The sequence below is a fragment of the Enterobacter sp. K16B genome (assembly GCF_020216105.1).
Classification (GTDB): domain Bacteria; phylum Pseudomonadota; class Gammaproteobacteria; order Enterobacterales; family Enterobacteriaceae; genus Enterobacter; species Enterobacter sichuanensis.
Window position 1 is genome coordinate 1 of the sequence record NZ_JAIWJZ010000040.1, and the last position, 45,062, is coordinate 45,062.

Here is a 45,062-nt window from a genome sequence, read left to right on the forward strand (position 1 = left end):
TTTTTTTTATCTGTTTGTTATGTCCATTACCCTCTTTTGTTATCAAATAGAGATATTTCTGTCTCTCACCTCAATCGACATCAATAAACCAGTCCATAAATAGACTTGAACTTGATTCGCGCAATTAATAAACATATTATCCACCCGGTCAATGATACGAACGGATAATATACGTCCCTGCTTAATGAATAGAAAAACTTACAATAACGTAAAGATATTTATAATTGCCCTGACGCTATGCCTGATTGCGGTACCTGTCTCCCGTTATCTTTCTCCCCGCGCAATGGTTAATGGTCACGACGTTTATTTAGCATGGCTACCGCTAAGCGTTATGCTGGCGATTATTTTGCTATTTGGGCGCAGGGCCATACTTCCCATATTGTTAGGTTTTACTGTCACTAATTTATTTTACGTTAATTTAGCACCGCTACAATATTCAGTATTACTGTTCTGTCAGACCTTTGCGTTGTTTGCAGCGTGCGGCGTGCTGCGTCTTATGCTGGGTAAGCGCTGGCGCTACTGCATCCCTAACAAACATATCGGATTACGTATCTTCTGGCTCGGTTTTATCGTGCCGGTAGGCATTAAGCTGTCGATGTATATGGCAGGCTATTTATTTGATTTCCCGCTGACTATTTCAACCTTTTTCGGCGAAGGCACGGTAATTTATAACGTAGTGGACATCCAAAGCCTGATATGCGCAGCGCTGATTTTTACCATGATGTTCTATTACCCATTAAGAATGATAATTAATCCTCGTTATGCCGTGACCTTCTGGCGGCGAAGCGTGAAGCCGGTGTTTTTACACAAGAATTCATTATATATTTTCGTCTGGCTAATACTGTTAAGTTTCATTCTCGTCATTTTATGTGGGCCTTTTGAATCTCCCGTCATTGCGGGCTATTTAATGCCGCTGATTTTTATTCTTTTTACGCTAGCGATAAGTCGCCTGACCTACGCGCTTATCTCTCTGCTTTGGGCCACATCAGCGCTCCTGCTGTTGAACTACAACTACAACTTCCTTAACGGGGTGGAATCGGGCCATTCGCTCTCCTTCATCCTCTCCGTGCTGATCTCTTTCGCCATCTGTCTGCTGTATATGTCGCGCATTTACCAGCGCAGCGAGTGGCTGAAGCGGGGCTGGCAGGGAAGGGCGCTCACCGACCCGTTAACCGGTTTGCCCAATATTCGTGCGCTGGAGGATTATCTTGAGATCCACCCGGCTGCCAAGGTGTGCATTCTGCGCATGGACAACCTGGAGTTTTTGAGCCGCCACTACGGGATCCTCATGCGAGTGCATTGCAAACGAACGATTGCCACGTCGCTTCAGCCGCTTTTGCAGAAGGATGAGATGATCTTCCAGTTGCCCGGAAGCGAGCTGGTGCTGGTATTGCTCGGGTCAGACATTGCTGAACGCCTTCAGACTATGGTCGACCGGCTCAACAGCAGTAAGATTTTCTGGAACAACACCGGGCTGGATATTGAATTTGGCGCATCCTGGGGAATGGTCGAAAACGGCGAAAAGCTGCATCACACGCTGGGCCAGCTGAGCTGGCTGGCAGAGCAGGCCTGCGGGGCGCACAACGTGCTTGCGCTCACTAACAGCCTGGAAGCGGCATCAGGGCAAACGACCGAACGCGTACTCATGCTCGCGCGGATTAAGCATGCGCTGGATGCAGGGCAGTTCCATTTATACGCGCAGCCCATCCAGAAGGCGGACGGGAGTGGGTACAACGAGATCCTGGCGCGCATGGAAAGTGAAGGGGAGATCATTACCCCCGATCGCTTTATTCCATTGATTGCCCAGTTTAACCTGAGCCATCGGTTCGATATGTGCATTATGGAAAAGCTACTGATGTGGCTGCGCGCCAATCCTGAAACGCAGGCCGGTGCCCGCTTCTCGGTCAATCTGATGCCGCTGACGCTGATGCAAAAAGAGGTCGCTGGCGAGATTTGTGCGCTCTTTGAACGGTATGGCGTCGCGCCGCAGGCTGTCGTGATTGAAATTACGGAGGAACAGGCTTTCTCAAATTCAGGCAGCAGCATCAACAATATTCAGCAACTGCGGGATTACGGTTTCCGGATTGCGATTGATGATTTTGGTACCGGCTACGCTAACTATGAGCGTCTGCGACGTCTGCAGGCGGACATCATTAAAATTGACGGCTGTTTTGTGAAAGATATTTGTACAGATGACATGGATGCGATGATCGTGCAGTCAATGTGTAATCTGGCGAAGACCAAATCACTGTGCGTCGTTGCGGAATACGTCGAAACACCGGCGCAGCGGGAGATGCTGCTTCGCTGCGGTGTGGATTATCTGCAGGGCTATCTGATAGGTAAACCCAGACCGCTGGAAGAGTTACGGGCATAAAAAAACCGGGAGCAGGCTCCCGGTTTTTTGTTTAACAGTAAAGGTTACAGTACCAGTGCTGCGATAGACGCAGACAGAACGCTCACCAGAGTAGAGCCGTAAACCAGTTTCAGGCCGAAGCGAGAAACCACGTTACCCTGTTCTTCGTTCAGACCTTTAATCGCACCGGCGATGATACCGATAGACGAGAAGTTCGCGAAGGAGACCAGGAACACGGAGAGGATGCCTTCCGCGCGTGGAGAAAGCGTGCTGGCAATTTTCTGCAGATCCATCATCGCAACGAATTCGTTAGAAACCAGTTTGGTCGCCATGATACTGCCCACCTGCAGCGCTTCGTGAGCAGGAACACCCATCACCCATGCAACCGGGTAGAAGATGTAGCCCAGAATGCCCTGGAAGGAGATACCCAGCACCGCGGCGAACAGGGCGTTCAGTGCAGAAATCAGCGCAATAAAGCCGATCAGCATGGCGGCAACGATAATCGCCACTTTGAAACCAGCCAGAATATATTCACCCAGCATTTCGAAGAAGCTCTGACCTTCGTGCAGGTTTGACATCTGGATGTTCTCTTCGCTGGCGTCAACGCGGTACGGGTTGATCAGCGACAGAACAATAAAGGTGCTGAACATGTTGAGAACCAGAGCAGCAACCACGTATTTTGGCTCCAGCATGGTCATATACGCGCCCACGATCGACATGGATACGGTAGACATTGCGGTGGCCGCCATGGTGTACATGCGGTTGCGGGACATCTTGCCGAGAATATCTTTATACGCGATGAAGTTCTCAGACTGACCGAGGATCAGGGAGCTCACGGCGTTGAACGATTCCAGCTTACCCATGCCGTTGACTTTGGATAACAGGAAACCAATGCCACGAATCACAAACGGCAGAACGCGGATGTGCTGCAGAATACCGATCAGCGCAGAGATGAAGACGATAGGGCACAGTACCTTCAGGAAGAAGAATGCCAGACCTTCATCGTTCATCTTACCGAAGACAAAGTTCGTTCCTTCATTGGCGAATCCGAGCAGTTTTTCGAACATTTCGGAGAAGCCTTTCACGAAGCCAAGGCCTACGTTGGAGTTCAGGAAGAACCACGCAAGTAAAACTTCAATGACCAGCAGTTGGACAACATAACGAATACGAATTTTTTTGCGGTCTGTGCTGACCAGCAATGCGAGTGCAGTAACGACAACAAGTGCCAGGACAAAATGAAGGACGCGGTCCATATTTGCTCCAAATATGAGGCAGGTTTAATTTTCGTGCACATTCTATGTAACAAGGGAAAAGAAAACGAGATCAAGGGCACACTATAGTTACATCCTGTGACGAGTCTCAAAAATAGTGATCCACAATACATTTTCGTTATGTTAGGTAAATGAGTGAAAAGTTAAGTTTGTGTGCTAGTCTTCACAAAAGAGCGCGCGATTTCAGTTTCTGTTAGATCGCCCCCGATTACCCGCCCGTCTATCGTTCAAAGCTATCAGAGAAATCACTGTAAACGTCATAAATGATCTTGATAATCATTCTCATTTTGGTAGCATTAAACATAGCAAAGGCTATATTTCAGAGGCAGACATGACAAACAGTCGCGTAGAGGGTAGCAGTGGCAGAGCAGCGCGCAAGTTGCGGTTCGCATTAATGGGACCTGCGTTCATTGCTGCCATTGGCTATATCGATCCAGGTAACTTTGCGACCAATATTCAGGCCGGGGCCAGCTTCGGCTATAAACTGCTGTGGGTGGTCGTCTGGGCGAACCTGATGGCGATGCTGATTCAAATGCTCTCCGCAAAACTGGGCATTGCCACCGGTAAAAACCTGGCGGAGCAAATTCGCGACCACTACCCGCGCCCGGCCGTCTGGCTTTACTGGGTGCAGGCAGAAATCATCGCCATGGCAACGGACCTCGCTGAATTTATTGGCGCGGCGATCGGGTTCAAACTGATTCTGGGCGTGTCGCTGCTGCAGGGGGCGGTGCTGACCGGGATCGCCACGTTCCTGATCCTGATGCTGCAGCGTCGTGGCCAAAAACCGCTGGAGAAGGTCATCGGCGGTCTGCTGTTGTTTGTCGCGGCGGCGTACATTGTCGAGCTGATTTTCTCCCAGCCGAATCTGGCGCAGCTTGGTAAAGGGATGTTGATCCCAGATTTGCCAACCTCGGAAGCGGTGTTCCTCGCCGCCGGGGTGCTGGGCGCGACCATCATGCCGCATGTGATTTACCTTCACTCCTCATTAACGCAGCATCTGCATGGCGGGACGCGGAAAGAGCGTTACTCTGCGACAAAATGGGATGTGGCCATTGCCATGACCATCGCCGGGTTTGTGAATCTGGCGATGATGGCGACCGCCGCTGCCGCTTTCCACTTTAACGGCCATACCGGCATTGCCGATCTCGACCAGGCTTATCTCACCCTGGAGCCGTTACTGAGCCATGCTGCCGCGACGATATTTGGACTGAGCCTGGTGGCTGCCGGTCTCTCTTCCACCGTTGTGGGCACCCTGGCAGGCCAGGTGGTCATGCAGGGGTTTGTCCGGTTCCATATTCCGTTGTGGGTGCGTCGTACTGTCACCATGCTGCCGTCATTTATCGTGATTCTGATGGGGCTCGATCCCACGCGAATTCTGGTGATGAGCCAGGTGCTGTTGAGTTTTGGGATTGCGCTGGCGCTGGTGCCGCTGCTGATCTTTACCAGCAACAAAACCCTGATGGGTGAGCTGGTTAACTCAACGCTGGTGAAAAGGACCGGGTGGGCCATTGTGGTTGTGGTGGTCGCGCTGAACCTGTGGTTGTTGATAGGGACGGCACTAGGGTTATAAAAAAAGGAGCCGGGAGGCTCCTTTTTAGATTAGTGACGGCCATGACCGTGGCCATGACCGTGACCTTTACCGCCGCGATCCCAGCCGCCACGGCGGTCATCACGGTCGTTCCAGCCTTCGCGATAACCGCGCTCATAGGCGTTGTTTTTATACCAGCCGCGATGCAAACCATTATCATGTTTCCACCAGCGATCGCCGCGCCACTCATAGTGACGATGCCAGTAATCACGGTCGCGCCAGTAGCCACCGTCCCAGTATCTGCCGTAGTCGTCACGATCGCCAATTTGTAATTTTACTGATGGCAACAGGGTGATTTCGCCAGCAGTGGCGACCAGCGGGGCCGAAGCCAGTAATACCGCTGCAAGAATCAGTGACCTGAACATACTCTTTCTCCTTCACGATCGGGGCCTTGTGGGGCCTGTTAACGCAATTTTACGAGTTGGTAAAGACTCGTTTCATCGCCTCAAATCCGAATTCAGAAGCGATAGCACTTTTTGCTAAAAGCGTATCTATTTTGAGCCATTCAGGATCCCGTCAATGGTAGCCAGCTCTTCTGCGCTGAAATGACGATTCTTAAGCATGCCCACCGCATCCTCTATCTGTGTGGTTTTACTGGCGCCAATCAGAACAGACGTGACCGCCTCGTGGCGTAATATCCAGGCCAGCGCCATCTGCGAGAGCTTCTGACCACGGCCTTCCGCCATGGCATTGAGCTTTCTTACCGTTTCAAGTTTCTCTTCGGTGATCTGCTCAGGATTAAGGAACTTACTGTCGCTTGCCGCGCGTGAATCTGCGGGAATACCATTCAGATAGCGGTTGGTCAGTTGCCCGCCGGCGAGCGGCGAGAAGGGAATGCAGCCGACCCCTTTTTCCTGCAGCACCTCCAGCAGTCCCGCTTCCGGCGCACGTTCAAACATGGAGTATTTTGGCTGGTGGATAAGGCAGGGCGTACCGAGATCGTTGAGGATATCAATCGCCTTGCGAGCCAGAACAGCCGGATAGTTGGATAACCCGACATACAAGGCTTTTCCCTGACGCACCACATGGTCAAGCGCTTTCATGGTTTCCTGCAGCGGTGTTTGGGGGTCTGGACGGTGGTGATAGAAGATATCCACATACTCCAGCCCCATGCGCTTCAGACTTTGATCGAGGCTTGCCAGCAGATATTTACGTGACCCCCAGTCGCCGTACGGGCCTTCCCACATCGTATAACCGGCTTTGGTTGAGATAATGAGCTCATCACGCCAGGGCAGGAAATCCTCCTGCAAAATACGGCCGAAATTACGTTCGGCGGATCCGGGTGGCGGACCATAGTTGTTGGCAAGGTCGAAATGCGTAATGCCCAAATCGAACGCACGCTGTAAAAGTTGACGGCTGTTTTCCAACAGCGTGGCGTCGCCAAAATTATGCCACAGCCCAAGCGAGATGGCGGGCAACGAAAGTCCGCTGCGTCCGCCGCGGCGATATTCCATTGTCTGATAACGATTTTGGTCCGGCTGATAACCCATTCTGGTGACCTCTGGCGCTGGAGAGAAGAATCAGTGTATGCGTTTACATTCACCTGAAAAAAAACAGCATAGCGCAGCCTTTTTTGTAAAGCATTCTTTCCATGCTCTTCTTACTGCCGATTCTGGACAGTCATCACGCTTCTTTAATACTCAAAGTGAGGTCAACATTAGAAGGATACCTGTTCATGCGTACCCCATACTGCGTCGCCGATTACCTGCTGGACCGTCTTACAGAATGTGGAGCCGATCATCTGTTTGGCGTGCCAGGCGACTACAACCTGCAGTTTCTCGACCACGTGATAGACAGCCCGGATATCTGTTGGGTGGGCTGTGCCAATGAATTAAACGCCTCTTATGCCGCGGACGGCTATGCCCGATGTAAGGGCTTCGCCGCGCTGCTCACGACGTTCGGCGTAGGAGAGTTAAGCGCCATGAACGGCATCGCTGGCAGCTATGCTGAGCACGTTCCGGTATTACATATTGTGGGCGCGCCGGGGACGGCGTCGCAGCAACGAGGGGAACTGCTGCACCATACGCTGGGTGATGGCGAGTTCCGTCACTTTTATCATATGAGCGAGCCGATCACTGCCGCCCAGGCGATCCTGACCGAACAAAACGCCTGTTATGAGATCGACCGGGTGCTGACCACCATGCTCCGGGAGCGCCGCCCAGGCTACCTGATGCTGCCTGCTGATGTGGCTAAAAAGGCTGCCACCCCGCCTGTAAACGCTCTCACCCTCAGACATGCGCATGCCGATAGTGCCTGCCTGAAGGCGTTCCGCGATGCCGCCGAGAACAAGCTGACCATGAGCAAGCGTACCGCGCTGCTGGCTGATTTCCTTGTCCTGCGCCATGGCCTGAAACATGCCCTGCAGAGGTGGGTCAAAGACGTGCCGATGGCGCACGCCACCATGCTGATGGGTAAGGGCATTTTTGACGAACGTCACGCGGGTTTTTACGGTACGTACAGCGGTTCGGCGAGCGCCGGCGCGGTGAAAGAGGCCATTGAAGGGGCGGACACGGTGCTGTGCATCGGGACGCGATTTACCGATACCCTGACCGCTGGCTTCACCCACCAGTTAACCCCGGCGCAAACCATTGAAGTCCAGCCTCATGCCGCCCGCGTCGGTGATATCTGGTTTACCGGCATTTCAATGCATCAGGCGATTGAGACGCTGGTGGACCTGTGCAAGCAGCACGTACACGGCACGCCTGTACCGTCGTCTCAAAGCGCGATGGCCTACCCGCAGCCGGACGGCTCGCTGACGCAGGAGAATTTCTGGAGAACGCTACAGACATTTATTCGACCGGGGGACATCATTCTTGCCGATCAGGGGACATCGGCCTTCGGCGCGATCGATCTTCGCCTTCCGGCAGACGTGAATTTTATCGTTCAGCCGCTGTGGGGGTCGATTGGCTACACGCTGGCGGCGGCATTTGGTGCGCAAACGGCCTGCCCGAACCGGCGCGTAATCGTGCTGACCGGAGATGGCGCGGCGCAGCTCACCATTCAGGAGCTCGGCTCGATGCTGCGGGATAAACAGCACCCCATCATTCTGGTGCTTAACAACGAAGGGTACACGGTGGAAAGGGCGATCCACGGGCCTGAGCAGCGGTATAACGACATTGCGCTCTGGAACTGGACGCAAATTCCGCAGGCACTGAGCCTTGATCCTCAGGCCCAGTGCTGGCGGGTCAGTGAAGCGGAGGAACTGGCGGACGTCCTCGAAAAAGTGGCGCACCACGAGCGGCTCTCGCTGGTTGAAGTGATGCTGCCGAAAGCGGACATCCCGCCGCTGCTGGGGGCGATTACCAGGGCGCTGGAGGCGCGCAATAGCGCCTGATTACCTGTCGTTTCGCCAGGCCATCATCATCGGTTTGCCCGCCAGCAGGAGCCAGGCGGGCAACATCACGATGCACAGTAACGGGATAAGGGTGGTATCCGGCACCACCACGGCGGCCATAAACAGACTCAGCCAGGCATCGCGCGTCACCACCAGCACCAGCCCCAGAATCGAACAGGAGACGGTAATCGCCGCCGGTACGGCATCGACATGTTCATGCAGCATCAGCCCCAACGCAACGCCGATAAACACCGCAGGGAAGATGCGTCCACCGCGGAAACCACAGGCAGCAGCCACCACCAGCGCGGCGAGTTTTATCAGCGCAAACAGCAGATAATCGGATACGCTAAACACCTGGCTGAAAGCCAGCTGCTGCATTTCATCCAGACCTTTAAACAGCGTTATCGTCCCGCCGATGGCACCTAAAATACCGAGAATCAAACCGCCGGTTCCCAGAATCAACACCGGGTGTTTGAGCTTATGCACCAGACGGTGCAGGCGTGGAAGGCACCATACCGCCACCATTCCCAGTGCAATGGCAATGGCGACCACGATGGCGCCGCTGAAAATATCGGCGATCTGCATCTGGCCATAGTGGGGCAGGGAGAGTGAAAAATGGGGATGGAAAAACAGGCTGGTCGTCAACGCCCCGGCGGCGGCGGCCATCAGCGGGGCGAAGAGTTTATCCCAGAGCGGAACATCATTATTGCTGCTGAGCGTCTGAGAAAAGATCAGCGCGGCGGCAACAGGCGTGCCGAAAAGCGCCCCGATGGTGCCTGCGGAGGCGAGAATGGTCCAGTCCAGCGCGCTTACGCGGGGCAAAATGCGTGAACCGAGGAACACCGCCATCCCAATATTCACCGCCATGATGGGGTGCTCAGGGCCCAGGCTGACGCCGCCTGCCAGGCCCATAATCAACGCAATAATAAGCCCTGGCAGCGCTGAAGGGGGCACCGGGGCACCAATCAGAGGCTCCTGCGCCGGGTCAGGCCCGGCATGCCCGGGGCTGAAACGGATCACCAGGCCTACCGCAATACCGGTCAGCGTTAGCATGATGACGATCCACGCAGGCGAATCAGCGGCGACCCCCAGTTTTACTGGAAGCGCCGTCCATAACATGGTTTGCAGCACCGACGCGACTTTCATCACGACAATGAGCACCAGACTTGAGACCACGCCAATGATTAACGCCGGAATGGCCAGCAACAGCATGGTTCTGGCTCGCGGGTGGAGCATGATGATTTCCTTGTACAAAACGCAATGACGTTACTTTGCACATTAAGCCTTATGGCAATAGTGCAAAAGGTGCTGAAACGGTAAAGTTATTCTGTGACGAAGATCGATAATCCACGGGCATTCACCTTCCGGTCGTTGTTGTTATCACGCCTTGAATTTACAGTGTCCCAAAAGATTTATTCTGACTTTAGCGGAGCAGTAGAAGAATGACAAAGTATGCTTTGGTAGGTGATGTGGGCGGCACGAACGCACGCCTCGCATTGTGCGATGTAAGTAGCGGTGAAATTTCCCGGGCGAAAACCTACTCGGGGCTGGACTATTCCTCCCTTGAGGCCGTTGTCCGCGTCTATCTGGAAGAGCATCAGGTCAGCGTCGAAGATGGCTGCATCGCGATTGCCTGCCCGATAACCGGTGACTGGGTCGCCATGACCAACCATACCTGGGCATTCTCCATCGCTGAGATGAAAAAAAACCTCGGTTTTGCGCATCTTGAAATCATCAACGACTTCACCGCGGTCTCCATGGCGATCCCGATGCTGAAGCCTGAGCATCTGATCCAGTTTGGCGGCGCTGAACCGGTCGAAGGCAAGCCGATTGCGGTTTACGGGGCCGGTACGGGTCTGGGCGTTTCGCATCTGGTGCATGTGGCTCAGCGCTGGGTGAGCCTGCCGGGTGAAGGCGGCCACGTGGACTTTGCGCCAAACAGTGAAGAAGAGGGGATTATCCTCGAAGAGTTACGTGCGGAGATCGGCCACGTTTCTGCCGAGCGCGTCCTCTCCGGTCCGGGGCTGGTGAACCTGTACCGGGCGATCGTGAAATCGGACGGCCGTCTGCCGGAAAATCTGCAGCCGAAAGACGTTACCGAACGCGCGCTGGAAGATAGCTGCATTGACTGCCGTCGCGCGCTGTCGCTGTTCTGTGTGATCATGGGGCGGTTCGGCGGCAACCTGGCGCTGACGCTGGGCACCTTTGGTGGCGTCTACATTGCCGGCGGCATCGTGCCGCGCTTCCTGGAGTTCTTCAAAGCATCCGGCTTCCGCGGCGGGTTTGAAGATAAAGGGCGTTTCAGAAGTTACGTACAGGACATTCCTGTTTATCTTATTGTGCATGACAACCCAGGCCTGCTTGGCGCGGGTGCCCACCTGCGTCAGGTTCTCGGTCAAATCCTGTGACGACACAGCCCTCTCCCCCGGGAGAGGGGCTTTTACAGATGCATCAGCTGACGGAACTCTTTCACCTTGCTGCGGCTCACCGGCACCTGAAAATCCAGATCCTTTAAGCGCAAAATATAGGTGTTGTTAAACCACGGTTCGATCTCGCGGATCTTGTTTAAATTCACACAGAACGACCGGTGACAGCGGAAAAAGTGTGCCGCGGGCAGCTTGCTGCAAAACTCGGTGATGTTCATCGCCATCACGTACGATTCCCGCCGCGTATAGACAAACGTCATCTTTTCATGGGCTTCAGCGTAATAGATATCGTTGACCGGCGTCACGATGATGCGCTCGTCTTTCACCAGGTTGATGGTGTCGTTTTCCCGCACTGTTGGGCTGGCGGTGGCGGGGGCGCTCTGCTGCTGCCATGCGGCTTCCAGTTTTTGCAGCATGCTGACTATTCGCGACTCCTGGTAAGGCTTGAGGATATAGTCAAACGCCTCCAGCTCGAAGGCCTCCACGGCGTGCTCTTTCCAGGCGGTGACGAAAACAATAAACGGCTTATGGGCAAACTGATTAATGTTCTGCGCCAGCAATACGCCGTCCAGCGACGGGATATTGATATCCAGGAAAATGGCGTCGACCCGGTTATGCTGCAGAAACTTCAGCACGTCCAGACCATCATCAAAGGTGCCCACAATCTCCATCCGGCTGTGGGTTTTGATAAGCCAGCTTAGCTCCTGTTGAGCCAGAATTTCATCTTCTACGATGATGACTTTCATATTACTCACCCAACGGTAACAGTGATGTTGATGTATGAACGGGAGTGCGTTCATTCGGGACGTAAAAGGCAATTTCGGTGCCCGGTTCAAGACGGTGAATATGCAGTCCATCGCCATAAAGCAGTTTCACCCGGTGGTGCACATTCAGCAGGCCGATTTTATTTCCGGGCATCTCGTTAGACTCCACGCGCTCAATGACCTTTGGATCAATCCCGTGGCCGGTATCGCGCACGGCAATGCGCACGCGGTTACCGCTTTCGGTGACGCTGATGGTCACAACGCCTTTGCCTTTACAGGGCTGAATACCGTGAACAATCGCGTTCTCGACCAGCGGCTGAATAAGCAGGCTTGGGATCACGCAGTTGACCTCTTCATCAATATCGTAAATAACCGTGAGTTTGTCGCCAAAGCGTGCCTGCTCAATCGCGATGTAGTCTTTGATCTGATACAGCTCTTTTTTGATGTCGATCTGCTCGTCATCTTTCAACTCGATGTTGTAGCGCAGGTAGCGCGACAGGTTGAAAATCAGCTGGCGGGCGGTGTCCGGATTAAGACGTATGGATGAGGAGATGGCATTCAGGGCGTTAAACAGGAAATGAGGATTGATTTTGCTCTGCAACGCGCGCAGCTCTGCCTTATTTGCCATTTCACGCAGCTGTTCTGCCCGCGAGACCTCAAGCTGGGTGGAGATAATCTGCGACAGGCCAATGGCCATCTCCTGCAGCGAGGAGGTGATCTGATGCGCGTGACAGTAATAAATTTTCAACGTGCCCGTGACGACACCTTTCTCCCACAGCGGGATCACCAGCATGGAGTGTATTTCCGGCGTTCGGTGGGCTTCATCATTGTTTTTAATGATGATTTTACCGTAGTTGATCGCCTGCCTGGTGGTGGGGCTGATGGTGTCATCATTGTCGCGATAATTGTGTTCCCCCACACCGACGTAGGCCAGCACGTGGTCGGTATTGGTGATGGCGACGGCATCGGCATGTATGTCGTGGCGGATAATCTCACAGACCTGACGCAGCGATTGGGCGTTAACGTGGCGGAAAAGCGGCAGCGTTTTGTTGGCAATATCCAGCGCCAGTTTAGCCTGACGCGCGGCACTGGCCTCTTTTTCCCCTTCAACGCTCTGCACCAGCAGCACGATAAAACCGATGCAGACGCTGCCGAGGATCATAGGAATACCGATTTTCGAGACGATATCCAGCCCCAGCGCGGTGGTGGGGGCCCAGACGACCACCAGGATCATGGTCAGCGTTTCACACACCATGCCCGCGACAATCCCGGCGCGCCAGCGCTGTTTTTTCGGGATTTTGCGGCTGATCCAGCCGGACAGTATCCCGGCGATAATGCTGGTGATAAAGCACGGCACCGCCGTTACGCCGCCGATATCAATCAGGTAGCGATGGGTTCCGGCAATCAGACCGGTGATAACGCCCACCCACGGGCCAAACAAAATTCCGCCTGACATCACGGCGATAATGCGCACGTTAACCAGCGAGCCCTCTACCGGCACGCCGGACCAGGTGCTGAACAGGGCGAACAGCGAAAAGATGGCGGTAACGGCCAGCAGCTCCTTAGGCGAGTGTGCAGACTTGTGCAACAGCTCGCGAAACAGGCGAATGCGAATAAGGAAGAACAGGCAAATCAGCATTAATGCCGCACGGTCAAATACCGCCAGCAGCATAGTGAATATTTCGTGCACGAGCAGACCTGGGAAAACGGGAAAGAACCATGATAAAAAACCTGGCGCGTATTGACCAGCTATCCGTCAGGTTTATCAAATGAGGAAAAACCATAATTTGCAAAGGGGATTATCGGGTGAGGATTGACGCGTCCTGATTTGCGATTGTTGGGCCGGCGTCAGGTAACTGGTTTGATATCATTGTGTTAAATAACAGCTATCAGAAAGACAGTCATGAAACAAAGGCTTCCGCTTTTAGCCACAGCAATGTTCCGGTTTTTGTGCGAACGCTTTTTTTTCATTTCCCTCTCGACAGCATGAATTTTTTCAGGTTATTTTCTAAACACGCCACATCAGTGGCAGCGTCGCTCGGACGGTCCGGGCGCTAACGTTAATCTGAGGAATCTATGGCTGAATTCAGTCCTGAACGCCGTTTTACGCGTATCGATCGTCTCCCCCCTTATGTTTTCAATATCACCGCTGAACTGAAGATGGCTGCACGTCGGCGCGGCGAAGATATTATCGATTTCAGTATGGGTAACCCTGACGGCCCAACGCCAGCGCACATTGTAGAGAAACTCTGCACGGTAGCGCAGCGTCCGGATACTCATGGGTACTCCACGTCTCGCGGTATTCCTCGGTTACGTCGCGCGATCTCGCGCTGGTATCAGGATCGCTATCAGGTTGATATCGATCCTGAAAGTGAAGCCATTGTGACCATCGGCTCGAAAGAGGGGCTGGCACACCTGATGCTGGCTACCCTGGATCATGGCGATACGGTGCTGGTACCGAATCCCAGCTACCCAATCCACATCTACGGCGCGGTGATTGCCGGGGCGCAGGTCCGTTCGGTGCCGCTGGTGGAAGGTGTCGATTTCTTTAACGAACTGGAACGTGCGATTCGCGAAAGCTATCCGAAACCCAAGATGATGATCCTTGGTTTCCCGTCGAACCCAACGGCTCAGTGCGTGGAGCTCGATTTCTTCGAGAAAGTGGTTGCGCTGGCGAAGCGTTATGACGTGCTGGTGGTGCACGATTTAGCCTATGCTGACATCGTCTATGATGGCTGGAAAGCGCCATCCATTATGCAGGTCCCGGGCGCGCGTGACGTGGCGGTAGAGTTCTTCACCCTGTCGAAAAGCTACAACATGGCGGGCTGGCGTATTGGCTTTATGGTGGGTAACAAAACGCTGGTGAGTGCACTGGCGCGTATTAAGAGTTACCACGACTACGGCACCTTCACGCCGTTACAGGTTGCGGCTATCGCTGCCCTGGAGGGCGATCAGCAATGTGTTCATGATATTGCGGCCCAGTATAAGCGCCGTCGCGACGTGCTGGTCAAAGGGTTACATGAAGCGGGCTGGATGGTAGAAATGCCGAAAGCGTCCATGTACGTCTGGGCTAAAATTCCGGAGCCGTATGCGGCGATGGGGTCGCTGGAGTTTGCCAAAAAACTGCTCCAGGATGCAAAGGTCTGTGTGTCACCGGGCATTGGCTTTGGTGATTATGGCGATACCCATGTGCGATTTGCCCTGATTGAAAACAGCGACCGTATTCGTCAGGCGGTAAGGGGCATCAAGAGTATGTTCCGCGCCGACGGTCTACTCACCTCAAAGAGCGTTGCTGAAACCCCCGCGTCGTCATGACATAAAAAAACAGGAGCCAATGGCTCCTGTTTTTTTGACAGCATGTTCTTCACTAGATCATCAGGGCGAAGGTTCCGGCCCAGACTAAAACAATCACCGAAATGCCCATAAAGAAATATTTCACGTTTCATCGCTCCGCGTATCTTGTGGTACGCATTTAAAAACAGAGTCCACCTGATTATAGAGAACTGAAATCCGGTCAAAACGGAAATGAGAATTTTCCCGTTACGCCGCCAACTCCAGTTCAGAATTCTGTGCTTTCCTGATGCCAGACGGCGCTAATGTACGCCTAAAAATGGGGGGTGGCAAGAGGGATTTTTTTAAATAAATTCCGATAGTTACGAGTGTCGTGGAACGGCGACAGTTTGATTTCGCCGCGCAATAAAATCACTTTGAGCGACGCAATGAACGCGGGGCGTGCGGTGTGATGACAGGTGTTTGAAAAGGTTAGTTTCTTAGCGAAACTAACCTTTATAAAGCAATCAAATATAGAGCGAGGCTTCGCCAAGAGGACGCGTTTTGAATCGACGGTGCATCCAGAGATACTGCTCTGGCGCACGCATGATTTCAGTTTCAATGACTTTATTGATAAACGCCGCGGCTTCGCACTCGTTTTGTGGATAGTTAGCCATTTCAGGAGAGATGTGCAGACGGTAGCCTGAATTATCCGCTTTTCTCACCATGGTCACGGTCAGCATGGAGGCACCCGACAGACGCGAAATCACAAAGGTGCCGTTGGTCGTCGCAACGTCTTTAACCGCAAAGAACGGTGCGAAGCTGCTGCCCTTGCGTCCATAATCCTGATCGGGGGCGAACCAGACGGCCTCACCTTTCTTCAGCGCTCCGACCATACCGCGCAGGTTGTTACGGCTGATCATCGCCTTATTGGAACGCATGCGGCCACGCGTCTGCACCCACTCCATCAGCGGACTGTTGTGAGGACGATAAGTGGCCATCATGGGCTGACAAAGTCCCATCACGCGGCCACCCAGCTCCAGCGACATAAAATGAACGCCAACAACCATTACGCCGCGTTTTTGCATCTGCGCGTGTTTAAGGTTATCCAGCCCTTCTACGTCAAACCATTTACGGACACGTTCATCCGGCCAGAACCAGGCCATACCGGTTTCAAGCAGCGCCATGCCGATAGACTTGAAGTTTTCAGCGATGAGCTTCTCGCGTTCCTCGGCATTGTATTGTGGAAAGCAAAGCTCAATATTTTTACGCGCGATGGATTCGCGACGTTTCAGGAAATAGCGGGATGCGCTGCCCAGCTTCGACCCCAGCAAACGCAGAACGGGGTAGGGAAGCTGAACCAGCAGCCAGAGAACGCCAAGACCAAACCAGGTAAACCAGTAACGCGGGTGTAAGAACGCACGTTGAAATTTGGATTGAGACAAAATAGTGAAACCTATATGAAGCCTGTAAAGGTAGCGCAGAGTTTGCGATACGACGTGCCGATAAGACCGTTCTTCAAGGTGATGGTTGCAGGCTTTACCGAACTTTACGGCGTTACCTGGCCACTGCTGATTTGGGTGGGCGGCGTAATGTAGCACCGTTATACGATATGTGCTATTACTCGTTTTTGATTAAAAAAGCGGCAGTGTGAAAGGTGCTTGATTTTGCAGTTTTTATCGTTCTCAACATTGTCTTGCGTCAGCTCTGGAGCGTAACAATGGAGGCTGGTAAAGTCTGTTTTAGGACGACAACGTAACTGACAGGAATAACCGGGTGACTGAGCGGATCGATTATCAGATTGAAAAGTACAGTTTTACGGAAGTAAATGAATCCCCTCGCCTTACAGAGCAGTGGAGGGATGTTTTGCGCGAGTGCAGGGAGAGTAAAGCCGGGGCAGAGGAGCGCTTGCGTATTGCTTTGCTCAATGTCGATTACGTGACCAGCTTTGAGCTGCCATTCCGCTTGCTGCTTGTTCGCACGCCCCAGTTAATTGCTGGACTGCGTCATGAGCTCCAGCTCAGCCAGAAAAATGTCCTGTTTAATGGAAAACGCTTCGGCTGTGTCTGGAGCGTGAAAACCGATCTGAGCGACGTTCCGGAAAGTTTTCAGTACCGTCTGTCTACCCGTATCCGGCGACTGGGGTCGGCCCGGCAGACCGCGGAACCTTTTTTACTTATTGCGAAAGAGATTAAGTCTCCCGTCGAACGTCTGAAGCGGGCGCTGTTGAGCGGGCTGGACGTGACCGCCCTGGATGCGCTTTTCTGGTTTGGCATCCAGAGGATTGCCGCCGAGGTGTCGCGTCTGAGAAAGTCGGGGATGAGGATTGCAACGGCTGAAACAGAGGTATTTGACAATCTGACCGGAACGACACGGCGCGTGCCGGTTTATCGTTGTGCGGAAAAGATGGCGTCCCCTGCAGGAATCGAACCTGCAACTAGCCCTTAGGAGGGGCTCGTTATATCCATTTAACTAAGGGGACGAGGCGGCACGAGTATAGCGTTATTTACACTTTGCGTTAAGCGCATCGCCGCCTGACTGCTCAAAGAGTCACCATTCAGGTCAATTTTTTTGTCGATTTATCATCATTTTCCCGCGCCTTACGCTCAGCTTTGCGTTTGTTAGACATGTCGTTACGGATTTGAGCATGGCTTAACAGTGCGAAGATAAACGTCCCGCCGCAGATATTTCCCGCCAGCGTCGGCAGGGCGAACGGCCAGAAAAAATCGCTCCAGTGCAGCGTACCGTTAAAGACCAGATAGAGGATCTCCACGGTACCGACCACAATGTGCGTGGTGTCGGCCAGCGCGATCAGCCAGGTCATCAGGATGATCACCACAATTTTTGCGCTACCGGCAGAAGGAAACATCCAGACCATCGTGGCGATAATCCAGCCGGAGATGATGGCGTTAGAGAACATTTCGACGGGCGTGTTTTTCATCACGTCCATGCCGATTTTCACAAATGCGTCCCGGGTGGGTTCATCAAAAATGGGCATATATTCAAACGCCCAGGCCGCGATGCCGGTACCGATGATGTTGCCCAGCAGCACCACGCTCCACAGACGCATTAACAGACCGAAATTGCCGAGGGTAGGGTTTTGCATCACCGGCAGAACGGCGGTGACAGTGTTTTCGGTAAACAGCTGCTGGCGAGCCATAATGACGATAATAAAACCAAAGGTATAGCCGAGGTTCTCCAGTAAAAAGCCTCCGGGCACACCTTCCAGCTGAACATGAAATATCCCTTTTGCGAGCAGGGACGCCCCCATTGACAGACCCGCAGCGATAGCCGACCAGAAGAGGGCCATAGCATCGCGCTCCATCTCTTTTTCGCCATCCTGGCGTATATGTTCGTGGATGGCCATCGCGCGGGAAGGGAGGCGATCCTCATCAATTTCTATCTTCTCGCCGCGCGCTTTCTCCTCGCTTTCAATTTCAATCTCCTCATTACTCTCGCCAATTTTTTCTTCACCCACTTCTTTCATATCTGCTCCCGGAGGTTGATCTTTCTTTAAAGCGTAGCGGCTTTTATCCGGATGCCTGTGGGGATGGTCTTAAATTGGTGGCAATGACAACAAAGGTGATACATCTCTTTCAAAGACATTATAAAATTGCCAGCGAAACGAATTCCAAAAGCTAGGCTATGCTGAGATCAGAGTCACGGTGGTTACTGCCCGTAATTGTGCTCATAGACATCGGTAAACGTGCTGTTACAATCGCTTGCACGTTTACAGACGGAGCGTCAACGGCTCCGTTACGGATGGCAATCAATGATAGCCATACTGAACAGGGAGATATTTATGAAACTTCGGCTGTCGGCGCTTGCGCTGGGCGCGACGATGCTTGTGGGCTGCGCCAGCTCCGGGGAGCAAACGGGACGCTCCGATCCTCTCGAAGGATTTAACCGTTCAATGTATAACTTCAACTACAACGTGCTGGACCCGTATGTGGTTCGTCCGGTAGCTGTAGCATGGCGTGATTATGTTCCACAACCTGCGCGTAATGGGTTAAGTAACTTTACCAGCAACCTCGAAGAACCTGCGGTCATGGTGAACTACTTCCTGCAGGGTGACCCGTATCAGGGGATGGTCCACTTTACCCGCTTCTTCCTGAACTCCATATTGGGGATGGGGGGCTTTATCGATGTTGCCGGCATGGCTAACCCGAAACTGCAGCGTGAACAGCCGCACCGTTTCGGCAGCACGCTGGGACATTATGGCGTCGGGTATGGTCCCTACGTGCAATTACCGTTCTACGGCAGCTTTACTCTCCGTGATGATGGCGGCGATATGGTGGATACGCTGTATCCGGTCCTGTCGTGGCTGACCTGGCCGCTGTCGGTGGGTAAATGGACGGTGGAAGGGATTGAAACCCGCGCACAACTGCTCGACTCCGACGGTCTGCTGCGTCAGTCTTCTGACCCGTACATCATGGTGCGTGAAGCGTACTTCCAGAATCATGACTTTATTGCAAACGGCGGTAAGCTGAAACCGGAAGAGAATCCAAACGCGAAGGCGATCGAGAACGAACTAAAAGATATCGATTCGGAGTAAATAAAAAAGGTGAGCGATGCTCACCTTTTTCAATTCCTGCGCGATTAGAACGCGTAGTTGAAGTTCATACCATACAGCCAGGCTTTACCTTCGGAAGAGAACTCATACGGACCTTCTTTGAAGGAAACTTTTTGACCGTGCATATAAGAGATACCGGCGTCAATTGAGGCATCCTTATTGAAGGCATAGGTCGCACCTGCGCTCAGCCAGAAACGGTCCTGATCCGGAATAGAGATGGAGCGTTTGTCGGCAGGAACCGGGCTGTCATCGAAGGCAATACCGGTACGGAACGTCCAGTTATCATCCATATAGTAGGTGGTCCCCAGCGCGATGCGGTAAGCGTCGCGGAAGCTTTCATCTTTATAGAAGAGCGTGTCGCCCTTGCTGTTGGTCGCCTTCAGCTCCTGGAACTGGCTCCAGCTGGTGTAGGTCAGGCTATAGTGGATCGCCCACTGCGGTGCCACGCGGTTATAACCGGACAGCTCCCACATTTCCGGCAGGTGCAGGCTCAGAGAACCACCCGTGGTACTGCCGTTGGTACCCAACGGCAGGCCGAAGTTGCCGAGAATCTGGTTATAGGCGGAAGGCAGGCTGCTCTTGTAATCGCCATCAAAGTCGATTTTTACTTCGGAACGGTAGGTAAATCCGTAACGGTTGTTCTTATCGAGTTCGTACAGGATACCGGCGTTCCAGCCGAAGCCCCATTCGTCACCCTTCAGATAAGCAATCTGGGTGTCTGCCGGAATGCCCGCCACTTGCTGCGCCAGTGGTGGCGGCAGTGCGCCTGAACCCGCGACGATTTTGCCCAGATCACCCGCATAGCGCTCGATTTTCGCTTTGGCGTACACCGCATCAAAGCCCACGCCGAAGCTCCAGTGGCTGTCCAGACGGTAAGCGCCACTCAGGTTCAGGTTCAGGGTTTCAAGGTCAGTTTTACCACCGTAGGCACCTGCTGCGTAGTTATCACCAAACTCGGTCGCCAAACCGTAGTTAGAGGTCACGGAGGCACCCCAGCCAAACTGGTCATTTATAGGCGCCACGAAATGCAGGTTTGGCACCCACGCCGTTGGCGCGATGTTATCTGAATTCAGGCTGGCACCGGTAGGAGAACGGCCTGTAATATCAACGCCCGGGTCAACGAAAATCGCCCCGGCGGAGAAGGTTGGACGATCAAACATCATGATCAATGCGGGGTTACGACTCGCGTTGCCCGCATCATCAGCAATAGCACCTTCCCCTGAATACGCGCGGCCAAGGCCAGAGGAAGAAAATTCGTTTAACTGAAAGCCCGCTGACCAGGCGGAAGTAGAGACGATTGCCACTGCGACTGCCAGCGCAGTTTTGTTGAACAGGGTTTTCTGGCTCATGACCATAACCTCATTGAGTTATTTTTATTCAATAATTGTTACATACCGTAACAGGAGCGCGAAGTGTAGGGTCTGAGGTATGACAGACAAATCAGACCAGTGGCGTGAGTATAGGTCCGACCAGCATGAATGTTGCAAGTTTGTTTATTAATATTTTCAAACATGTTTCACGAAACGAGATCTGGTTGGCAAAATTGTGACCATCACAACTCACCCAAAAGGGTGGTTTTTGTTTTAGATCATTTTTTAGTGTGATATTGGTCACTTATCCGCTTTTACGCCATTAACGGCTGGAGAGCGCCCGCGCCGGGGCGTAAAATATCAGCATCGTGTTTATCTCGCGCGCTGCGCGAATACAGAGGAAATTGAGCTATGAGTAAATGCAGTGCTGATGAAACCCCGGTTTGCTGCTGTATGGATGTTGGCACCATCATGGACAACTCCGATTGCACCGCCTCTTACAGCCGTGTATTCACCAACCGTGCCGAAGCGGAAGAGACTCTGGCCGCGCTGAGCAAGCGTGCCCGTGACGTCGAATCCGATCCGTGCGAAATCAAGTCGACCTTCACTGAAGTAGACGGCGGCGTGAAGCTGGATATCGATTTTGTCTTCGCCTGCGAAGCCGAAACGCTGATTTTCCAGTTAGGCCTGCGTTAATTTCTTTTTGCCCGGCGGCGCTTCGCTTGCACGGGCCTCGATTTTGTAGGCCGGGTAAGGCAACGCCACCATCCGGCAACACATTGCACAAATGCCCCTGCCATGCAGGGGCATTTTTCTTTTTTTTCTCTGTGTCTTAGCTCGCACTTTTTCGTTTCCCCGATTGGCTGAATGTAAAAAAATGGTTAAGACTATTATCAGGTCAGACCACTTAACGTTTGCGAAAATTTTTTACAGGGGAGTGTTATGAGTCAGGCATTACCGCTTATTACCCGTCAGGGCGACCGTATTGCCATCGTCAGTGGGTTGCGCACGCCATTTGCTCGTCAGGCTACGGCGTTTCACGGCATACCGGCTGTTGACCTGGGGAAAATGGTAGTGGGGGAGATGCTGGCTCGCAGCGAAATTCCGCCTGAGGTCATCGAACAACTGGTTTTCGGCCAGGTGGTGCAGATGCCGGAAGCCCCCAATATTGCACGAGAAATTGTTCTCGGGACCGGGATGAACGTTCATACCGATGCCTACAGCGTCAGCCGCGCCTGTGCAACCAGTTTCCAGGCCGTGGCTAACGTCGCAGAAAGCCTGATGGCGGGCACTATTCGCGCCGGGATTGCAGGTGGGGCGGACTCCTCTTCGGTACTGCCGATTGGGGTCAGCAAAAAGCTGGCGCGCATCCTGGTGGATGCCAACAAAGCCCGCACGACCGGGCAGAAACTGAAACTTTTCTCGCGTTTACGCCTGCGCGATCTCCTGCCTGTGCCACCTGCCGTCGCGGAATACTCCACCGGCCTGCGCATGGGCGATACCGCCGAGCAGATGGCCAAAACGTACGGCATTACCCGCGAACAGCAGGATGCCCTGGCGCATCGTTCACATCAGTTTGCGGCAAAAGCCTGGTCGGAAGGGAAACTCACCGACGAGGTCATGACCGCCTATATTCCTCCTTTCCGTGAACCGCTCGCGGAAGATAACAATATTCGCGGCACCTCGACGCTGGCGGATTACGCAAAACTGCGCCCAGCGTTTGACCGTAAACACGGTACGGTAACGGCGGCTAACAGTACGCCACTGACGGACGGCGCCGCGGCCGTGATCCTGATGACCGAATCCCGCGCGAAAGAGCTTGGGATCACGCCTCTGGGCTATTTACGCAGCTATGCTTTCACCGCCATTGATGTCTGGCAGGACATGCTGCTGGGCCCGGCATGGTCCACGCCTCTGGCGCTGGATCGCGCGGGGCTGACGCTGGCGGATTTAACCCTGATTGATATGCATGAAGCGTTTGCCGCGCAAACCCTGGCTAACGTACAGCTGCTGGCAAGCGAGCGTTTTGCGCGCGACGTGCTGGGCCGCGCGCACGCCACCGGTGAAGTGGACCAGAGTAAATTCAACGTGCTGGGGGGCTCCATTGCCTACGGTCATCCGTTTGCGGCGACCGGGGCGAGGATGATCACCCAAACACTTCATGAGTTACGCCGTCGTGGCGGCGGTTTTGGTCTCGTCACCGCCTGTGCGGCGGGCGGGCTGGGTGCAGCAATGGTTCTGGAGGCTGAATAATGGAAATGACATCTGCATTTAACCTGACGGTTCGCCTCGATAACGTCGCAGTGATAACCATCGATGTCCCTGATGAAAAGATGAATACCCTGAAGGCCGAGTTTGGCGCTCAGGTGCGCGCGATGCTAAAGCAGATCCGCGAAAACAAGGCCATTCGCGGTCTGGTATTTATCTCTGCTAAGCCGGATAACTTTATTGCCGGGGCCGACATTAACATGATCGCCCGTGCGCAAAGCGCGCTGGATGCTGAAGAGCTGGCGCGTCAGGGCCAGCAGGTAATGGCGGAAATCAACAGCCTGCCAATCCCGGTTATTGCTGCGATCCACGGGGCGTGTCTGGGCGGTGGGCTGGAGCTGGCGCTGGCCTGCCATAGCCGCATCTGTACCGACGATGCGAAAACCGTTTTAGGCCTTCCTGAAGTGCAGCTTGGCCTGCTGCCTGGCTCTGGCGGAACGCAGCGTCTGCCGCGCCTGGTGGGCGTCAGCACGGCGCTGGAGATGATCTTAACCGGTAAGCAGTTACGTGCTCGCCAGGCGCTAAAAGCCGGTCTGGTGGATGACGTCGTGCCGCACGCCATTTTGCTGGAGGCCGCCGTTGAGCTTGCGCTGAAAGGGCGTCAGGCAAAACGTCCTCTGCCGGTACGCGAGCGCGTGCTCGCCGGGCCACTGGGGAGAACGCTGCTGTTCAGGATGGTGGGCAAAAAGACCGAACAGAAAACCAAAGGCAACTATCCGGCGGCAAAGCGGATCCTGGAGGTTATTGAAACCGGGCTGTCCCAGGGAACCAGTAGCGGCTATGCCGCTGAGGCCAAAGCCTTTGGCGAACTGGCGATGACGCCACAGTCACAGGCATTGCGCAGCATCTTTTTCGCCAGCACCGACGTGAAAAAAGATCCCGGCAGCGAGGCGCAGCCCGCGCCGCTGCATGCCATTGGCGTACTGGGCGGCGGCCTTATGGGCGGCGGTATCTCTTTTGTTACCGCAAGCAAAGGCAAATTGCCTGTAAGGATCAAAGACATCTCAGCGAAAGGGATCAACCACGCGCTGCAGTACAGCTGGCAGAACCTTGATCAAAAGGTAAAACGTCGCCATATCAGAGCCAGCGAGCGTGATAAAACCCTGGCGTTGATCTCCGGCACGACGGATTACCGCGGTTTTGCCCACCGCGATGTCTTGATTGAAGCCGTGTTTGAAGACCTGGCGCTTAAGCAGCAAATGGTCGCTGACGTTGAGCAATATTGCGCGCCGCATACCATTTTTGCCTCAAATACGTCGTCTTTACCGATTGGCGATATTGCGGCAAAGGCCGGGCGTCCGGAGCAGGTGATAGGCCTGCACTTTTTCAGCCCGGTAGAAAAAATGCCGCTGGTAGAGGTGATCCCGCATGCCGCAACCAGCCCGCAAACCATCGCCACCGTCGTGAAACTGGCCAAAATGCAGGGTAAGACGCCGATCGTCGTCGCGGACAAAGCCGGTTTTTACGTCAACCGCATTCTGGCACCCTATATTAATGAAGCGATGCGGCTGCTGACGGAAGGCGAGAAAATCGAGCATGTCGACGAGGCGCTGGTGAAGTTTGGTTTCCCCGTTGGCCCAATCCAACTTTTGGATGAGGTGGGAATAGACACCGGCACTAAAATTATACCTGTGCTGGAAGCAGCCTATGGAGATCGTTTTAGCCCACCTGCAAACATTGTTTCTGCAATTTTGAAGGACGATCGCAAAGGCAGAAAAAATGAACGCGGTTTCTATCTTTACGGCGCGAAAGGGCGTAAAAGCAGAAAACAGGTCGACCCTTCGGTTTATGGGCTTATTTCGACCACCGGTCAGGGAAAATTGTCCGCCATTCAGTGTGCTGAACGCTGCGTGATGATGATGCTCAATGAAGCGGCGCGCTGCTTCGGTGAGCAGGTGATCAAGAGCGCGCGCGATGGCGACATCGGCGCGGTATTTGGCATAGGTTTCCCGCCGTTTCTTGGCGGCCCGTTCCGTTACATGGATACGCTCGGCGCGGGTGAAGTGGTTGCAATCCTGCAACGTCTGGCTTCGCAATATGGCCCCCGGTTTACACCGTGTGACGAATTATTGCAGATGGCGGAGCGGGGCCAGACATTTTGGCCCGCAAGGGAAACTGACCTCCTAAACTGAGGTCAAAGAAGGGTAAATCCTGAAGTGAATGAACCTGTTCTGGCGATTTTGTAAACAGAGATTGACTATACTTACGCCATTGAGGTAAAAAACAGCGTTTCATTCACCGAATGGATCAGGCACAATGCCCGGCCATCGGGTTTTCTACCTCTCAGCATTTATCGCGGGTAGTTAACGCCGGTGATTCTGGTTAACAAAAGCGGTGCAATATGCAAGTTTTTATCATGCGTCACGGCGACGCGGCACTCGATGCCGCCAGTGACTCAGTACGTCCTTTGACCGTCTGTGGCTGCGACGAATCTCGTCTGATGGCGACCTGGCTTAAAGGTCAAAAAGTGGACATCGAACGCGTTCTGGTGAGTCCGTTCCTGCGTGCAGAACAGACGCTGGAAGTGGTGGGGGAGTGTATGAACCTGCCAGCCAGTGTGGATGTTCTCCCTGAACTCACCCCATGTGGCGATGTCGGCCTTGTCAGCGCTTATCTTCAGGCGCTGTGCAATGAAGGTGTCGCCTCCGCGCTGGTCATTTCCCACCTGCCACTGGTTGGCTATCTGGTATCTGAACTGTGCCCGGGCGAAACCCCGCCGATGTTCACGACATCTGCCATTGCCAATGTTTCTCTCGACGAAACGGGTAAAGGTGTCTTCAACTGGCAAATGAGTCCGTGCAACCTGAAGATGGCAAAAGCCATCTGACGTGACGTGCGATAACGCGGGGGCGCAAACTCTGCCTCCCGCCGTCCTGTCAGGGTAATTCTGGCGGTTGCCACTCTTCCACTTCAATCAACACCAGTAATGCGGCATCACCGCCGTACTCTTTGGGTGCCTGATGAAATGCCATCACGTGTGGATGCTGAGCCAACCACAGCGGTGTCTGTTGCTTCAGAATATGTTTACCGTGGCCATGCATCACGCAGGCGCAAAACACATGTTCGCGGCGACAGGCTGCGATCAGTGCGCCCAACTCTTGTTTGGCCTGCATCTGCGTTAATCCGTGCAGATCGAGAAACAGCTCAGGCGAATAATCCCCACGGCGTAATTTTTTCAGCTCAAAATGGCTGACGTCTTCACGTACATACTTCACAGCCCCTTGCGTGTTGAGCAGAGGCTGAAATTCATCTGAAAAATAGTGGCTGTTATCGGCCTGCTCCTGCAACAGTCTTTTGACCGGCACCTCGGAGATTTTCTTGCGCATCGGACGGTGGACGAGGGTGTCCTGCTTGATTTGGCGCGTTCCGGTCATCAGCTGGCGGAAGAGCGCCTGATCCTCCTCGCTGAGCGATGTTTTCTTTTTCATTCGTCATTCTCATCTCGTATTTCCAATAGTGTACCCGACTAAACGCATTTTTTAACCTCAAGCGCGACGCGTCATTGCTGATTTATCGCCGTCTTCATGGCAAACTAGCCGCCGAAAATTATGCGAGCATGCCCTGGAGGAAAGAGTGGATAAAATATTTGTCGATGAAGCAGTAAACGAGCTGCATACCATACAGGACATGTTGCGCTGGTCGGTTAGCCGCTTCAGCGCTGCCAATATCTGGTACGGTCACGGTACCGATAACCCGTGGGATGAGGCCGTGCAGCTGGTACTGCCATCCCTCTACCTGCCGCTGGATATTCCGGAAGACATGCGCACCGCGCGTCTGACCTCCAGCGAAAAACACCGTATCGTTGAGCGCGTGATCCGCCGCGTGAACGAGCGTATTCCGGTCGCCTACCTGACTAACAAAGCCTGGTTCTGCGGCCACGAGTTCTATGTCGATGAACGCGTGCTGGTGCCGCGCTCGCCGATTGGCGAGCTGATCAACAACCACTTTGAAGGCCTGATCGGCCATCAGCCGCAGCACATTCTGGATATGTGTACCGGCAGCGGCTGTATTGCCATTGCCTGCGCTTACGCCTTCCCGGAAGCGGAAGTGGACGCCGTCGATATCTCCACCGACGCGCTGGCCGTGACCGAGCACAACATTGAAGAGCACGGCCTGATCCATCACGTTACGCCAATTCGCTCTGACCTGTTCCGCGACCTGCCGACGCTGCAGTACGATCTGATCGTCACCAACCCGCCGTACGTTGATGCGGAAGATATGTCCGATCTGCCGAGTGAATATCGTCACGAGCCGGAGCTGGGCCTGGCGTCAGGCTCTGACGGCCTGAAGCTGACCCGTCGCATTCTGGCCTGCGCGCCGGATTATCTCACCGACGACGGCGTTCTGATTTGTGAAGTGGGCAACAGCATGGTACATCTGATAGAGCAGTATCCGGATGTGCCGTTCACCTGGCTTGAGTTCGACAACGGCGGTGACGGCGTCTTTATGCTGACCAAAGCGCAACTGCTCGACGCGCGCGAACACTTCAGCATCTATAAAGATTAATCCAGCGGGCTTCGGCCCGTTTCACAACGCTCAAACACAAACAACAACATCGGAGCCGTGATGGCAGGAAACAGTATTGGACAGGTATTCCGGGTGACCACGTTTGGTGAGTCGCACGGGCTGGCACTGGGCTGTATCGTTGATGGCGTGCCGCCAGGTATAGAACTGACCGAAGCAGATTTACAGCACGACCTTGACCGTCGTCGTCCGGGCACCTCTCGCTACACCACGCAGCGTCGCGAGCCGGACCAGGTCAAAATTCTCTCCGGCGTTTTTGAAGGCCGCACCACCGGCACCAGCATTGGTCTGCTGATCGAAAACACCGATCAGCGTTCCCAGGACTACGGCGCCATCAAAGACGTCTTCCGTCCGGGCCACGCTGATTACACCTACGAACAAAAATACGGCTTTCGCGACTATCGCGGCGGCGGACGCTCATCGGCACGCGAAACCGCGATGCGCGTGGCGGCAGGGGCCATTGCCAAGAAATACCTGCAGCAGAAATTCGGCATCGTTATTCGCGGCTGTCTGACCCAGATGGGCGACATTCCGCTGGCGATCAAAGACTGGGATCAGGTCGAGCAAAACCCGTTCTTCTGTGCTGACGCCGACAAGCTTGAAGCGCTGGATGAACTTATGCGCGGCCTGAAGAAAGAGGGCGACTCCATTGGCGCGAAAGTGACCGTGGTGGCCGATGGCGTCCCGGCGGGCTGGGGCGAGCCGGTATTTGACCGCCTCGACGCCGACATCGCTCACGCGCTGATGAGCATCAACGCGGTGAAGGGCGTTGAGATTGGCGACGGTTTTGACGTGGTCTCCCTGCGCGGCAGCCAGAACCGCGATGAAATTACTGCACAGGGCTTCCAGAGCAACCACGCGGGCGGCATTCTGGGCGGGATCAGCAGCGGGCAGCAGATTATTGCCAATATCGCGCTGAAGCCAACCTCCAGCATTACCGTGCCGGGCCACACGATTAACCGCGATGGCGAAGAAGTTGAGATGATCACCAAAGGACGTCACGATCCGTGCGTGGGGATCCGCGCGGTACCGATCGCAGAAGCGATGCTGGCGATCGTGCTGATGGATCACTTCCTGCGCCAGCGCGCGCAGAACGCGGATGTGACGACCACCATTCCACGCTGGTAAACATGAAAAAAACCGCAATTGCTCTGCTGGCGTTGCTGGCCAGTGGAGCCAGTCTGGCCGCGACGCCATGGCAAAAAATCACCCACCCGGTGGCGGGGAGCGCCCAGTCTATTGGCGCTTTTTCGAACGGATGTATCGTCGGTGCACAGGAGTTGCCTCTGCAGTCCGATACCTACCAGGTGATGCGTACCGATCAGCGACGCTATTTCGGCCATCCGGACCTGGTGCTGTTCATCCAGCGTCTGGGAAATCAGGTGCATAACCTGGGGCTGGGCACGATGCTGATTGGCGATATGGGGATGCCTGCCGGCGGTCGTTTTAACGGTGGACACGCCAGTCACCAGACCGGACTGGATGTCGATATCTTCCTGCAGCTGCCGAAAGCGCGCTGGAGTTCAGCCCAGTTGCTGAAACCGCAGGCGCTGGATCTGGTGTCGAGCGACGGTAAGCGCGTTGTACCCTCACTGTGGACGCCGGATATCTTCAGCCTGATTAAGCTGGCGGCAAAAGATAACGACATTACGCGGATCTTTGTCAACCCGGCTATTAAGCAACAGCTGTGCCTCGATGAGGGAACCGATCGCGACTGGTTGCGCAAAGTGCGCCCGTGGTTCCAGCATCGCGCGCACATGCACGTTCGTCTGCGTTGCCCGGCAAACAGCCTGGAATGTGAAGATCAGCCGTTGCCTCCGCCAGGCGATGGCTGTGGTGCGGAACTGCAAAGCTGGTTTGAACCGGCAAAACCTGGAACCTCTAAGCCTGAGAAGAAGACACCGCCTCCGTTGCCGCCTTCCTGCCAGGCGCTACTGGATGAGCATGTACTTTAATGGATAATTTCGTCGATCTGTTTATGGTGTCACCGCTGCTGCTGGTGGTGCTGTTCTTTGTGGCTATGCTGGCCGGTTTCATTGATGCCCTTGCGGGCGGGGGCGGGTTGTTAACCGTACCCGCGCTGCTGGCGGCGGGCATGAGTCCGGCGCAGGCGCTGGCGACCAACAAGCTCCAGGCCTGTGGCGGCTCGCTTTCCGCGTCGCTCTATTTTATTCGCCGCAAGGTCGTCAATCTTGCCGACCAGAAGCTCAATATTCTGATGACCTTTATCGGCTCGACGTCGGGCGCGCTGCTGGTTCAGCACGTGCAGTCCGATATTCTGCGCCAGATCCTGCCGATTCTGGTCATCTGCATTGGCCTTTATTTCTTGTTGATGCCAAAGCTCGGGGAAGAAGATCGTCAGCGTCGTCTGCACGGTTTGCCCTTTGCCCTGATTGCCGGTGGCTGCGTGGGGTTCTACGACGGTTTCTTTGGCCCGGGCGCAGGCTCGTTTTACGCGCTGGCGTTTGTGACGCTGGCCGGGTTTAACCTCGCCAAATCTACCGCCCATGCCAAAGTGCTCAACGCCACCTCGAACGTCGGCGGCCTGCTGCTGTTTATCATTGGCGGCAAGGTCATCTGGGCAACCGGCTTTGTGATGATGGCAGGGCAGTTCCTCGGGGCGCGTGCAGGCTCGCGTCTGGTGTTAAGCAAAGGACAAAAACTGATTCGCCCGATGATCGTTATCGTCTCGGCGGTAATGAGCGCCAAACTGCTTTATGACAGCCATGGACAGGAGATCCTCACCTGGTTGGGGATGAACTAATGAACAGTACGCATAAATACGAACAGTTGATTGAGATTTTTGATGGCTGTTTTGCTGAAGATTTTAATACCCGTCTGATTAAAGGCGACGACGAACCGATCTATCTTCCTGCTGATGCCGAGGTTCCGTATCACCGTATCGTGTTCGCGCACGGCTTCTACGCCAGCGGTCTGCACGAGATTTCGCACTGGTGCATCGCAGGGAAAGCGCGTCGCGAACTGGTGGATTTCGGTTACTGGTACTGCCCGGACGGACGTGACGCCGCTACGCAGGGGCAGTTTGAAGATGTGGAAGTGAAACCGCAGGCGCTGGAGTGGCTGTTCTGCGTGGCGGCGGGTTTCCCGTTCAACGTCAGCTGCGACAACCTTGAAGGCGACTTCGAGCCGGACCGTATTGTTTTCCAGCGCCGCGTACACGCGCAGGTGATGACATATCTTGAGAACGGCATTCCGGAACGTCCGGCACGCTTAATCAAGGCGTTACAGAATTATTACCACACGCCGGAGATCACGGCGGAATGCTTCCCTTGGCCGGAAGATCTTTAACAGAGGAAAGAAGATGATCGCAGAATTTGAATCACGCATTCTGGCGTTAATTGATGACATGGTGGAACACGCCAGCGATGATGAGCTGTTCGCCAGCGGTTATCTGCGTGGTCACCTGACGCTGGCTATTGCTGAGCTGGAGGCCGGGGACGATCACTCTGCCGAGGCCGTTCATGATGAAGTCACCCGTAGTCTGGAGAAAGCTATTCAGGCAGGAGAACTCTCTCCGCGCGACCAGTCTCTGGTGCTGGGCATGTGGGATAACCTGTTCCAGCAGGCTAAACGCTAAGCCGCCTTCTCTTCCCTCTCCCCTTTGGGGAGAGGGTTAGGGTGAGGGCACCAGGCCGCACTTTACTTAACCATTTTCCCCTTCAGCAGCTTCCGCACCCACAAGCGATTCGGATTCAGTCCCGCAAGCGTAACCCTGTCCAGCGGAAGCGGCTCGTCGCTCATTTGCGCGGCTAATACTTCAGCCAGCAGCGGTGCAGAACAGATCCCGCGCGAACCCAGCCCGCCCAGCATAAACAGTTCCGGGTAGACCGGTGAAGTCACTGCCGTTTCCTGATGTTCAGCCAGATCCGAATAGACCGCAAGCGTGGCGTCGTAGTCCGGCACGTTTCCCGCCATCGGCAGATGATCGCGGGTGGCACAGCGCACGCCGCAGCGCGCGTCTCCGGCACTGACGTCAACCGTTTTCGCCCACGCTGCATCCGGGAAACAGTCAACCAGGCGCTGACGGTTTTGCGCCTGATCCGCCTCACTGTAGCGCATATCCGTTTCGCCGCGATGATAGCTGGCCCCGATACAGTGGTGACCGTTAGACGGATTCTGCGGCGTCAGGTAGCCGTCATAGCACAGCACCTGGCGCAGTTTGCCCAGCTCAGGCGTCGAAGGAATATGGCTCACCTGACCGCCGACCGGATACACCGGTAACGTCGCTGTCTGGATAAACTGGCTGATGTGGTGCCCGTTGGCGAGAACGACGCTGGCATGGTGCGCCGTGTTGCCATCGGCAAAATGCAGATCCCACTGTTCTGTCCGGCTGAGTGATTCCACGTTGTGGGCATAGTGCACTGTCAGTCCGCGTGACTGCGCCAGGGCAATGACCGCGGTGGTCAGTTCTGCCGGGCACAGCCAGCCGCCGAGGGGGTACTGAATGCCGCCGCAGTGCGTCTCTACGCCAGCACTTTCTGCCACCTGCGGCGCGCTCACCGGGCGGGCAATCTCGTCAGGCAGGCCCAGCGACAGCATTTGGGTGATTTTTTGCTGGCTCTTCTCATCCCAGGCGAGCTGCGTGACGCCGCACCAGTCGTGGTCGAATGCCACCGGAAGGGCGTCATACAGGCGACGGGCGAAGGTAAACGCTGCCGGGAAAAACTGGAACAGCGCCGGGTCATGCGCGCTTAAAAGCGGATAGAGCGCGCCCTGGCGGTTGCCGGAGGCGCCGTTTGCAGGCGCGTCGTCAGCACAGTAGAGCGTGACCAGCCAGCCACGGTGGATAAGCGCGAGCGAGAGCAGGGCACTGGCAATCCCCCCGCCAATGATGGCAACCTCACGGGATGCGCTGGCACGGCGTGCAAACCAGGGCGCGCTGGCCGGGATATCCAGCGAGTGCTCCATTCTGCCGACCAGCATGTCGCGCTTGCGGCCGAAACCTTTGGTCTTCTGCATGGTAAAGCCCGCCTCCTGCAACCCGCGGCGGACAAAGCCTGCCGAGGTGAAGGTGGCGAGCGTCGCGCCAGGGCGCGCCAGTCGCGCCATCGCGTTAAACAGATGCTGGCTCCACATATCCGGGTTTTTGGCGGGAGCAAAACCGTCAAGGAACCATGCGTCCACTTTCTGATTCATCGAATCATCAAGCTTGTCGGTCAGATCGTTGATGTCGCCCAGCCAGAGGTCCAGCGTGACGCGTCCACCGTCCAGAATCAGGCGATGGCAGCCGCCGATGTGGGGCGGCCACTGCGCCTGAAGCTGCTCTGCCCAGGTTGCAAGCTCCGGCCAGCGCTGATGGGCAAGCCGCAGGTCGTGCGCGGTGAGCGGGAATTTTTCAAAACTGATGAAATGTAATCTTTGTAGCGTAGCCTCAGGATGTGCAGCGTGAAACCGATCGAACGCCTGCCAGAGGGTTAAAAAATTCAGCCCGGTACCGAACCCGCTCTCCGCCACCACAAACAGGCTCCGCGGATGGGCCGGGAAGCGGGTGCCGAGCTGGTTTCCGTCGAGGAAAACATAACGGGTTTCTTCCAGTCCGTTATCATTAGAAAAATAGACGTCATCAAAATCTCGGGAAACAGGTGTACCCTCAGCGTTGAATTCGAGGTTGGCGGGTTGTATAGCGTTTTGTTTCACGTAAGTTACTCGTCTGACAGGCAGTGGCACGATCTTAACGATGTGAGTCCATCGGTGCAAATTTCCGCAGAAAATGTCTGATCGGACTTGTTCGGCGTACAAGTGTACGCTATTGTGCGACTCGAAACTTACTATAGTGCGACTTACAGAGGTATTGAATGAAACGTGCAGTGATTACTGGCCTGGGCATTGTTTCCAGCATCGGTAATAACCAGCAGGAAGTCCTGGCATCTCTGCGTGAAGGACGCTCCGGGATCACTTTCTCTGAAGAGTTTAAAGATTCAGGTATGCGTAGCCACGTATGGGGTAACGTCAAACTGGACACCACCGGTTTGATTGACCGCAAAGTGGTTCGTTTCATGAACGATGCCTCTATTTATGCTTATCTCTCCATGCAGGAAGCGATCAAAGATTCCGGCCTGAGTGAAGAGGTTTATCAGAACAACCCGCGCGTGGGTCTGATCGCCGGCTCCGGCGGCTCCTCAAAAGCGCAGGTATTCGGTGCTGACGCAATGCGTAGCCCGCGTGGTCTGAAAGCGGTAGGTCCGTACGTGGTGACCAAAGCCATGGGTTCTGCGGTTTCCGCGTGCCTGGCGACCCCGTTCAAAATTCACGGTGTGAACTACTCCATCAGCTCCGCGTGTGCGACTTCCGCGCACTGCATCGGTAATGCGGTTGAGCAGATCCAGCTGGGTAAACAGGACATCGTATTTGCTGGCGGCGGCGAGGAGCTGGGCTGGGAAATGGCCTGTGAATTCGACGCCATGGGCGCACTGTCCACCAAATACAACGAGACGCCAGATAAAGCCTCCCGTACCTATGACGCACACCGTGACGGTTTCGTTATCGCAGGCGGCGGCGGTATGGTTGTGGTTGAAGAGCTGGAGCACGCGCTGGCACGTGGTGCGCACATCTACGCTGAGATCGTGGGCTACGGTGCCACATCTGACGGCGCCGACATGGTTGCGCCATCAGGCGAAGGCGCGGTACGTTGCATGAAGATGGCGATGCACGGCGTTGATACCCCAATCGACTACCTGAACTCCCACGGTACCTCTACGCCTGTAGGCGACGTGAAAGAGCTTGGGGCGATCCGCGAAGTGTTCGGCGACAACAGCCCGGCGATCTCCGCGACCAAAGCCATGACCGGTCACTCTCTGGGTGCGGCGGGCGTGCAGGAAGCGATCTACTCTCTGCTGATGCTGGAAAATGGCTTTATCGCTCCAAGCATCAACATTGAAGAGATGGATGAGCAGGCGGCTGGCCTGAACATCGTGACCAAACCAACGGAAGCGACACTGACCACTGTCATGTCCAACAGCTTCGGTTTTGGTGGTACTAACGCCACGCTGGTGATGCGTAAGTACAAAGCATAAGTTTTATGTTTGATTCGAAAGGGGAGCCATAAGGCTCCCTTTTTTTATGCATTGACAAGCGGCTGATTGCACAGGCAAACTTCACACCTCAACATTATCCTCACGATAATGCGTAAGCGTTTAACGTCAACCAACGCACCTTAATCCTGGTAAACAGGTAGAGGGGGCGTGGCATTTCCCCGCCTTACTCTTCATTTCGGAGTAAAGCATGACTGCAGTCACTCAAACAGAAACAACCTCTTCAGCGAATCTCTCGCTGTTCCGTATCGCTTTTGCGGTATTCCTGACCTATATGACCGTTGGCCTGCCGCTGCCGGTGATCCCGCTGTTCGTTCATCAGGAGCTCGGGTATGGCAACACCATGGTTGGCATCGCTGTAGGCATTCAGTTTTTAGCCACGGTATTAACTCGCGGCTACGCCGGGCGACTGGCGGATCAGCACGGTGCGAAACGTTCAGCGCTCCAGGGAATGTTTGCCTGCGGGCTGGCGGGCGGCGCATGGCTGCTGGCCGCGCTCCTGCCGGTAGACGCGGTGTATAAATTTGCTCTGCTGGTGCTGGGCCGTTTAATCCTCGGTTTTGGTGAAAGCCAGTTGTTGACCGGCACCCTGACCTGGGGAATGGGGCTGGTGGGGCCCGCCCGTTCCGGCAAGGTGATGTCCTGGAACGGCATGGCTATCTATGGCGCCCTGGCCGCCGGTGCGCCGCTTGGGCTGCTCATCAATAGCCAGTTTGGGTTTGCGACGCTTGCGGCCACCACCATGCTGCTGCCGCTGCTGGCCTGGGCCTTTAACGGCTCGGTGCGTAAAGTGCCCGCGCACAAAGGTGAGCGTCCTTCCCTGTGGAGCGTGGTCGGCCAAATCTGGCAGCCGGGTCTTGGCCTGGCGCTGCAGGGCGTGGGCTTTGCGGTAATTGGTACCTTCGTCTCGCTCTATTTTATGAGCCGTGGCTGGGCGATGGCCGGCTTTACGCTCACCGCGTTTGGCGGTGCGTTTGTGCTGATGCGCGTATTCTTCGGCTGGATGCCGGATCGCTTTGGCGGTGTGAAGGTGGCGGTGGCGTCGCTGTTCATTGAAACTATCGGTCTTCTGCTGTTGTGGAATGCACCCGCGGCATCCGTTGCGCTGCTTGGCGCGGCGCTGACCGGCTGCGGCTGTTCTCTGATTTTCCCGGCACTTGGTGTGGAAGTGGTGAAGCGCGTGGCCCCGCAGGTGCGGGGTACGGCGCTCGGCGGTTATGCGGCGTTTCAGGATATCTCATACGGCGTAACCGGGCCGCTGGCCGGGCTGTTAGCGACGTCGTTTGGCTATCCGTCCGTCTTCCTGGCTGGTGCGGTTTCCGCAGTGGTGGGGATTGTGGTGACGCTGGTGGCGTTTCGCAGAACGTGAGCCGTTGTTGCCGGGTGGCGGCTGCGCCTTACCCGGCCTACGGTTCGGGGCGTTGTAGGCCCGGTAAGCGTAGCGCCACCGGGCAAATCCTCAGGCAACCAGCCAGAAAATCGCCAGTGCAATCAGTAACGCAATAAACAGCAATCCCGGACGCGCAGAGAGGGTTCTGAACGTCTCCACAACCGGCGCAAACAGCGGGCTGTAGATCGGCTGAATATCTCTCACCTCCGGTACGCCACCTTCGCGCTCGGCGCGGCGAACAAAGATCTGATTGAGCACATCCTGCACCTGCGCGGTGGTCAGAACCGTTTGCGGGGTGGCCTGCCAGTTTTGCTGGGCATAGTCCCGAATCATCTTAAATTCATGCGGTTCCAGCGGCTGTTTAAGCGCAGCCTGAACGGTATGCAGGGTAGGGGCGCTCTGGGTGCTGAGCGTCTGGCGCGCCTGCAGCCATGTTACCAGATGGGTAAACTGTTTTGCGGGGATCAGCTCGCCCGCCTTCACGCCGGACAACTCCAGCATGGATTGCCAGATAAGCTTCGTCGGTTCGCCGGTGGCCGCGGCAAGCTTGGTCACCATCTGCTTAAGCGTGTTGTGCTCGGCAGGCAGCAGCGAGCGTTCGGTCGACGGACGCACCTGAGGCTGTGGAATAGAGAGCTCATTATTCTGCAGCAGCGTCAGCACCGTTTTAAGCTGCTCCGGCGTCAGCTGACCCAGAGCGGTCTGACCATACTGCTGGCGAATAAAATCACTCACCGCCTGGCGGTTATTCCCCTGGCCCAACAGCTCCGTCAGCTGCGCGACAATCTGGCGCGTGGTGTGGTTCTGCTGCGCGGTGGTAATACGCTGGTTCAGGTTTTGCTCAGCGGCAGGGAAGTGGCGCGACTGGAGCGGCGCGTCGTTTCTCATACCCAGGTCATGCTTTACCCCGGCCCAGACTTCCGCATTTTGCTGCGAAGTCAGCGCAATCAGGCGCGTGATCAGGCGCTCCAGCACGGTGCGCTGTTGCGTGGATAGCGGTTGTTCACCGGCAACGTTTTGCGTGACAGGGCCTTCACCCGGAGGGCGCGGCGGCGTACCTGAAATGGGCTGCATCGTCAAAAATCCTTAAAGTCAAAACTCAGCGTAAACCTGGCATACGTATATGCCTGGCGGCCAGATTATGGCACACTTGGCAGGTTTTCTTCCTCTCAAACAGGTACTCAGACGTGAAAATCCTCGTTGATGAAAATATGCCTTATGCCCGTGAGCTGTTTAGCCGCCTGGGTAACGTGAAGGCTGTCCCTGGTCGCCCGATCCCGGTCAACGAACTGGATGACGCAGACGCGCTGATGGTGCGCTCGGTGACCAAAGTAAATGAGGCACTGCTCGCCGGTAAAGGGATCAAGTTCGTCGGGACCGCAACGGCAGGGACCGATCATGTGGATGATAAATGGCTTGCGCAGGCCGGGATCGGTTTTTCCGCCGCGCCGGGCTGTAACGCCATTGCCGTCGTGGAATATGTTTTCTCCTCGCTGCTGATGCTGGCCGAGCGCGACGGTTTTGCGCTGAAAGACCGCACGGTGGGGATTGTCGGCGTGGGCAACGTTGGAGGACGCCTGCAAAAGCGCCTGGAAGCGTTAGGGATCCGCACGCTGCTGTGCGATCCGCCGCGCAAAGACAACGGCGAGGAGGGGGATTTCCGCTCGCTGGATGAGCTGGTTGAACAGTGCGATGTCCTGACGTTCCACACACCGCTGTTTAAAGAGGGGCCGTATAAGACTTTGCATCTGGCTGACGAGGCGCTGATCCGCCGTCTGAAGGCTGGCACTATTCTGATAAATGCCTGCCGTGGTCCGGTGGTGGATAACGCCGCGCTGCTGAAATGTCTGGAAGCGGGACAGGATCTCAGCGTGGTGCTGGACGTCTGGGAGCCAGAGCCGGAACTCAACGTTGCGCTGCTGAACAGGGTGGACGTTGCGACCGCGCATATCGCGGGTTATACGCTTGAGGGGAAAGCGCGCGGTACGACCCAGGTCTTCGAGGCCTACAGCGCCTTTATTGGCCACCCTCAGCAAGTGGCGCTGGATACCTTACTCCCCGCGCCTGAATTTGGCCGTATTACCCTGCACGGTCCGCTCGATCAGGCAACGCTGAAAAGGCTGGTGCATTTGGTGTATGATGTGCGCCGCGATGATGCGCTGCTGCGTAAAGTGGCGGGGATCCCGGGTGAGTTTGATAAGCTGCGCAAGCACTACGTTGAGCGCCGCGAGTGGTCTTCCCTGTATGTGATGTGCGATGACGCCCCGGCGGCGACGCTGCTGCACAAGCTGGGTTTTAACGCCGTTCACCCCCCGGCGCATTAATGTCTTCTTAATGCTCCCTGTCGGATACTCCGACAGGGACGCTTTTTTATTTCTGGAGTAAACCACCATGTCTGAAGGCTGGAACATTGCCATTTTAGGTGCCACGGGTGCCGTGGGCGAAGCCCTGCTCGAAACCCTTGCTGAGCGTCAGTTCCCGGTGGGCGATATCTATGCGCTGGCGCGTACCGACAGCGCGGGTGAGCATCTGCGTTTTAACAGTAAATCCGTCATGGTCCAGGATGCCGCCGCGTTCGACTGGACGCAGGCGCAGCTGGCGTTTTTCGCCGCGGGCGCTGAAGCCACGGCGGCGTACATTGAAGAGGCGACCAACGCTGGCTGTCTGGTGATCGACCTGAGCGGCCTGTTCGCTCTGGAGCCGGACGTGCCGTTGGTGGTGCCGGACGTGAACCCGTTCGTGCTGGCCGACTACCGTAACCGCAACATCATCGCGGTACCTGACAGCCTGACCAGTCAGCTGCTGACGGCCCTGAAACCGCTGATCGACGACGGTGGCCTGTCGCGCATTGCCGTCACCAGCCTGCTTTCCGTGTCCGCGAACGGCAAAAAGGCCGTCGATGCGCTGGCAGGGCAGAGCGCGAAGCTGCTGAACGGCATCCCGATTGACGAAGATGATTTCTTTGGTCGCCAGCTGGCGTTCAACATGCTGCCGATGCTGCCAGATAATCAGGGCTCCGTGCGCGAAGAGCGCCGTATCGTGGACGAAGCGCGTAAAATTCTGCAGGACGATGGCCTGATGATCTCCGCAAACGTTGTGCAGTCCCCGGTCTTTTACGGTCATGCGCAGATGGTGAGTTTTGAGGCGCTACGCCCGCTGGCGGCGGAAGAGGCGCGTGATGCGTTTGGCCGCGGTGAAGACATTGTGCTTTCCGAAGAGCGCGAGTTCCCGACCCAGGTGGGTGACGCTACCGGAAGCGCACACCTCTCTGTCGGCTGCGTGCGTAACGATTACGGTATGCCGGAGCAGGTTCAGTTCTGGTCTGTTGCCGATAACGTCCGCTTTGGCGGCGCGCTGATGGCGGTTAAGATCGCTGAAAAACTGGTGCAGGAGTACCTGTACTGATGTCCGCAGTGGATCAAAAGCCGGTTCATAAAATTGCCCTCGGTATTGAGTACGACGGCAGTAAATATTATGGCTGGCAGCGTCAGAATGAGGTGCGTAGCGTCCAGGAAAAGCTGGAGAAAGCGCTTTCCCAGGTGGCAAACGAGCCGATCAACGTCCTGTGCGCGGGGCGCACTGACGCCGGTGTCCACGGGACGGGGCAGGTGGTGCACTTTGAAACCACCGCGGTGCGTAAAGATGCCGCCTGGACGCTGGGTGTAAATGCGAATTTACCTGGTGACATTGCGGTGCGCTGGGTGAAAGCTGTACCGGATGATTTTCATGCGCGCTTCAGCGCCACGGCGCGTCGTTACCGTTATGTCATCTACAACCAGCGTCTGCGTCCGGCGGTATTAAGCCAGGGCGTGACGCATTTTTATGAACCGCTCGATGCGGAACGCATGCATCGTGCGGCGCAGTGTCTGATTGGTGAAAATGACTTTACCTCATTTCGTGCGGTGCAGTGTCAGTCCCGCACGCCGTGGCGTAACGTCATGCACATAAACGTCAGCCGTTTTGGCGCGTATGTGGTGGTGGATATCAAAGCCAATGCCTTTGTACATCATATGGTGCGGAATATTGTGGGCAGCCTGATGGAAGTGGGTGCCGGACACCAGCCGGAGAGCTGGATTGCAGACCTGCTGGCAGCGAAGGACAGAACGCTTGCGGCAGCCACGGCGAAAGCGGAAGGGTTGTATCTGGTCTCGGTAGACTATCCGGATCGGTTTGACCTGCCGAAACCGCCAATGGGGCCGCTCTTTTTAGCGGACTAAATAAAGGTGCAATTAAGGCTTAGACAATATGGACGTAATTCGTTTTTTGATTGATTTCATCCTGCATATTGATGTTCACCTGGCAGAGCTGGTCGCGCAGTATGGCGTCTGGGTTTATGCCATTCTGTTCCTCATTCTGTTTTGTGAAACCGGTCTGGTCGTTACCCCCTTCCTGCCGGGCGATTCACTGCTGTTTGTCGCCGGGGCGTTGTCGGCGTTACCCACCAACGATCTGAACGTGCATCTTATGGTGGTACTGATGGTGATTGCCGCGATTGTCGGTGACGCGGTCAACTACACTATTGGTCGCGTGTTCGGTGAGCGGCTGTTCAGCAATCCGGATTCGAAAATTTTCCGTCGCAGCTATCTGGACAAAACCCATGCGTTTTATGAACGCCATGGTGGAAAAACCATTATCCTTGCGCGATTTGTGCCTATTGTGCGTACATTCGCACCGTTTGTGGCGGGAATGGGGCATATGTCCTATCGTCATTTTGCAGCCTATAACGTGGTGGGCGCGCTGCTGTGGGTACTGCTGTTTACCTATGCTGGCTATCTGTTTGGCGATCTCCCGGTGGTTCAGGAAAATCTTAAGTTACTGATTGTAGCGATTATTGTGCTTTCCGTCCTGCCGGGCGTTATCGAAATTATTCGTCACAAACGTGCGGCGGCAAAACAAGCGAAGTAAATGCACACTGGCGGTTCGACCACTTTTTTATCCAAAGTTTCGGGCTGTTATGTTTTAATGTGCAACATTCATGGTCTGTTGGAGGCAAAAATGGCATTATTCGCCTCTTATAGCAAAACTGGCATACGACCAGGTTCAGGCAGAAAGGTTATCAATGAGCTGGATTGAACGAATTAAAAGCAACATTACCCCAACGCGCAAAGCGAGCATTCCTGAAGGGGTATGGACGAAGTGTGATAGCTGCGGCCAGGTTCTGTATCGCGCAGAGCTGGAACGCAACCTTGAGGTGTGTCCGAAGTGTGACCACCATATGCGTATGTCGGCGCGCAACCGCCTGCATAGCCTGCTGGACGAAGGTTCTCTGGTAGAACTGGGCAGCGAACTTGAGCCAAAAGACGTGCTGAAGTTCCGCGACTCCAAAAAATATAAAGATCGTCTGGCCTCTGCACAGAAAGAGACCGGCGAGAAAGACGCGCTGGTGGTGATGAAAGGCACCCTGCATGAGATGCCGGTTGTTGCCGCTGCGTTCGAGTTCTCCTTTATGGGCGGCTCAATGGGCTCCGTGGTTGGTGCGCGCTTTGTGCGTGCCGTTGAGCAGGCGCTGGAAGATAACTGTCCGCTGATCTGCTTCTCTGCCTCCGGCGGGGCGCGTATGCAGGAAGCCCTGATGTCTCTGATGCAGATGGCGAAAACCTCAGCTGCGCTGGCGAAAATGCAGGAGCGCGGTCTGCCGTATATCTCCGTGCTGACCGACCCAACCATGGGCGGCGTCTCTGCAAGCTTCGCGATGCTGGGCGATCTGAACATCGCTGAGCCAAAAGCGCTGATCGGCTTTGCGGGTCCTCGCGTTATCGAACAGACCGTTCGTGAAAAACTGCCGCCTGGTTTCCAGCGCAGTGAGTTCCTCATCGAGAAAGGTGCCATCGACATGATCGTCCGCCGTCCGGAAATGCGCCTGAAGCTGGCGCGCATCCTGGCGAAACTGATGAATCTGCCAGCGCCGAACCCGGATGAGCCGCGCGAAGGCGTGGTGGTGCCGGATCAGGAACCCGAGGCCTGATAACTGAAAAGGGCAGGGCCAGCTGGCGCTGCCCTTTTGCTTTCTAATCTGTTAATGACAACCGGGCATTATGGAAAATAAAAGCATTCCCCAAGCCACGTCGCCCCTGGCCGCGTGGCTTTCTTATCTGGAAAACCTGCACAGTAAAACCATCGATATGGGCCTTGAGCGCGTAAGCCAGGTTGCTGCGCGTCTTGATGTGCTAAAACCGGCGCCTTTCGTATTCACCGTCGCAGGCACCAACGGCAAAGGCACCACCTGCCGTACGCTGGAATCTGTTCTGATGGCTGCGGGTTACAGGGTAGGCGTTTACAGCTCTCCACACCTTGTACGCTACACCGAGCGCGTTCGCGTGCAGAACAGCGAACTGCCGGAATCGGCGCATACCGCGTCGTTCGCGGAAATTGAAGCCGCACGCGGTGAAATTTCATTAACCTATTTTGAATACGGCACCTTGTCGGCGCTGTGGCTGTTCAAACAGGCGCAACTGGATGTGGTGATCCTGGAGGTCGGCCTCGGCGGACGTCTTGATGCCACCAATATGGTCGATGCGGATGTGGCGGTGGTCACCAGCATTGCGCTGGACCATGTCGACTGGCTGGGGCCGGATCGTGAAAGCATTGGCCGCGAGAAGGCCGGCATTTTCCGGGCGAATAAGCCGGCGGTTGTCGGCGAACCGGATATGCCGCACACCATTGCGGATGTCGCAAACGAGAAGGGCGCGCGTCTGCTGCGCCGCGGCGTGGACTGGCAGTATGAAGTTCAGGACAACGGCTGGCGCTTTAGCGATGCACAGGGCACGCTTGAGCACCTGCCACTGCCGCAGGTGCCGCAGCCGAACGCGGCAACGGCTCTGGCAGCACTTCGCGCCAGCGGGCTGGCGGTGAGCGAGCAGGCGATCCGCGACGGTATACAGCAGGCGATTCTGCCCGGGCGGTTCCAGATTGTCAGCGAGTCACCACGCCTGATTCTGGATGTGGCGCACAACCCGCATGCGGCGGCGTATCTCGCGGGACGTCTCAAATCGTTACCAAAAACCGGGCGCGTGCTGGCGGTTATCGGTATGCTTCATGATAAAGATATCGGCGGGACGCTGGCCTGCATGGAGAGTGTGGTCGATAGCTGGTATTGTGCTCCTCTGGAGGGGCCACGCGGCGCGACGGCTGAGCAACTGATGGAACATCTCGGCAAAGGCGCAATCTACACTAGCGTGGCGCAGGCCTGGCATGCCGCGATGGCGGATGCTAAACCAGAAGATACCGTGCTGGTGTGTGGTTCATTCCACACGGTGGCACATGTCATGGAAGTGATGGACGCGGGGAGAACCGGTGGCGAGTAAGTTTCAGAACCGTTTAACAGGAACCATTGTGCTGGTCGCGCTCGGGGTGATTATTCTTCCGGGGTTGCTCGACGGGCAGAAAAAGCATTACCAGGATGAGTTTGCCGCTATTCCGCTGGTCCCTAAACCGGGCGACCGGGATGAGCCGGATATGCTGCCCGCGGCAACGCAGGCGCTTCCCGCTCAGCCACCGGAAGGTGCGGCGGAAGAGGTACGGGCGGGCGATGCCGCAGCACCGTCGCTCGATCCGTCTCGTCTGGCGGCCGCGAGCAACAACGATATCGATCCTGTGCCGGTAGAGCAGCCCAAACCGGTTGAAAAACCGAAGCCGGTCGATAAACCACAGCCGAAACCGCAGCGGGATAAAACGGCAGAACAGCTTGCCGCGGCGTCAGAGACGCCTCCGCCAGCAAAACCGGCTCAGCAGGACGCGGCGGCCCCAACGGGTAAAGCTTACGTTGTGCAGCTTGGCGCGCTGAAAAATGCGGACAAGGTCAATGAGGTGGTAGGTAAACTGCGCAGTGCGGGATACCGTGTTTATACTTCACCTTCCACGCCGGTGCAGGGTAAAATTACCCGTATCCTCGTGGGGCCAGAAGCGTCTAAAGACAAACTGAAAGGTTCGCTCGGCGAGCTGAAGCAGATCTCCGGTCTGAGCGGCGTCGTGATGAGCTACAGCGCGAACTAAGTACGACCTGCTCCTTAAAGAGAGAGGCGATAAGCCACGGCGTTGAACATTTTTTCAGCGCCTTTTTTATTTACGCGCGGGAAGGAAATCCCTACGCAAACGTTTTCTTTTTCTGTTAGAATTCGCCCCGAACTGGATGACAGGGCGTTAAATCGTGGGACATATATGGTCTGGATTGATTACGCCATCATTGCGGTGATTGGTTTTTCCTGTCTGGTTAGCCTGATCCGTGGCTTTGTTCGTGAAGCGTTATCGCTGGTGACCTGGGGTTGTGCTTTCTTTGTCGCCAGTCATTACTACACTTACCTGTCTGTCTGGTTCACGGGCTTTGAAGATGAACTGGTCCGAAATGGAATCGCCATCGCGGTGCTGTTTATCGCGACGCTGATTGTCGGCGCTATCGTGAATTATGTGATAGGTCAGCTGGTCGAGAAAACCGGTCTGTCAGGAACGGACAGGGTACTCGGGATCTGTTTCGGGGCATTACGAGGCGTGCTGATTGTGGCCGCGATCCTGTTCTTCCTGGATACCTTCACCGGGTTCTCCAAAAGTGAAGACTGGCAGAAATCGCAGCTCATTCCGGAGTTCAGCTTCATCATCAGATGGTTCTTTGACTATCTGCAAAGCTCGTCGAGTTTTTTGCCCAGAGCGTAATCCGTTCTGAGATGTGGCTTAACGAGGAAAAGACGAATGTGCGGTATTGTCGGTATCGCCGGTTTCATGCCGGTAAACCAGTCGATTTATGACGCGTTAACGGTGCTTCAGCACCGTGGGCAGGATGCTGCGGGTATCATCACCATTGATGCAAACAACTGCTTCCGTTTACGCAAGGCGAATGGCCTGGTAAATGATGTGTTTGAAGCCCGCCATATGCAGCGTCTGCAAGGTAATATGGGGATCGGTCACGTTCGTTATCCTACTGCTGGCAGTTCCAGCGCCTCTGAGGC

General features: G+C 55.3%; 41 protein-coding genes, 1 tRNA gene and 1 pseudogene. 29 read left to right on the forward strand and 14 right to left on the reverse strand.

Going from position 1 to position 45,062, the window contains the following annotated elements; genetic code table 11:
• The first annotated feature begins 184 nt into the window (after window positions 1–184).
• Complete coding sequence (locus LDK53_RS10240; protein WP_225286785.1) at window positions 185–2,374, forward strand: EAL domain-containing protein; 2,190 nt, start codon at window positions 185–187, stop codon at window positions 2,372–2,374.
• 44 nt (window positions 2,375–2,418) lie between these two features.
• On the opposite strand, the gene LDK53_RS10245 is transcribed toward LDK53_RS10240, so the two are convergent.
• Entirely contained in the window at window positions 2,419–3,606 is a 1,188-nt protein-coding gene (locus LDK53_RS10245) for a NupC/NupG family nucleoside CNT transporter (protein ID WP_008501591.1), read from the reverse strand.
• Between the two features lie 349 nt (window positions 3,607–3,955).
• Between LDK53_RS10245 and LDK53_RS10250 the strand changes: the two genes are divergently transcribed.
• Window positions 3,956–5,194 carry an Nramp family divalent metal transporter gene (locus LDK53_RS10250; protein ID WP_025758760.1) on the forward strand — a complete coding sequence of 413 codons (1,239 nt, stop codon included), beginning with the start codon at window positions 3,956–3,958 and terminating at the stop codon, window positions 5,192–5,194.
• A 29-nt stretch (window positions 5,195–5,223) separates the two neighbouring features.
• On the opposite strand, the gene LDK53_RS10255 is transcribed toward LDK53_RS10250, so the two are convergent.
• Complete coding sequence (locus tag LDK53_RS10255; protein WP_045285811.1) at window positions 5,224–5,577, reverse strand: DUF2502 domain-containing protein; 354 nt, start codon at window positions 5,575–5,577, stop codon at window positions 5,224–5,226.
• A gap of 126 nt (window positions 5,578–5,703) precedes the next feature.
• Window positions 5,704–6,702, reverse strand: a complete 999-nt coding sequence (gene mgrA / locus LDK53_RS10260) for an L-glyceraldehyde 3-phosphate reductase (RefSeq protein WP_225286817.1) — start codon at window positions 6,700–6,702, stop codon at window positions 5,704–5,706.
• 185 nt (window positions 6,703–6,887) lie between these two features.
• Between mgrA and ipdC the strand changes: the two genes are divergently transcribed.
• Window positions 6,888–8,546: an indolepyruvate decarboxylase gene (gene ipdC, locus LDK53_RS10265; protein WP_225286827.1), complete on the forward strand. Its 1,659-nt coding sequence runs from the start codon at window positions 6,888–6,890 to the stop codon at window positions 8,544–8,546.
• Here the strand turns inward: ipdC and LDK53_RS10270 are convergent, their stop codons facing one another.
• Window positions 8,547–9,782, reverse strand: coding sequence for an ion channel protein (locus LDK53_RS10270; RefSeq protein ID WP_225286841.1), 1,236 nt, complete (start codon window positions 9,780–9,782; stop codon window positions 8,547–8,549).
• Between the two features lie 206 nt (window positions 9,783–9,988).
• Between LDK53_RS10270 and glk the strand changes: the two genes are divergently transcribed.
• A complete protein-coding gene (gene glk / locus LDK53_RS10275; RefSeq protein ID WP_225286853.1) occupies window positions 9,989–10,954 on the forward strand; it encodes a glucokinase in 966 nt (321 codons plus the stop codon).
• A 32-nt stretch (window positions 10,955–10,986) separates the two neighbouring features.
• Here glk and LDK53_RS10280 read toward each other — a convergent pair whose 3' ends face one another.
• Together LDK53_RS10280 and LDK53_RS10285 are read right to left on the reverse strand one after the other, a co-directional pair.
• Window positions 10,987–11,718, reverse strand: coding sequence for a LytR/AlgR family response regulator transcription factor (locus LDK53_RS10280; protein WP_045285806.1), 732 nt, complete (start codon window positions 11,716–11,718; stop codon window positions 10,987–10,989).
• 1 nt (window position 11,719) lies between these two features.
• Complete coding sequence (locus LDK53_RS10285) at window positions 11,720–13,426, reverse strand: sensor histidine kinase (protein ID WP_225286855.1); 1,707 nt, start codon at window positions 13,424–13,426, stop codon at window positions 11,720–11,722.
• Window positions 13,427–13,812: 386 nt separating this feature from the next.
• Between LDK53_RS10285 and alaC the strand changes: the two genes are divergently transcribed.
• The gene (gene alaC / locus LDK53_RS10290; protein ID WP_225286867.1) at window positions 13,813–15,051 is read left to right on the forward strand and encodes an alanine transaminase; all 1,239 of its coding nucleotides are present in this window, start codon (window positions 13,813–13,815) and stop codon (window positions 15,049–15,051) included.
• Window positions 15,052–15,103: 52 nt separating this feature from the next.
• Here the strand turns inward: alaC and ypdK are convergent, their stop codons facing one another.
• Window positions 15,104–15,175 carry a membrane protein YpdK gene (gene ypdK / locus LDK53_RS23000; RefSeq protein WP_099458937.1) on the reverse strand — a complete coding sequence of 24 codons (72 nt, stop codon included), beginning with the start codon at window positions 15,173–15,175 and terminating at the stop codon, window positions 15,104–15,106.
• 358 nt (window positions 15,176–15,533) lie between these two features.
• Window positions 15,534–16,454: a kdo(2)-lipid IV(A) palmitoleoyltransferase gene (gene lpxP, locus LDK53_RS10300; RefSeq protein WP_025757136.1), complete on the reverse strand. Its 921-nt coding sequence runs from the start codon at window positions 16,452–16,454 to the stop codon at window positions 15,534–15,536.
• 12 nt (window positions 16,455–16,466) lie between these two features.
• Here lpxP and LDK53_RS10305 point away from each other — a divergent pair, with 12 nt between their 5' ends.
• Window positions 16,467–16,604: a hypothetical protein gene (locus LDK53_RS10305; RefSeq protein ID WP_154219997.1), complete on the forward strand. Its 138-nt coding sequence runs from the start codon at window positions 16,467–16,469 to the stop codon at window positions 16,602–16,604.
• 178 nt (window positions 16,605–16,782) lie between these two features.
• A complete protein-coding gene (locus tag LDK53_RS10310) occupies window positions 16,783–17,454 on the forward strand; it encodes a helix-turn-helix domain-containing protein (protein WP_225286913.1) in 672 nt (223 codons plus the stop codon).
• Here the strand turns inward: LDK53_RS10310 and LDK53_RS10315 are convergent.
• Together LDK53_RS10315 and LDK53_RS10320 are read right to left on the reverse strand one after the other, a co-directional pair.
• Window positions 17,414–17,488, reverse strand: a tRNA-Arg gene (locus LDK53_RS10315). The genes LDK53_RS10310 and LDK53_RS10315 overlap by 41 nt on opposite strands.
• A gap of 75 nt (window positions 17,489–17,563) precedes the next feature.
• The gene (locus LDK53_RS10320; RefSeq protein WP_059386327.1) at window positions 17,564–18,493 is read right to left on the reverse strand and encodes a formate/nitrite transporter family protein; all 930 of its coding nucleotides are present in this window, start codon (window positions 18,491–18,493) and stop codon (window positions 17,564–17,566) included.
• Window positions 18,494–18,808: 315 nt separating this feature from the next.
• Between LDK53_RS10320 and mlaA the strand changes: the two genes are divergently transcribed.
• Entirely contained in the window at window positions 18,809–19,561 is a 753-nt protein-coding gene (mlaA, locus tag LDK53_RS10325; protein ID WP_025757137.1) for a phospholipid-binding lipoprotein MlaA, read from the forward strand.
• Window positions 19,562–19,605: 44 nt separating this feature from the next.
• Here mlaA and fadL read toward each other — a convergent pair whose 3' ends face one another.
• A complete protein-coding gene (gene fadL / locus LDK53_RS10330) occupies window positions 19,606–20,928 on the reverse strand; it encodes a long-chain fatty acid transporter FadL (RefSeq protein WP_032672454.1) in 1,323 nt (440 codons plus the stop codon).
• 372 nt (window positions 20,929–21,300) lie between these two features.
• Here fadL and LDK53_RS10335 point away from each other — a divergent pair, with 372 nt between their 5' ends.
• The 4 genes from LDK53_RS10335 to sixA all read left to right on the forward strand — a co-directional run bounded on the left by LDK53_RS10335 (window position 21,301) and on the right by sixA (window position 25,984).
• Entirely contained in the window at window positions 21,301–21,585 is a 285-nt protein-coding gene (locus tag LDK53_RS10335) for a YfcZ/YiiS family protein (RefSeq protein ID WP_014832805.1), read from the forward strand.
• Window positions 21,586–21,831: 246 nt separating this feature from the next.
• Window positions 21,832–23,142 carry an acetyl-CoA C-acyltransferase FadI gene (gene fadI / locus LDK53_RS10340; protein WP_225286878.1) on the forward strand — a complete coding sequence of 437 codons (1,311 nt, stop codon included), beginning with the start codon at window positions 21,832–21,834 and terminating at the stop codon, window positions 23,140–23,142.
• Entirely contained in the window at window positions 23,142–25,289 is a 2,148-nt protein-coding gene (gene fadJ, locus LDK53_RS10345) for a fatty acid oxidation complex subunit alpha FadJ (RefSeq protein WP_225286889.1), read from the forward strand. The genes fadI and fadJ overlap by 1 nt, the downstream gene beginning before the upstream one ends.
• Window positions 25,290–25,498: 209 nt before the next feature.
• Complete coding sequence (gene sixA / locus LDK53_RS10350) at window positions 25,499–25,984, forward strand: phosphohistidine phosphatase SixA (RefSeq protein WP_025757141.1); 486 nt, start codon at window positions 25,499–25,501, stop codon at window positions 25,982–25,984.
• A gap of 49 nt (window positions 25,985–26,033) precedes the next feature.
• On the opposite strand, the gene smrB is transcribed toward sixA, so the two are convergent.
• Entirely contained in the window at window positions 26,034–26,585 is a 552-nt protein-coding gene (smrB, locus tag LDK53_RS10355; RefSeq protein ID WP_045285802.1) for an endonuclease SmrB, read from the reverse strand.
• A 145-nt stretch (window positions 26,586–26,730) separates the two neighbouring features.
• On the opposite strand from smrB, the gene prmB reads away from it, so the two are divergent.
• Genes prmB through LDK53_RS10385 form a run of 6 tightly spaced genes read left to right on the forward strand, consistent with a single transcriptional unit; the run spans window position 26,731 to window position 31,279 of the window.
• The gene (gene prmB / locus LDK53_RS10360) at window positions 26,731–27,663 is read left to right on the forward strand and encodes a 50S ribosomal protein L3 N(5)-glutamine methyltransferase (RefSeq protein ID WP_025757143.1); all 933 of its coding nucleotides are present in this window, start codon (window positions 26,731–26,733) and stop codon (window positions 27,661–27,663) included.
• Window positions 27,664–27,723: 60 nt separating this feature from the next.
• Complete coding sequence (gene aroC, locus LDK53_RS10365; RefSeq protein WP_025757144.1) at window positions 27,724–28,809, forward strand: chorismate synthase; 1,086 nt, start codon at window positions 27,724–27,726, stop codon at window positions 28,807–28,809.
• Window positions 28,810–28,811: 2 nt separating this feature from the next.
• A complete protein-coding gene (mepA, locus tag LDK53_RS10370) occupies window positions 28,812–29,636 on the forward strand; it encodes a penicillin-insensitive murein endopeptidase (protein ID WP_225286900.1) in 825 nt (274 codons plus the stop codon).
• Window positions 29,636–30,445 carry a sulfite exporter TauE/SafE family protein gene (locus tag LDK53_RS10375; RefSeq protein ID WP_225286903.1) on the forward strand — a complete coding sequence of 270 codons (810 nt, stop codon included), beginning with the start codon at window positions 29,636–29,638 and terminating at the stop codon, window positions 30,443–30,445. The genes mepA and LDK53_RS10375 overlap by 1 nt, the downstream gene beginning before the upstream one ends.
• Window positions 30,445–30,990, forward strand: coding sequence for an elongation factor P hydroxylase (locus LDK53_RS10380; protein ID WP_025757147.1), 546 nt, complete (start codon window positions 30,445–30,447; stop codon window positions 30,988–30,990). Before LDK53_RS10375 ends, LDK53_RS10380 begins: the two co-directional genes overlap by 1 nt.
• 13 nt (window positions 30,991–31,003) lie before the next feature.
• Complete coding sequence (locus LDK53_RS10385; RefSeq protein ID WP_025757148.1) at window positions 31,004–31,279, forward strand: YfcL family protein; 276 nt, start codon at window positions 31,004–31,006, stop codon at window positions 31,277–31,279.
• Window positions 31,280–31,341: 62 nt separating this feature from the next.
• On the opposite strand, the gene mnmC is transcribed toward LDK53_RS10385, so the two are convergent.
• Window positions 31,342–33,339 carry a bifunctional tRNA (5-methylaminomethyl-2-thiouridine)(34)-methyltransferase MnmD/FAD-dependent 5-carboxymethylaminomethyl-2-thiouridine(34) oxidoreductase MnmC gene (mnmC, locus tag LDK53_RS10390; RefSeq protein WP_225286905.1) on the reverse strand — a complete coding sequence of 666 codons (1,998 nt, stop codon included), beginning with the start codon at window positions 33,337–33,339 and terminating at the stop codon, window positions 31,342–31,344.
• Between the two features lie 158 nt (window positions 33,340–33,497).
• On the opposite strand from mnmC, the gene fabB reads away from it, so the two are divergent.
• Together fabB and LDK53_RS10400 are read left to right on the forward strand one after the other, a co-directional pair.
• A complete protein-coding gene (fabB, locus tag LDK53_RS10395) occupies window positions 33,498–34,715 on the forward strand; it encodes a beta-ketoacyl-ACP synthase I (RefSeq protein WP_025757150.1) in 1,218 nt (405 codons plus the stop codon).
• A 208-nt stretch (window positions 34,716–34,923) separates the two neighbouring features.
• Entirely contained in the window at window positions 34,924–36,102 is a 1,179-nt protein-coding gene (locus tag LDK53_RS10400; RefSeq protein ID WP_225286907.1) for an MFS transporter, read from the forward strand.
• Window positions 36,103–36,192: 90 nt separating this feature from the next.
• On the opposite strand, the gene flk is transcribed toward LDK53_RS10400, so the two are convergent.
• The gene (flk, locus tag LDK53_RS10405) at window positions 36,193–37,197 is read right to left on the reverse strand and encodes a flagella biosynthesis regulator Flk (protein ID WP_225286909.1); all 1,005 of its coding nucleotides are present in this window, start codon (window positions 37,195–37,197) and stop codon (window positions 36,193–36,195) included.
• A gap of 113 nt (window positions 37,198–37,310) precedes the next feature.
• On the opposite strand from flk, the gene pdxB reads away from it, so the two are divergent.
• The 9 genes and pseudogenes from pdxB to LDK53_RS10450 form a co-directional block, all read left to right on the forward strand.
• A complete protein-coding gene (gene pdxB, locus LDK53_RS10410) occupies window positions 37,311–38,447 on the forward strand; it encodes a 4-phosphoerythronate dehydrogenase PdxB (RefSeq protein ID WP_225286911.1) in 1,137 nt (378 codons plus the stop codon).
• A 67-nt stretch (window positions 38,448–38,514) separates the two neighbouring features.
• Complete coding sequence (locus LDK53_RS10415; RefSeq protein WP_025757154.1) at window positions 38,515–39,528, forward strand: aspartate-semialdehyde dehydrogenase; 1,014 nt, start codon at window positions 38,515–38,517, stop codon at window positions 39,526–39,528.
• Window positions 39,528–40,340, forward strand: coding sequence for a tRNA pseudouridine(38-40) synthase TruA (gene truA / locus LDK53_RS10420; protein WP_025757155.1), 813 nt, complete (start codon window positions 39,528–39,530; stop codon window positions 40,338–40,340). Before LDK53_RS10415 ends, truA begins: the two co-directional genes overlap by 1 nt.
• 28 nt (window positions 40,341–40,368) lie before the next feature.
• Window positions 40,369–41,028, forward strand: coding sequence for a DedA family protein (locus tag LDK53_RS10425; protein ID WP_039263236.1), 660 nt, complete (start codon window positions 40,369–40,371; stop codon window positions 41,026–41,028).
• A 154-nt stretch (window positions 41,029–41,182) separates the two neighbouring features.
• Window positions 41,183–42,088, forward strand: a complete 906-nt coding sequence (gene accD, locus LDK53_RS10430) for an acetyl-CoA carboxylase, carboxyltransferase subunit beta (RefSeq protein ID WP_025757157.1) — start codon at window positions 41,183–41,185, stop codon at window positions 42,086–42,088.
• A 70-nt stretch (window positions 42,089–42,158) separates the two neighbouring features.
• Window positions 42,159–43,427, forward strand: a complete 1,269-nt coding sequence (gene folC / locus LDK53_RS10435) for a bifunctional tetrahydrofolate synthase/dihydrofolate synthase (protein WP_047959158.1) — start codon at window positions 42,159–42,161, stop codon at window positions 43,425–43,427.
• Window positions 43,417–44,115, forward strand: coding sequence for a cell division protein DedD (gene dedD, locus LDK53_RS10440; RefSeq protein ID WP_025757159.1), 699 nt, complete (start codon window positions 43,417–43,419; stop codon window positions 44,113–44,115). Before folC ends, dedD begins: the two co-directional genes overlap by 11 nt.
• 165 nt (window positions 44,116–44,280) lie before the next feature.
• Window positions 44,281–44,769: a colicin V production protein gene (gene cvpA / locus LDK53_RS10445; RefSeq protein ID WP_000262116.1), complete on the forward strand. Its 489-nt coding sequence runs from the start codon at window positions 44,281–44,283 to the stop codon at window positions 44,767–44,769.
• 36 nt (window positions 44,770–44,805) lie between these two features.
• Window positions 44,806–45,062 (forward strand): annotated as a pseudogene (locus LDK53_RS10450) (amidophosphoribosyltransferase); the annotation flags it as partial.

Excerpts from the sequence above, each read along its gene's own strand:
- fadI (WP_225286878.1), top strand. The coding sequence starts at position 21,832 with ATGAGTCAGGCATTACCGCTTATTACCCGTCAGGGCGACCGTATTGCC.
- LDK53_RS10250 (WP_025758760.1), top strand. The coding sequence starts at position 3,956 with ATGACAAACAGTCGCGTAGAGGGTAGCAGTGGCAGAGCAGCGCGCAAG.
- truA (WP_025757155.1), top strand. The coding sequence starts at position 39,528 with ATGTCCGCAGTGGATCAAAAGCCGGTTCATAAAATTGCCCTCGGTATT.
- fadJ (WP_225286889.1), top strand. The coding sequence starts at position 23,142 with ATGGAAATGACATCTGCATTTAACCTGACGGTTCGCCTCGATAACGTC.
- flk (WP_225286909.1), bottom strand. The coding sequence starts at position 37,197 with ATGCAGCCCATTTCAGGTACGCCGCCGCGCCCTCCGGGTGAAGGCCCT.
- ipdC (WP_225286827.1), top strand. The coding sequence starts at position 6,888 with ATGCGTACCCCATACTGCGTCGCCGATTACCTGCTGGACCGTCTTACA.
- LDK53_RS10255 (WP_045285811.1), bottom strand. The coding sequence starts at position 5,577 with ATGTTCAGGTCACTGATTCTTGCAGCGGTATTACTGGCTTCGGCCCCG.
- alaC (WP_225286867.1), top strand. The coding sequence starts at position 13,813 with ATGGCTGAATTCAGTCCTGAACGCCGTTTTACGCGTATCGATCGTCTC.
- LDK53_RS10305 (WP_154219997.1), top strand. The coding sequence starts at position 16,467 with ATGAAGCCTGTAAAGGTAGCGCAGAGTTTGCGATACGACGTGCCGATA.
- LDK53_RS10385 (WP_025757148.1), top strand. The coding sequence starts at position 31,004 with ATGATCGCAGAATTTGAATCACGCATTCTGGCGTTAATTGATGACATG.
- mepA (WP_225286900.1), top strand. The coding sequence starts at position 28,812 with ATGAAAAAAACCGCAATTGCTCTGCTGGCGTTGCTGGCCAGTGGAGCC.
- LDK53_RS10245 (WP_008501591.1), bottom strand. The coding sequence starts at position 3,606 with ATGGACCGCGTCCTTCATTTTGTCCTGGCACTTGTTGTCGTTACTGCA.
- LDK53_RS10270 (WP_225286841.1), bottom strand. The coding sequence starts at position 9,782 with ATGCTCCACCCGCGAGCCAGAACCATGCTGTTGCTGGCCATTCCGGCG.
- LDK53_RS10375 (WP_225286903.1), top strand. The coding sequence starts at position 29,636 with ATGGATAATTTCGTCGATCTGTTTATGGTGTCACCGCTGCTGCTGGTG.
- sixA (WP_025757141.1), top strand. The coding sequence starts at position 25,499 with ATGCAAGTTTTTATCATGCGTCACGGCGACGCGGCACTCGATGCCGCC.
- fabB (WP_025757150.1), top strand. The coding sequence starts at position 33,498 with ATGAAACGTGCAGTGATTACTGGCCTGGGCATTGTTTCCAGCATCGGT.
- LDK53_RS10320 (WP_059386327.1), bottom strand. The coding sequence starts at position 18,493 with ATGAAAGAAGTGGGTGAAGAAAAAATTGGCGAGAGTAATGAGGAGATT.
- LDK53_RS10280 (WP_045285806.1), bottom strand. The coding sequence starts at position 11,718 with ATGAAAGTCATCATCGTAGAAGATGAAATTCTGGCTCAACAGGAGCTA.
- cvpA (WP_000262116.1), top strand. The coding sequence starts at position 44,281 with ATGGTCTGGATTGATTACGCCATCATTGCGGTGATTGGTTTTTCCTGT.
- fadL (WP_032672454.1), bottom strand. The coding sequence starts at position 20,928 with ATGAGCCAGAAAACCCTGTTCAACAAAACTGCGCTGGCAGTCGCAGTG.
- accD (WP_025757157.1), top strand. The coding sequence starts at position 41,183 with ATGAGCTGGATTGAACGAATTAAAAGCAACATTACCCCAACGCGCAAA.
- glk (WP_225286853.1), top strand. The coding sequence starts at position 9,989 with ATGACAAAGTATGCTTTGGTAGGTGATGTGGGCGGCACGAACGCACGC.
- aroC (WP_025757144.1), top strand. The coding sequence starts at position 27,724 with ATGGCAGGAAACAGTATTGGACAGGTATTCCGGGTGACCACGTTTGGT.
- smrB (WP_045285802.1), bottom strand. The coding sequence starts at position 26,585 with ATGAAAAAGAAAACATCGCTCAGCGAGGAGGATCAGGCGCTCTTCCGC.
- LDK53_RS10380 (WP_025757147.1), top strand. The coding sequence starts at position 30,445 with ATGAACAGTACGCATAAATACGAACAGTTGATTGAGATTTTTGATGGC.
- mlaA (WP_025757137.1), top strand. The coding sequence starts at position 18,809 with ATGAAACTTCGGCTGTCGGCGCTTGCGCTGGGCGCGACGATGCTTGTG.
- LDK53_RS10335 (WP_014832805.1), top strand. The coding sequence starts at position 21,301 with ATGAGTAAATGCAGTGCTGATGAAACCCCGGTTTGCTGCTGTATGGAT.
- mgrA (WP_225286817.1), bottom strand. The coding sequence starts at position 6,702 with ATGGGTTATCAGCCGGACCAAAATCGTTATCAGACAATGGAATATCGC.
- folC (WP_047959158.1), top strand. The coding sequence starts at position 42,159 with ATGGAAAATAAAAGCATTCCCCAAGCCACGTCGCCCCTGGCCGCGTGG.
- LDK53_RS10415 (WP_025757154.1), top strand. The coding sequence starts at position 38,515 with ATGTCTGAAGGCTGGAACATTGCCATTTTAGGTGCCACGGGTGCCGTG.
- LDK53_RS10425 (WP_039263236.1), top strand. The coding sequence starts at position 40,369 with ATGGACGTAATTCGTTTTTTGATTGATTTCATCCTGCATATTGATGTT.
- LDK53_RS10400 (WP_225286907.1), top strand. The coding sequence starts at position 34,924 with ATGACTGCAGTCACTCAAACAGAAACAACCTCTTCAGCGAATCTCTCG.
- LDK53_RS10240 (WP_225286785.1), top strand. The coding sequence starts at position 185 with ATGAATAGAAAAACTTACAATAACGTAAAGATATTTATAATTGCCCTG.